A 57,671-nucleotide genomic window follows, 5' to 3' on the forward strand; every position below is an offset into this window, starting at 1 on the left:
GCGATCATCGCGTTCGTGCTGTTCCGCACGTCCAAGATGTGGGTGCACTACCAGGGAGACAACCGATGACTCAGCGAGGAGACGTCTGGGTTCGCGACGACGCGGACCAGGAGCGCGTGCCCGCGCCCCGGCCCTACTGGAACCGCAAGCGCATCACGACAGCGATCTGGTTCATCGCCATGGCGGCCCTCACCGCGATCGTGCTGTACCCGTTGGTGTGGCTCATTTTCGCGACCTTCAAGGACAACAGCGAGTTCGGACAGAACCCGGCGCTGCTGCCCGAGGACCCCACGTTCGACAACTACGCCAAGGTGATGGAGGGCATCGCCGGAGTGCCGCTCTGGCGCTTCTTCGCCAACTCCGCGGTGATCGCCATCGCCGCGACCGCCGGCACCCTGATCAGCTCGTCGATGGCCGCGTACGCCTTCGCGCGCATCCGGTTCAAGGGTGTGGGGATCTTCTTTACCGCCATGATCGGCACCCTCCTGTTGCCGTTCCACGTCGTGATCATTCCCCAGTACATCCTGTTCAACAACCTGGGCATGATCGACACCTACTGGCCGCTGATCCTGCCCAAGTTCCTCGCCACGGAGGCGTTCTTCGTCTTCCTCATGGTGCAGTTCATGCGCGGCATCCCGCGCGAGATGGACGAGGCGGCACGCGTGGACGGCGCCGGGCATGTCCGCACCTTTGCCTCGATCATGCTGCCGCTGATCCAGCCCGCTCTGGTGACGAGCGCGATCTTCTCGTTCATCTGGACCTGGAACGACTTCCTAGCCCCCCTGATGTACGTGACGAGCCCCGAGAAGTACCCGGTGCCCATCGCGCTGAAGCTCTACAACGACCAGACCAGCACCTCGGACTACGGCGCGACGGTCACGGCCTCGCTGCTCGGCATGGTGCCGATCCTGCTGTTCTTCCTGGTCTTCCAGCGCCTCCTCATCGCGGGCGTGGCGACCCAGGGCCTGAAGGGCTGACGAGGACCGCCATGTCGACCCGAAAGCAGCGCCGCGCCGCGGCCCGCGCGGACACCGAGGGCTTCGGCCCCACCCGCGCGGGCTGGGTGCCACACGCCTGGCCCGGTGCCCACGGCGGCTTCACGCTGTGGGGCGAGGTGCTACTCACGGGCATCATGATCACGCTCGCGGCCCTGCCGCTCGTGACCGCCCCCGCGGCCGCGGCCGCGGGCGTGCGTCACCTCACGCGTTATCTGCGCGGCGAGGCCTCGCCGTGGGCCGAGTTCTGGAACGACGTCAGGGCCGGCGCATTAGGCGGCGCGGCCGTCGCCCTCGTCACGGCCGTGATTGCCACGGTCCTCGTGGTCGACATCCAGCTTGCCGGCACGGGACTGCTTCCGGGAGCAACCCTCATTGCCGTCATCGGCTGGCTGGGGATCACGGCCCTCGCGGTCGTCTTCATGGCGGCCGTCGGCCAGTGGGACCCCCACGGCGGCTGGCGCAATGCCGCGTTACGCGGCCTCGCTCAGCTGCGCGGCGACCTGGGCGGCGCCGCCTACCTCGCGAGTACCGCGGGCTTCGTGGGCGTCGCCACGTGGGCGCTGCCCGCCCTGCTGGTGCCCGCGCTCGGCTGCGCCGCGCTCGCGATCGTCGCGATCCCCGCCCGCCCTCGCAAGGGCGACCCCGAAAGCCTCGCCTAGCCACGGCATCGGCCGTCACTACCGACCGGCCGATGCGACGGCCGGCTTTAACTGGCGTGTCGCCATGGCTTTGGGCCAGGCTGGCACCACCCCACCCGTGAAAGGACACGAGCATGCAGTACGGCGGCGACTACAACCCCGAGCAATGGCCCGAGGAGGTGTGGGTCGAGGACGCCCAGCGCATGCGCGAGGCTGGCGTCACGATGGTGAGCCTGGGGATCTTCTCGTGGAGCCGCATCCAGCCGGCCGAGGGCGAGTACGACCTTGAGTGGCTCGACCGGGTGATCGACCTGCTTCACGAGGGCGGCATCGCCGTCGATCTCGCCACCGCGACCGCCTCCCCGCCGCCGTGGATGCACGAGACGTACCCCGAGATCCTGCCCGTGACCGCCGAGGGCGTGACGCTGGGTCCGGGTAGTCGCCAGCACTACGCGCCCAGCTCGCCGGTGTATCGCCGCCTAGCCGCCGACCTGGTGCGCACGCTCGCCGAGCGATACGTCGACCACCCCGGCGTGGTGATGTGGCACGTCAACAACGAGTACGGCTGCCACCTCCACGAGGACCACTCGCCCGCCGCGCAGGACGCCTTCCGCGCCTGGCTCGAGAAGCGTTACGGCACCGTCGAGGCCCTCAACGAGGCCTGGGGCACGGCATTCTGGTCGCAGCGCTACACCGCGTTCGCCCAGGTACGCACCCCCGCGGCCGCGCCCTACAGCCACAACCCCGGCCAGCTGCTGGACTTCAAGCGCTTCACCTCGGACATGCTGCTCGAGTGCTATCTGATGGAGAAGGAGATCATCCTCGCCGCGGGTGCCACGCAGCCCATCACCACCAACTTCATGGGCCCGTTCAAGCCCGCGAATTATCCCGAGTGGGCCCAGCACATGGACGTCGTCACCGACGACGCCTACCCCGACCCCGACGAGCCCGAGTCGTTCCGCGACGCCGCGTTCCAGCGCGACCTCATTCGCTCCATGAAGCCTGAGGTGCCGTGGATGCTCATGGAACAGGTCACCGGCGCCCTCAACTGGCGTCCCACCAACGCCCCCAAGGCACCCCAGCAGATGGCGGCCCTGTCGATGCAGTGCATCGGCCGCGGCGCCGACGGCATCCTCTTCTTCCAGTGGCGCCAGTCCCGCGCGGGCGCAGAGAAATTCCACGCCGCAATGCTGCCCCACGCCGGCACCGACACCCGGATCTGGCGCGAGGTGAGGGAGCTGGGGTCACAGCTCGCGTCGCTGCCTTCTCTTCCCGTCGGGACGGCCGATGCGAGGGTCGCCCTGGTCATGGACTGGGAGAGCTGGTGGGCGGTCGAGAGCCCCGACCACCCGTCCAACGTGCTCGACTACGTCGCCGTGCTGCAGCGCTGGTACCGGGCCCTTCACCGCCGTCACGTGATGGTGGACATCGTGCCGCCCGAGCGCGTCACCGCCTCCCAATACGACCTGGTGCTCGCGCCGGCGCTGTATCTGCTGCGCCCGGCCGGCGCGGCAGCGCTGACGTCGTACGTCGCCGACGGCGGGCACCTGCTCGCCGGACCGTTCACGGACGTGGTCGACGAGCGCGACGCCTTCCTTGACGGAGGCTTCCTCACCCGCCTGGGCGAGGCGCTCGGCGTGACGATCGAGGACTTTGGGGCGCTCGCGGCTCCGGGGGCTGCGGGGCAGGCGACGGCGCCGCTCACCGGTCCCTTCGGCACGGTGACGGGCACACTGCTTGCCGAGGAGGTGGTGCTGCGCGGCGCCGAGCCCGTCGCCGCCTTCAGCGGCGGTCGCCGCGACGGCGATCCCGCACTGACGGAGCACTCGCACGGCGCAGGCGTGGGCTGGTACCTCGCCACGGTGCCCGACGAGGAGGGGGCCGATGCGGTGGCCGGCTGGGCGCTCGAACGCGCCGGCGTCGCCCCTGTACTTTCCGGGCTGCCCGTGAGTATCGAGGTCGCCCAGCGCGCCTCGGTGGTCACCGTCATTAACCACGGCGACGAGCCCGCGGTGGTGCGTGTCGTCGGGCGCGACCTGCTGACGGGCGAGAACGTCACCGAGGTGGCGCTCGACTCCTTCGGCTACGCGTTGGTGGACACCGACGCATGAGGGTCGTCGTCGCGCCGGACTCGTTCAAGGGCACGGCCGAGGCCGCCGACGTCGCCCGCGCGATCGCCGACGGCTGGCACGACGTGCGTCCCGGAGGCGACATCGTGACGCTGCCCATGGCGGACGGAGGCGAGGGTACGCTCGACGCGCTCGCGGCCGCGCCGGGCGCCGTGCGGCATGCGGTCACCGTGACCGGGCCGGATGGGCGTGACGTCGAGGCAGCCTGGCTCGAATTGCCGGGCGCGGGCGGGCCGGTGGGCGTGGTCGAGCTTGCCTCGACCTCCGGCATCACCCTCATCGAGGAGCTTGCGGCGCTCGACGCCCATACGCGCGGATTCGGCGAGGCGATCGCGGCGGCGCTCGACGCGGGCGTGCATTCGCTGCTGCTCGCGATCGGGTCCTCGTGCTCGACGGATGGGGGAGCCGGGGCGCTCGCGGCCATGGGAGCGCGTTTCTTGGACGCTTCCGGCGAGCCGATAGCTGACGGCGGGCGCGGCCTCGCGGACGTCACCCGGGTCGACCTCACCGAGCTGTGTCCTCTGCCGCCGGGCGGGGCCCGCGTGCTGTCGGATGTGACGAGCCCGCTCACCGGTCCCGCGGGGGCCGCCGCGGTGTTCGGTCCGCAGAAGGGCGCAAGCCCCGGCGATGTGGACGTTCTCGACGCGGCACTCGCCCGCCTCGCGCGGGTGGCCGCCGAGGCGGGATATGAGGCCGATCCGGCCGCCCCCGGTGCGGGCGCCGCGGGCGGCACGGGGTACGGCCTCACGCTGTGGGGGGCCACGCTGGGCTCGGGCGCCGCTGCCGTCGCGGACGCGGTGGGTCTCGCTGAGGCGCTCGCCGCCGCCGACCTCGTGGTGACGGGGGAGGGCGCCTACGACGGCCAGTCCGATGCGGGCAAGGTGGTCTCGGAGGTGCGCCGCCGCGCCACCGCAGCGGGCATCCCGGTGGCGCTCGTCGCGGGGCGAGTGGACGCGCCCACCGACGCCTTCGCGTTGGCCGCCTCGCTCACCGGCCTCGCCGGTAGCGGCGAGGCCGCGATGGCCGAGACCCTGCGCTGGGCGCGGGAGGCAGGGGCAGTGCTCGCCAGAGCGATGTCGGCCTAGAGTCCCCGCACCCAGACGCGCGCGTGCGGCGTCAGCCCGCGCGCGCCGCCTCGGTCTCCTCGAGCGTGAGGCCGGGCTCGGCCGACAGTGCCTTGTCGCCCTTGGGCAGCGTGAGCAGCATGAGCACCGCCGTGGCGCCCGCGATGATCGCCGAGATCAGCATGGCGTGCTGGCTGGCGTCCATGAACGCGACCTGGGCGGCGTCGAGGACCTGTGCGGCACCCGCGGCGACGTCGCCGCCCTGGGCGGACATGGCATCCGTCACCGCCACCGCACCCGCGAGCGAGTCCTGGACGGCGGTGCCGGCCTCGGCGGGCAGCTGCGACGCCGTGTCGGAGATGCCGGACGTGTACTGGTTGGCGATGAGGGAGCCCAGCAGCGCGATGCCGAGCGAGGCGCCCAACTCACGCGTGGTGTCATTCATCGCCGAACCCATGCCCGAGCGGTTGCGAGGCACCGACGACATCAACATGTTGGTTGCCGGCGTCATGACGAGGGCCATGCCTGCGGTGATGAGTGTCATGGCGATGAAGAAGTCCCAGTACGACGGGATCGTGGGCCATGTCGTCATGAGGAGGAAGCCCCCGGCGATGACCAGGAGGCCGGGCACCACGGTCCAGCGCGTGCCAACCTTGGCGACCAGGCGGGGCACCATGGGGCCGAGCACCATCATGGGCAGCATGGGCGGGATCATCGCGAGTGCGGTGGTGAGCTCGTCGTAACCCATGACGAGCTGGAAGATCTGCGTCATCGAGTAGAAGGCGCCGATCATCGCGAAGAACGTCAGCGTCACGGACACGACGGACAGCGTGAAGCGGCGGCGCTTGAATAGGGTGAGGTCGAGCATGGGGTAGCGGACGCGGCTTTCCCACCAGATGAACAGTGCAAGCGACACGGCGCCGACCGCCGCGATCGCCACGGTCAGGCTCTCCCAGCCGTGCGAGGGCGCCTCCATGATCGTGTAGACGATGCCCGCGAGCGCGAGCGTCACGAACAGGCCGCCGATCCAGTCCACGGGGGTGGCCTTCTCGTCGACCGACTCGGGCACGATCCGCGCGGTGATCGGGATCGCGACGAGGCCGAACGCGGCGCCCAGCAGGAACGCAGCGTGCCAGTCGAAGAAGTGCAACAGCAGGCCCGTGAGGACCGAGCCGATCATCATGCCCACGCCGGCGACGGCGGCCCAGATGGCGATGGCCTTGGGGCGTTCCTTGGAAGGGAAGACCACGTTGACGAGCGACAGAGTGGTGGGCATGACGAGCGCACCGCCGATGCCCATGATGGCGCGCGAGGCGATCAGCTCGCCCGCGGTGGACGCGAAGAACGGCGCGTAGGCGGACGCAAGCACGAAGATCACGAGGCCCACCATCATGACGCGCTTGCGGCCGTAGCGGTCGGCAATCGCGGCGGCGATGAAGAGCAGGGCCGCGAAGACGAGGGTGAAGGCCTCGACCACCCAGGTGAGCTCGAGCTGCGTCATCGAGAACTCGACGGCGAGCTCCGGCAGAGCCAGGTTGAGGCTCATGTTCGCGATCATCGCGGTCATGAGGCCCAGGCAGAGGGTGGCGAGGATCGCCCAGCGGCGGCGGTACGTGGACTCCGAGATGCCCTCGGCAAGGGCCTCGTCGAGGTTCGCGTGCGTCGCGTCGGTTGACGTAGACACAGAGTTCTCCTGAGAACGGGGTTCGGGATGATCCCGTCGGCGGGATGTCGGCTACGATAATTCATGTGACGCGAACAATCAAGTTCGCCTGACACGAATTATCCGCCGATGCGACGTCCGGGTCCCGTACCCGCCACACCCGAGGAGCACCATGACTCGCGACGACACGATTGCGGAGATCTTGCGTTTGCAGCACCGCATCATGCGCGACTCGATGCGCCATCACTCGCGCACGATGGTGGACGAGGGGCTCACGCCCGCGCAGTTTCATCTGCTGGTGTTCCTGCACGGCTCCGAGGGCGTCCCGACCGCGGAGGCCGCCGACGCGCTCGGCGTGAAGCCCAACATCGCGTCCGGTGTGGTCCAGCGTGTGGTCGACCGCGGGTGGGTGCGCCGCCATTCGTCACCCGAGGACGGGCGCGTGCGACTTCTCTCGTTGACCGAGGACGGGATCGCCCTCGTGAACGAGGCGGTCGAAGAGGCGGAGCGCGGCTTTGTCTCGCACCTTGACATGCTCAGCGACGAGCAGGTCGAGCAGTTGGCCGGCATCTTGGCAACCATCGTCGCCGCGGGGCGCTCGGGGGAGTAGCGCCGTAGACGTGGGGCGTGCGGAAGTGCCGCTGCTTAGTGCGTGAGGTCGGCGTCGATCGACGCGCACTGCTGGGCCACGGCACCGGGCAGCATGGCGGTGAAGAGTTCGGTCAATTCGCTGCGCAGATGCTCGGGGATGCGGTCCACGAGGGCCTCGCGCTTGATGAGGTCGTAGGACTCGCGGGCCTGGTCCACCACGCGAGCACCCTCGTCGGTCAGCACCGCCCAGTTGGCGCGGCGGTCGTGGTCGCATGCCTTGCGCGCGACGAGACCGTCCGCCTCGAGCTTCGAGATGGTGTGCGACAGGCGCGACAGCGACGAGTCGGCGGCGCGGGCGACCTCGGCGAGCTGCAGCGTGCCATCCGGCTGCGACTGCAGGGTCGCCAGGATGGTGAACTGGAAGTGGTTCAGTCCCGTCAGTGCGCGCAGGCGTTCGTCGAGAGCGGCCGGCACGGTCGACAGCATCGCCGAGAAGCGGCGCCACAGGAGCTCATCCTGGGTGCTCAGCGTGCTCGGGGACTCGACCGTCATGGGGTGATGATACTCCGCTTGACGCTTCAACGAAAGTCTCGCGGCGGCTATCGAGAGAGCGTCGAGGCGGCGACGGCCTGGGCCACCGCCGCGACCTCGCGGACGTGCCCGGTCAGCGTGTGACGCGTGGGCGTGGGCGGCGGGTACACGCCCTGGGCGTCCATGCCCACCTGCCTGCACAGCCACAGCGCGCGCGCCTGGTGAAACTGCTGCGTCGCGATCGTCACCGAGTCCTCGCCAAACACCTCGCGCGCCCGCATGCAGGAGGCCTCGGTGTCGAGTCCCTCGGGGTCCTCCACGATCGCCTCTGTCGGCACCCCGAGCGACTCGGCGAGGGCGCGCATGACGGCGGTCTCGCCGTACCCCGACGAGTCATCTCCGTCGCCGCTCATCAACAGCACGTCGACCAGTCCGGCCTCGTACAGGGCAACTCCCACCTCGACGCGGTCGCGCAGGAAGGGCGACGGGGTGCCATCGGGCCGCACACCTGCGCCGAGGACCAGCGCGGCATCGGCCGGCCGGAGGCCGTCGGCGCTCGCGGAGTGGATGTCGGCTTCCGCGTGGACGTCCCCGGCAGTCGTGACCGTCACGCTCACCCACGGCAAGATCATGAGGATCGGGAGCGTCACGGCGGCGGCGACCTTCCACCGGTGGCGCGGGTTGAGGCGCGGCACGTTACGGCTCGGCGGGCCCGGGGACGGCGGTGTCCCGCACGATCTCGAGGGCTGCCTTCCACGTCGCCGGGATCTCGCGGCCGTAACCAAAGTAGGTGTGCGGCCGGCCCAGTACCGGAGGGAAGGCGCCCTGGACGGTGAGTCCTACGGAACGGCACAGCCACATCGCGCGCGGTAAGTGGAACTCCTGCGAGCACACGATGACCGAGGTCAGCCCCAGGTTGTCGCGCGCGTTGATCGCCGAGGCGCGGGTGTCGTGACCGTGAGGGTCGCGGTCGAGAGCGTGGGCGGGCACGCCCAACTCCCGGGCGGTGCGTTCCATGGCCTCGGTCTCGTCGAGCCCCTCGCGATTCTCCCCAGCCCCGGTGAGCACGAGACGCGAGACCAGGCCGCGCTCGTACAGCGCCATGCCGGCCTCGACGCGTTGGCGAAGGAACAGGCTGGGCCGCCCGTCTTCCCAGACCCTCGCCCCGAGCACGAGGGCCGCATCGGCCGGGCGCAGCGACGCGGAGGAGGCGGTGTGAAGCGAGCCCAGCGCGGTGACGCGCGCCCACGCCTGCGGCGCGACGAGCGCGGCGCCCAGCCCCGCACCTGCGGCGAGGACCGCCTTGGCGAGGCTCATGCGTGACCCCGCCACGGCATCGGCCGCGTGAGATTCATCGCAGGGAGTGGCGCCAGGCCGTGTCACCGCGACCGAGAGGCAGGTCGCGGTGGGAGCCGCGCAGGGTTCGGGTGCGGTCCATCCACGCGGACGTGGGGGAGCCGGGCGCCTCGTCCTCCTCGTTGGCGGCCGCGACGGCGACCATGCCCGCGACGAGAGCCGCGAGCTCCTCGGCGTCGGGTGTGCCGCGCACGACGCGCAGGCCCGCGGCCGCCTCGGAGACGTCTTCGGCGCTCATAGCGGGATGTTTCCGTGCTTCTTGGGGGGCAGCGAGGCGCGCTTGGTGCGCAGCGCGCGCAGGGCCCGTGTGATCTGCTCGCGCGTCTCGTGGGGCTCGATGACGGCGTCCACGTAGCCGCGGTCGGCGGCGTCGTAGGGGTTGACGATCTGGTCCTCGTACTCGGCGGTCAGTCGCGCGCGCTCGGCCTCGACGTCCCCGCCGTCCTCGGCAACCTTCGCGAGCGTCCGGCGCTGCAGGATGTTGACCGCGCCGCCGGCGCCCATGACCGCGATCTGCGCGGTGGGCCACGCGAGGTTGACGTCGGCGCCCAGCTGCTTGGAGGCCATCACGATGTACGCGCCGCCGTAGGCCTTGCGGGTGATGACGGTCACGAGCGGCACGGTCGCCTCGGCATAGGCGTAGATGAGCTTGGCGCCGCGGCGGATGATGCCCTGGTGCTCTTGGTCCACGCCGGGAAGGAAGCCCGGCACGTCCACGAACGTGATGACGGGGATGTTAAAGGCGTCGCAGGTGCGCACGAACCGCGCGGCCTTCTCGGAGGCGTTGATGTCGAGCGTGCCGGCCATCGACTGCGGCTGATTCGCGACGATGCCCACACTGTGACCCTCGATGTGGCCGAACCCGGTCAGCACGTTGGGCGCGAACAGGGGCTGGATCTCGAAGAACTCGCCGTCGTCCAGCACCGTCTCGACGACCGTCTTCATGTCGTAGGGCTGGTTCGGCGAGTCGGGCACGAGCGCATCGAGCGCGGTGTCCTCGTCCGTGAGTTCGAGGTCGGCCTCGGCCTCCCAGGTGGGGGAGTCGGTGAGGTTGTTCTGCGGGAGGTACTGGATGAGGTGCTGGACGTATTCGATCGCGTCGTCCTCGTCCTGCGCGAGGTAGTGCGCCACGCCAGACTTTGCGTTGTGGGCGTGCCCGCCGCCCAGGTCCTCGAACGTGACCTCTTCGCCCGTGACGGACTTGATGACGTCGGGGCCGGTGATGAACATCTGGCTGGTGCCATCTGCCATGACGATGAAGTCCGTCAAAGCTGGGGAGTAGACGGCCCCGCCGGCGCTCGGGCCGAGGATCAGTGAGATCTGGGGGATGACGCCCGAGGCCGCCACGTTGCGCCGGAACATCTCCGCGAACTGCGTCAGCGCCGCGACGCCCTCCTGGATGCGCGCGCCGCCGCCGTCCGAGATGCCGATCAGCGGCACGCCCGTGCGCAGCGCGAAGTCCTGCACCTTCGTGATCTTCTGTCCGTGCACCTCGCCCAGCGAGCCGCCGAACACGGTGAAGTCCTGGCTGAACACGGCGACCTGGCGGCCGTCGATGGTGCCGTAGCCGGTGACGACACCGTCGCCGTAGGGCCGGTTCTTGTCGAGGCCGAAGTTGCGGCTGCGGTGGCGGGCGAGGGCGTCGAGCTCGACGAAGCTGCCCTCATCGAGCAGCTGATCGATGCGCTCGCGGGCGGTCTTCTTACCGCGGGGGTGCTGCTTGCCTGCGGCGATCTCCTCGTGGGCGGCGACGGCCTCGGTGATCTTGCCGCGGAGGTCTTCCAGCGCACCGGCGGTGGTCGCGGTCGGACGGGGTTCGGACACGGTTCTCCCTTGGGACTTGGCTGACGGATAGCCTAGCCGCGTGGATCCCCTCGCGCCCTCAGCCGTCGCCGCCTCGCGCCGTCCCTTGACGGCCGATGCCGTGGCCGGCCTGGTAGGCCCCACCCGCCAGCTGGCTCGGCTCGAGGTGGTGGGGGCCTCGCCGTCGACCAACACCGCGCTCCTCGCGGCCGTGGCAAACGACCCCGAAGGGTGGCCCGCGCTGTCGGCCTACGTGGCCGACCACCAGACCGCGGGGCGCGGTCGCGCCGGGCGCTCGTGGGCGACGCCCCAGGGTGCGGCGCTCACTGTTTCTTTTCTGCTGCGCCCGTCCGTGGAGCCCGCTGCGCTGGGGTGGGCTCCGCTGGTGGTGGGGCTCGCGACGGTGCGCGCCCTACGCGATGCAGGCGTGGGCGCCTACCTCAAGTGGCCCAACGACGTGGTGGTCGAGGCGGGAGCCAAGGACATCCCGGGCTGGGGGCGCTGGCGCAAGGTCGTGGGCATCCTGTGTGAGGTGGTGCCGGGGTCGCCGGGATCCGACGCCGGCGCGGCGGTTGTCGCGGGGATCGGAATCAATGTGTCGCAGGAGCCGGGCGAGTTGCCGGTGCCGCATGCGGCGTCGCTCGCGTCGCTGGGAGCGAGCGCGCTCGATCGCGCGGCCCTCATGCGGTCGCTGACCGCCCACCTCACCGATGCCGTCGCGATGTGGGAGCTCGACGACGAGTTCCCGCGTGTGCACGCGTCGGTGAGCGCTGTGTGCGCGTCCATCGGCTGGGAGGTAGCGGTGGAGCAGCCGGGGGGAGTCGCCGTCAGCGGTCGCGTGACGGGGCTGTCGCCGTCCGGCGCCCTCGTGATCGCGACGCGCGAGGGCGAGCGCGAGGTGCTGGCGGGCGACCTGCACGTGCGCCGCGCGTAGCGGACCGCCACCGCCGCTGACGCCATCGGCCCTGCTATCACGCCACAAATCGAAACGATTCGCCGACCAACGGTAGGTCACGGGAAGGTCACGGTGGGTCACGCCGCAGTCACGGTGGCGACAGATCATGCGCGCTCAGCGACAGGTTGTGTCATCACCCTGCCACGGGCATGTGTCCGGTTGATTAACTCACTTTCACATCCTTTGCCACCGCGTCAGGTCACATCGAGGTCACCTCGGCACTGACGCCCCGGGACGCGGCGAACGGGGGATGAGGACACGCACCGTGCGAGTCCGTTGACGTCTGATCTCCGTTTCCCGCTGAGGGCGACGGCAGCGACTCAAGGAGGAGAAGCAGCATGATCCACACGAAGGAGGGTGAGCTCTAATGCGAGGCTCACGTATCGCGCGCTCCACGGCGTTCTTTGGCATCTTTGCGCTCGCGGTTGCGGGCTGCTCGGGTGACAACGAGGACCCGGGCCCCAGCGAAAGCGCATCGGCCACCGCCGAGGCCACCGGTGACTACACGACCCGCGAGGTCTCGGACGGCACCACGGATTTCGTCGTCGTCGAGAACCCCGGCGACGGTCCCGTGCTGTCGTACAGCGCCGAAGGTGGCGTGACCCTCCTCGAAGAGGAGGTCGACGGCGCGACCTATGCCTTCAAGGACATGAACGCCAACGGCACTCTCGACACGTGGGAGGACTGGCGTCTGACCTCGGATGAGCGTGCTGCCGACCTCGCCTCGCAGATGTCGATCGAGCAGGTCGCCGGACTCATGCTCTTCAGCTCGCACGAGCGTTCCCCTGCGGACGGCCTCACGGACGCGCAGAAGGAGTACCTGGAGAACTCGAACCTCCGTGCGGTGCTGAACGCCGCAGGTTCCGACGCCGAGGTCACGGTGCCGTGGGTCAACGAGATGCAGGCCTTCGTCGAGACCCTCGCGACCGAGGACAACCCCTACGTTCCTGTGAACTTTGCGTCCGACCCGCGCTCGGGCGCGGCAACCGGCGGCAACTACAACGCCGATGGTGCCGACATCTCGCGCTGGCCCGAGAACCTGGGGCTCGCGGCGACGTTCGACCCCGAGTACACCCGCCAGTTCGGCGAGGCGGCCTCGGCGGAGTACCGTGCGCTGGGTATCGCCACGGCGCTGAGCCCCCAGATCGACCTCGCCACCGAGCCCCGTTGGCTCCGTGTGCTGGGAACGTTCGGTGAGGACTCCGCCGCCGCAGCCGAGCACGCTGCCGCCTATGTTGCCGGCTTCCAGGGCACGGACGGCGAGGCCGAGTGGGGCGCAGACTCCGTCAACGCCATGATCAAGCACTGGCCCGGTGACGGACCCGGTGAGGGCGGACGCGAGTCCCACACCGACGCCGGTAAGTACGGCGTGTACCCCGGCGACAACCTCGACGAGCACATCTCGGTCTTCCAGGGCGCGCTCGACGCCGCCTCGATCATGACCTCGTATTCGGTTTCGCTTGACGCCGACGGCGAGCCGCTGTTCGAGGACCGCATGGGCACCGCCTACGACACCGGTCTCATGTCGATCCTGCGCGACGACAACGAGTTCGGCGGCGTGGTCGTCACTGACTGGGGTGTCATGACTGGCGCGAACGACGAGGGCGCGTTCATCGCGACCGCGTGGGGCGCAGAAGACATGACGCCGGCCGAGCGCTATGTGCACGTGCTGGGCACGGGCCACGACATGTTCGGTGGCGTCAACGACGCGACCTTCATCCTCGAGGCCGCAGACCTGTGGCAGGAGCAGTTCGAGGCCGGCGAGCAGGAGATCGACGCCGTCACCCGTTTCCAGGAGTCGGGTGGTCGCATCCTCAACATGATCTTCCAGGCCGGCCTGTACGAAGACGCGTTCCTTGACCCCGAGGTCTCGGGCGCGGTGCTCGCCTCCGACGACAAGGTCGCGGCGGGTTACGACGCGCAGCTCGCCTCGGTCGTCATGCTGAAGAACGATGGCACCATCGCCGAGGGTCAGGACTGGTCGGACAAGACCGTCTACATCCCGCAGTCGAGCGACAACGGACTGCCGAGCCTCTTCGGTGACGCCACCTACTCGCAGGGCCCGAGCCTCGACCTCGACGTCGCGGCGGAGCACTTCGCGAATGTCGTGACCGACGAGGTGGAGCTCGACGAGGACGGCAAGGTCGTCAACTACACGACCCCCGACCTGACCGACGTGGACCTGGTCCTCGTGGGCATGGACAGCCCCACCACCGGTGCGGTCTTCGGAAACTCGGGCTACGACGCCGAGTCGGACAGCTACTACCCGCTGTCGCTGCAGTACCGCGAGTACACCGCCGACGGCGACAACGTGCGCCAGACCTCGATCTCGGGTGACCTCCTCGAGGATGGCACGCAGGAGAACCGCTCGTACTTCGGCAACTCGGTGACCGCGTCCAACGAGGCCGACCTCGACGCCTTCGAGCGTGCCGTGGACGCCGTCGAGGCCTCGGGCAAGGACATCCCCGTCGTCACCGCCCTGAAGGCGCAGAACGCGGTGATTCCGGCCGAGTTCGAGGCTGACGCCGACGCGATCGTCGTCGGCTTCGGCACCAGCGACATGGCCCTGTTCGACATCGTCACCGGCGCTTCCGAGCCCCAGGGCCGCCTGCCGATCCAGTTCCCCGCGGACATGGACACGGTCGAGGCTCAGCAGGAGGACGTCGCGAAGGACATGACGCCCTACACCGACGCCGCAGGCAACGCCTACGACTACGGCTACGGCCTCAACTGGTCCGGCGTGATCACCAACTAAATCCCTCCCGGTGGGGCTGGCACCAACGTCGCCAGCCCCACCGGGGCACACTTGAGCGGCGCTGCAACCCGCGCACCGTTCACCGCAAGTCCCGGGCGTCACCCGTCCGGCATCACTCCAAGGAGCAATCATGAACATGAACAAGATGCGGGCTGGCGGCCTCGCTGTCCTGATCGCCGCCACCGGTACCTTCGGGCTCGCCGCGTGCTCGAGCGACGCGGACGCCGAGGCGACGGCGGGCACCGACACCGAGGTCACCGAAGAGGCCACCGTTGACGTGGCGCAGGACCTCGAGACCGCGAAGGCCGCTGTCGACGAGGCGCTCGCCGACGAGGACTGGGCCCAGGTGATGCTGGCCAGCGACGTGGACTCGCCGACCGTCAAGTACGGCCTCATGGTGATGCCGTTCGTGAAGACCGACGCCGCCGAGCGTGTGACCGGCACCGTGAACATCGACGGTGGCAACTACGTGATCGAGGCCGATTCGGCCGCGACCGGCGAGACCTGGCAGATCGACCAGGACGGCGAGATCACGCAGGTCACCGAGTAAGACCCGTCCCACCGCGGCGGGCTCGCCCGGCTTCGGCCGGGCGAGTCCCGGACCGCGAGGACCACCGCGACGGGCGCGGTTCCTGAACGCCGCAGCCCTCGACCCCCCTCAAGTTTCCCCCGCCCCGACTAAAGGAGCACCGACGTGACTGCACAAGCGTCGCCGGACGCGGCCTCCACCAAGGCCCGCATGTCCAACAAGAAGTACCTGTCGATCTGGATTCCGATCATCGCGTTCGTGACGATCGTCGTGATCGTGGCCAACATGGCACTGGTCATCGCCGGCGGTTGGGTTGCCTCGCAACTCGGATCGGGCACGTACACCTTCACCAACTCCGAGGAGTCCGCCGACTGGGACACCACGTACTACTCCTCGGACTACGAGGACATGGACGCGGTTGACGCGGCGGCACGTGACCTCGTCGAGGACATCGGCGACGGCGGCATTGTGCTCGCGAAGAACGAGGGCGACGCGCTTCCGCTCGAGTCCTCCTCCGCGCTGACGATGCTGGGTCGCGCGGCCGCCGACCCGGTCTTCGGTGGCGCCGGCTCCGGCTCGGTCGACACCACGACGGCTGTCGATGCCCGCACCGGCCTGGAGAATGCAGGCTTTTCGATCAACGACGAGGTCTACCAGACCATCGACGCGTACGCGCAGGAAAACAAGCGTGGCCACATCGAGATGGACCTCCCGATGGACTCGACCTACACCATCGGTGAGCTTCCCGTGTCCGACTACGAGGCGGTCTCGGGCTCCTTCGCCGAGTACAACGACGCGGCCGTGATCTTCATCGGTCGCCCCGGTGGTGAGGGCGGTGACCTCGCGCAGGACGTGCTCGACATCGCCAACCCCGACAATGTCGACCCCCGCGCCGAGGAGGGCCAGCACCAGCTGGAGCTGAACCAGGACGAGAAGGACCTCATTGCTCTGGCCAAGGACAGCTTCGAGACCGTCGTCGTGGTCGTCAACGCCTCGACCACGCTCGAGCTTGGCGAGCTCCAGGATGACGAGGGCGTGGATGCGATCCTGCTCGCCGGTTCGCCCGGCGCGACGGCCTTCAACGGTCTGGGCAACATCCTGTCCGGCGCGGTGAACCCCTCGGGCCACACCGTCGATCTGTGGGCGGCCGACTTCACCGCCGACCCCACCTGGGCCAACTTCGGGTCGTTCATCTACGACAACATCGAGGCCTCGTACCCCGTCTCGGCCACCGAGTCCGCGACGTCGAACGCGACGGTCACCTCTGAGGCGCCCTTCGTGAACTATGCCGAGGGCATCTACATCGGCTATCGCTACTACGAGACCGCGGCCGTCGAGGGCTTCATCGACTACAACGAGGCCGTGGTCTACCCGTTCGGCTACGGACTGTCGTACACGGACTTCGCGTGGGAGATCGCTGGCTCGCAGCTGGGTGAGGTCGACGGGGAGATCTCCGTCGATGTCACCGTCACCAACACCGGTGACGTGGCCGGCCGTGACGTGGTGCAGGTCTACGTCAACGCCCCGTACACCGCGGGCGGCATCGAGAAGGCCGAGGTGGTGTTGACCGACTTCGCCAAGACCGGTGTCATCGAGCCCGGCGCCTCCGAGACCGTAACCGTGTCCTTCGCCGTGGAGGACATGGCGTCCTACGACTACGCCGAGGCGGGCGCCTACGTGCTCGAGGCCGGTGACTACGAGGTGCGCGTCCAGACCGACTCGCACACCATCGCCGAGGGCACCGAGCCGCTGACCTACACGGTCGACGAGACGGTCGTCTACGACGAGTCGAACCCCCGCTCGACCGACGAGGTTGCCGCGACCAACCAGTTCGACGACGTCTCCGCGCAGATGACGGCCGACGGGGCCAACGGCACCGTCCAGGTCATGTCGCGCGCCGACTTCGCCGGCACGTTCCCGACCGCCCCCGAGGGCGACGACTTCGTCGCCTCGGACGCGATCGTCGAGGGCTTCGAGGCCTGGGACTACGAGGCCGCGGCCGACGCCTTCGAGGGCGAGATGCCCACGACCGGCGCCAACTCCGACCTCTCGCTGATCGACCTGCGCGGCCTCGCGAAGGACGACCCGGCGTGGGACGAGCTGCTCGACTCGCTCACCGTGGGCGAGATGACGGACGTGCTGCTCAACGGCGCGTACCAGACCGCCCCGATCGGCTCGATCGGCAAGCCCCAGACCCTGGAGCCGGACGGCCCCGCGGGCTTCTCCTCCTTCATCAACTCGTCGATCAACGGCGTGGCCTACCCCTCCGAGGTCCTCATCGCGCAGACGTGGGACCGCGAGCTCGGTGCCGCGATGGGCGAGATGCTCGGCAACGAGGCGCTGCTGAAGAACATCAACGGCTGGTACGCCCCCGCGGTGAACCTGCACCGTTCGCCCTTCGGCGGCCGTAACTTCGAGTACTACTCGGAGGACCCCGTCCTGTCCGGCGAGATGCTGACCTCCGTCGCCAACGGCATCGCCACCAAGGGCGTCTACACCATGATCAAGCACTACGCGATGAACGAGCAGGAGACCAACCGCGTCAACAACGGCATCTCGACGTGGGCCACGGAGCAGACCATCCGCGAGCTCTACCTCAAGCCGTTCGAGATCGGTGTGAAGAACATCGACATGCCCGTCACCTACCTGGCCGACGACGAGGGCACCCTCGCCGAGACCACCATCGGTGCCGCCGGCATGATGAGCTCGTTCAACCGCATCGGCGCGACGTGGGCCGGCGGCTCCGAGGCGCTCATGGACACCGTGCTGCGTGAGGAATGGGGCTTCGAGGGCTTCGCCATCTCGGACTTCAACCTCTACCCCTACATGAACCCCAACGAGGGCATCGCGGCCGGCACGGACCTCACGCTGACGTTCCAGCCGTCGAAGTCCTTCGGCGACACGTCCTCGGCCAAGGCGGTCACGGACATCCGCGAGGCCACCCACAACATCCTGTTCACCGTCGCGAACTCGAACGCGATGAACGGGCTGGCACCGGGCGCCACGGTGGACTACACGCCGCCAACGTGGGTCGTCATCCAGATCGCGGCTACCGCCGTGATCGGCGCGGGCCTCGTCGGCGCCATCGTGATGGTCGTCCTGCGCGTGCGCCGTCACAGCGGCTCCGCCAAGGACGCCGACAAGGCCCCCGCCACGGCGTGACCCGACCCGTGGTGCCGGGCCGGCCATCCCCCTCCGGCCGGCCCGGTACCACGGCCCCTCATCCCTTTCCCTGCGCCACCCGCGCCACCCGGTCCCTGTTTGGAGCACCACCCATGTCTGACAAGCAGACCGCCACCGAGCTCACCGACCTCGAAAAGGCGGCGTTCATGAGCGGCGAGAACATCTGGCAGTCGCGTGCGTTCCCGCACGCGGGGATCCGCTCGCTGTTCTTCGCTGACGGACCCCACGGCGTGCGCAAGCAGACCGGATCGGGCGACCACCTGGGTATCGCGGCCTCGGAGCCCGCCACCTGTTTCCCCACCTCCGCGACCATCGCGAATAGCTGGGACCCCACCCTCGCTCAGGACGTGGGCGAGGCACTCGGCGCCGAGGCCGCCAGCCAGGACGTCGACGTCCTGCTCGGTCCGGGCCTCAACATCAAGCGCTCGCCCCTATGCGGACGCAACTTCGAATACTTCTCCGAGGACCCCTACCTCGCGGGCCACCTCGCCGCTGGTTACGTGCGCGGCATCCAGTCGCAGGGCACGGCCTCTAGCCCCAAGCACTTCGCGGTCAACAGCCAGGAGCTGCGCCGCATGGCCTCCGACTCGGTCGTCGACGAGCGCACCCTGCGCGAGATCTACCTCACGGCCTTCGAAATCGTGGTGCGCGAGGCCAGCCCCCGCGTGGTGATGTCCGCTTACAACAAGGTCAACGGCGAGTACGCCCACGAGAACGCGCACCTGCTGACCGAGATTCTTCGCGACGAGTGGGGCTTTGACGGCGCCGTCATCACCGACTGGGGTGGCAGCAACTCGGCCCCCGCCGCGATCGCCGCCGGTGGCGGCCTTGAGATGCCCTCGCCCGGCCTCGCGTCGGTGCCCGGTATTCTCGCCGCGCTCGAGGACGGCTCGCTGAGCCGCGAGGACCTCGACGCCCGCGTCGCGGAGCTGCGTGCGCTGGTGCGCTGGGCCGACGGTGGCCAGGCGCGCCCCGTCGACAACGACGCCCACCACGAGTTGGCCCGTCGCGCCGCCCGCGAGTCCGCGGTGCTGCTGCGCAACGAGGGCGACATCCTGCCGCTCGCGCCCGCCACTCGAGTCGCCGTCATCGGCGACTTCGCCGACACCCCGCGTTACCAGGGCGCCGGCTCTTCGGTCGTGAACACCACCCGCCTCAGCACGCCGCTCGATGCCCTGCGCTCGTCTGCGCTCGAGGTGGTCGCCTACGCGCAGGGCTTCGAACGCGACGGTACCCCCAACGAGGAACTCGCCACGCAGGCGACCGACGCCGCCATGGGTGCCGACGTTGTCCTGCTCTACCTGGGGCTCGACGAGGTCGCCGAATCCGAGGGTAAGGACCGCGAGCACCTGCGTCTGCACCAGGCCCAGGTGGACCTGCTGGCACGCTTGCGCGATGTCAACGCGAACATCGTGGTCATCCTGTCCGCCGGCTCCGTCATCGAGATGCCGTGGATCGGCGACACCGCCGCCGTGCTCCACGGCTACCTCGGCGGCCAGGCCGGCGCCGAGGGCCTCGTCGACCTCCTCACGGGCGCAGCCAGCCCCGCCGGTCGCCTGGCCGAGACCTACCCGCTCACGCTCGAGGACACCCCCACTGCGGCGTACTACCCCGCGACCGGACCGAGCTCCGAATACCGCGAGGGCCCGTACGTGGGCTACCGGTACTACGCGACCGTGGGCAAGGACGTGCGCTTCCCCTTCGGCCACGGACTCAGCTACACCACGTTTGCCTACGCGGACCTGACCGTCACCGACGCGGGCGCCTCCTTCACGATCACGAACACGGGTGAGCGCGAGGGCGCCGAGGTGGCGCAGATGTACGTGTCCCGCACCTCGGCGGGCGTGTACCGCCCCGCGATCGAGCTCAAGGGCTTTTGCAAGGTGCGCCTCGCGCCGGGGGAGACGGCGCGCGTCACGATTCCCTTCGATCAGTACACGTTCCGCCACTTCGACGTCGACGCGAAGGCGTGGGCCGTCGAGGAGGGTGACTACGACATCGTCATCGGCGCCTCGAGCGCCGACCCCCGGCTCACCGGCGCCCACCACGTCACCGGACGTGCGGCATCGGCCGCCGACACGACGCCTGCCCCGTACGCCACTGGCGCCATCGCGCACGTGAGCGACGCGGACTTTGCGCAGCTGCTCGGTCGCCCGCTCACGCCGACGGCCACCGGCCTGCTTGGCGTGAACGACCCTCTGCGTGGCATGCACCAGGCGAAGAACCCGCTCGCGCGGCTCGTGGCGCGGATCCTGCGTTCGCTCATCGACCGTTCGGAGCGTAAGGGCAAGCCGGATCTCAACCTGTACTTCCTGTACAACATGCCGTTCCGCGCCACCGCGAAGATGACCAACGGCATGGTCTCGCCCGCGATGGTCGACCAGATCGTCCGCATCGTCAACGGTCATTTCTTCCGCGGCGCTGGCGCGCTCATCGGTGCCTTCTTCCGCAACCAGTCCACGTCTCGCGCGCTGAAGCGCGAGCTCGAGTCCGTGGCCGCCGCGGCCGCTGCCAAGTAAGGAGAACCATCCATGAACGCGATCAAGACGTGGTGGCATGGCTTCGAGGAGCGCCACACGGGCGTCGCCCAGTTCCTCATGTTCTTTGTGTTCTCGAACGCGGTGACGGTGCTGCAGTTTGTGCTGATGCCGCTGCTGCGTGGCTGGTTCAATGGCACCGACCTGGTCAACCAGGACTTCCAGGTGCTCCCGGTGGGTTCCAACGTGGACGGTTCGCAGTACTACATGTTCGACTACCCCGCCGGCGAGATTTCCGACGGTGGCGGCGGTGGACTCGCGTACTTCCTTGCGGTGCAGATCACGCTCGCGGTGGCGCAGATCATCAACTTCTTCCTGCAGCGCAACATCACGTTCAAGTCGAACACCTCGGCCTGGGTGGCCGCCGCGTGGTACTTCCTCGCGTACGTCATCATCACCTTCGTCGCGGCCGCGGCTCAGGGCTTCTACAAGGTGCCCGTCTACGACTTCTTCATGGACACGCTCGGCTGGGGCTCGACCGGTGAATCCGTCGCTGACGTCGTGACGATGGTCATTAACGCGGCCATCTCGTTCTGGGTGTTCTTCCCGATCTTCAAGATCATCTTCAAGCGCGTGCCAGAAGACGAGGGCGCGGACCCCGTGGGCGCCGGCCAGGTGACCGATGCGTCGGTCGCCCAGTCGAGCAAGGCAGCCTCCGGTGCGGGCAACACGCCGGCCTCCTCGAGCGTTGAGTCCGCGGATGCGGCGGCGCCTGCGCAGGCGACCCCCACGAACGACGCGGGCCCCGAGGGCCGCTGACCCGAGGACACCACACATGAAGACGCTGAGCGTGGTCGTGCCCGCCTACCAGGCGGCCGACTGGATCGAGCGGTGCGTGGATTCGCTGCTGATCGGCGCCGAGGACATGGAGATCCTCATCGTCGACGACGGCTCGCGCGACGCGACGGGAGCGATTGCGGACCTGTATCAGGCCGCGCACCCGGGGATCGTGCGGGCGATTCACAAGCCCAACGGCGGCCACGGATCGACGATCAACGTCGGCATCGACGAGGCCCGCGGCGCGTATCTCAAGGTGGTGGACTCGGACGACTGGGTCGACCAGGATGCCCTGCGGGCACTTCTCGACACGCTCAGGGGCTTCGCCGAGAACGCGAATCCCGTCGACCTCGTCGTCAGCAACTTTGTGTACGAGAAGGTGGGGCGGCGCCACAAGCGCGCGGTGCGCTATCGCAACGTGCTGCCTCAAGGGCGTGTCATCGGCTGGGAGCAGGTGGGCCGCTTTCGTGCCAGCCAGTACCTGATGATGCACTCGCTCGTGTATCGCACCGAGGTGCTGCGCGAGTGTGGGCTCCGTCTTCCCGAGCACACGTTCTATGTCGACAACCTCTACGTTTACGAGCCCCTCCAGCACGTGCAGTCGCTGTACTACCTGGACGTCGACCTGTACCGGTACTTCATCGGGCGCCCCGATCAGTCGGTCAACGAGGCCGTCATGATCAAGCGCATCGACCAGCAACTCAAGGTCAACAAGCTGCTCGTCGACGTCGAGGTCAGTCCCTACGACGTGCCGCCGGCGCTGTACCGCTACCTGCTGCATCACCTGCGCATCGTGTGCGTGATCTCCTCGACCATGCTCATGCGCTCGGGCAGGGATGAGGACTTCGCGCGTAGGGTGCAGATGTGGAAGGAACTGCGCTACGACGACCCCGTGGTCTACCGGCACCTTCGCCGCAGCGCGATCGTGCAGTTGATGACGCTGCCGGGCCGCCCCGGGCGCACGGTGTCACAGGCCGCGTATCGCAGCGCCGTGTGGGCGCTGCAGCTCAACTAGCCGGGACGCACGTATGAGCGACCTCGTGGTCGTCGGAGCGGGGCTGTTCGGCCTCACCGTCGCGGAGAGGATGGCCGCCGCGGGCAGGCGGGTCACGATCGTGGATCGCCGTGAGCACATCGGCGGGAACGCCTACTCCGAGGTCGACGCCGCCACGGGCATCGAGGTGCATCGCTACGGCGCGCACCTGTTTCACACCTCGAACGCGCGCGTGTGGGAGTACGTCAACCGCTTCACGGCCTTCACGGACTACACACACCGCGTCTACACGACGCACCGCGGCGAGGTCTTCCCGATGCCCATCAACCTGGGCACTATCAACCAGTTCTTCCGCTCGGCCCACGGCCCCGATTCCGCGCGAGCGCTGATCTCGGAGCAGGCCGCCGAGATGGCGGGCCGCACGCCGGCCAACCTCGACGAGCAGGGGGTGTCCCTCATCGGCCGCCCCCTCTATGAGGCGTTCATCAGGGGTTATACGGCTAAGCAGTGGCAGACCGATCCTCGCGAGCTACCTGCCTCGATCATCTCCCGCCTGCCCGTGCGCTACTCGTACGACAACCGCTATTTCTCCGACACGTGGGAGGGACTGCCCGTCGACGGGTATACCGCCTGGTTCGAGCGGATGGTCGACCACCCCCTCATCGACGTGCGCTTGGGGGAGGACTTCTTGGCGGCCGATGCCGTGGTGGGCCGAGCCGCGACCCTCGGTTCCGTACCGGTCGTCTACACCGGCCCGCTCGACCTCTACTTCGACTATGCCGAGGGCGACCTCGGGTGGCGCACGATCGACTTCGAGTGGGAGACGCTCGCCACCGGCGACTTCCAGGGCACCTCGGTCATGAACTACGCCGACGAGGACGTCCCGTACACGCGCATCCACGAGTTCCGGCATTTCCATCCCGAGCGCACGTACCCGTCCGACCGGACGGTGATCGCGCGCGAGTTCTCCCGCGCCGCCGTGCGAGGAGACGAGCCGTACTACCCGGTCAACACGCCCGCCGACCGCGAGCGGCTCGAGGCCTATAGAGCCCTCGCGACGGCGGAATCAGGCGTCCACTTCGGCGGCCGCCTGGGCACGTACCAGTACCTCGACATGCACATGGCGATCGCGTCCGCCCTCAGCATGGTCGACAACGTGCTCACTGCCTGAACGCTGTCGTCTCCAGGAAGTCGGCGAGCATCTGGCGCCACACCGACCACGTATGTCCGCCGTGGGTCTCGTAGGTGGTGGCCGTGAGCCCCGCGTCAGCGTAGGTAGCCGCTAGCGCCGCGAAGGCGGCTGGGGTGGGGGTGAGGGAGTCTTCGTTGCCCGTTCCCAGGTGGACGGCCGATGCCGTCGCCGCGTGGGCGAGGTCCGTTGCCGTGAGTGAGTCTGCAGGTACGTCCCGCACCGCACGCGGCATGGACCACATGCCGTACTCGTCGAAGAGCCCGGGGGAGTTCAGGAGCAGGTGCTCGGAGAGCCGGCCTCCCATGGACAACCCGGCGAACGCACGGTCGGCGGCGTCCGTCGTGGCGTTCAGGTTCTCGACCGCGTAGGGAATCACCGTGTCCTCGAGGTAGGCCGTGTAGTGGTCGAAGAACTCGGGGTCCGACATCCCCTCCGAGGAGAGGTGGTTGAAGTCCGTGGTGACGGCCACGACGGGCGGGATGGTGCCCTCGGCGACTGCCGTATCGAGCAGCCGCTCGGCCCCGCCCTGGGTCCACCATGCGGTCTCGTCGTCGCCCGCCCCATGGGACAGGACCAGCAGGGGGTAGCGCTCCTCCCGGGTGCGGTCAAACCCCGCCGGCAGGTAGACGCCGAGGTCGGGGTCGTCGACACGGGTGAGCGTTCCGCGCCGGTCGTCGGCGAGCGCGGGCTCTGCCGCCACCGTGAGCGTGGACCAGCGCTGCGTCGCGGTCGGATCTGTCGCGAGGGTGGGAGTGTTCGCCGGGTCCTCCGCGACGGTGCACAACAGGATGAGTTGGCATGCCGAGGTGACGAATCCGTAGTTCCAGGTGCCGGCCGGCACCGCGGTGGTGATCTCCCACACGCCGTCGTCGGTGCGGGTCAGCGGCGCCAGGTCGGCCGCAAGGGGCAGGGTCGAGACGTCGCCCTCGGACCACTGGTCTCCGAGCCACGACTCGCTGGCGCCCTCGAGCGAGAGGAACGGCGGCTGAGAGAAATACAGGTCGCCAGCCAGCCACACCTGGTCCGCGTCGGCGTTGGCGTACCGGAACGTGACCTCGTAGCCGGTGGGGGAGTCGGCGGACTCGACCACCGCGGGTCCGAGCGGTGCCGCCGAGCCCGCGCCGGCATCGGCCGTGCACGCCGTCAGCGCGAGTGTGGCCGTCCCCAGACCGCAGACGCGTGCCGCCCAGCCCATGGATCCTCCTCGACCGCGCGCCGGTGCGCGCACGTGTCAAGTCAAGCGGGCATCGGCTACGGAAAAGCCGCCCGGCGCATGGATTGTCGCGCTGGCTGCACGACCTGCGTCTCAGCGCTTGGCGACGGGAGCAGGCAGCAGGACGCGTAGCACGAACCAGCCGTCCTCGACGCGGGCGGTGAGGGAGCCGCCGTAGCGCTCGGCGGTGGAGCGCATGTTCTTGAGCCCATAGCCGTGGTGGCGGGAGTCGCCCTTGGTGGTGACCGGCATGCCGTCGGCCAGGCGCAGGCGGCCGGGGAAGTAGTTCTCGACCCGGATCACGGTGAAGCTGTCCTGGCGGTGGATGGCGACGCGGATGAGGCGCTGTTCGGCATCGGGAAGCGCCGAGACCGCCTCGATGGCGTTGTCGAGCGCGTTGCCGATGATGGTCACCAGGTCCATGGCGTCGACAAAGCTCACGGCGGACCCGTCCGCGACGATCGTCATCGTGATCCGGTAGCGGTCGGCCTGCTTCTGCTTGGCGGTGAGCATGGTGGTGAGCACCGCGTTGCCCGTCTCGAGGGTCGAGGTCTCGAAGCCGCGGATGGACTCCTCGAGTTCGTCCATGTAGCGAGCCCGCTCGCCCGCGTCCTCCTCGGCCCTGATCGCGTGGATGTAGTGCTTGAGGTCGTGATACTTGCGATTGACCTCGTCGATGTCGTGCTTGGACTGCAGGTAGTTTTCGCGCTGGTTGGACAGCATCATCGACACGGTCGCGACCTCTTGCGAGCGGTACAGCTCCAGGCGCTGACCGCGCAGCGCAAAGAGGATCACGAACCCGCACAGGTCCACGAGGGTGCGGATGTAGAAGACCTCGGGGTCCAGGCGACCCGAAAAGGGTGTCGATGTCGTGACGAAGGACAGGTTCGACATCAGGAACGTGACGGTCGCGACGGCGACGACCGAGATTAGCGTGCGTGCGTCGACGGGGAGCGGGTGGTCTTGCGGAAAGTGGCGCCGCTCGGCGACGTGGGCCCCCACGAAGACGCCGAGGTAGATGCCGCCGAGCAGGACGTATTCGAGCGAATGGCGGTCCTCGAGTCCAAAGAAGAACACGTGGAGCTGCCACTCGAAGGACGCGACCAGCTCCGCGAGGACGAAGGCACGGGCGGTGAGGTCGCCCGCCTCGCGGGGGCGCACGTCCGCGACGGCGAAGATGAACAGGTACATGCCGCCCGCGGCCATCGCCATGCCGAGGACCCACAGTTCGAGCGGTAGCGAGGCGGCTAGATACTGGATGCCAATCAGTGCGGGCAGTGCGGCCGCACACGCGGCGACCATAGCCCACCGGTTGAACCGCGGCCTCATCAGCAGGATGTAGACGAGGCATGCCGACCATTCCGCGAGACCCGTAAATAGCCTGGGGATGTCGGGGAGGGAGTCGATCATCTCCTGGTCCGGCTGTCCACGTGGTCGGTGAGGGCGTCGAGGAATCCCTTGCGCCGCGGACGGCTGACGGCGAGTTCCTCGCCGCCCGTCATGACGCAACTGGTGGGCTCGACCGAGGTGACGTGGCGCAGATTCACCAGGTAGCAGTTGTTAGAGCGGTAGAACCCCTTGCCCTCGAGCTCTTCCTCGACGGCCTTGAGGGTGCCAGAGAAGACGTACTCGGAGTCCAGGGTGTGCACGGTGATGCGGTGCTTGACGGACTCGACGTAGACAATGTCGGGGGTCGTGATGCGTGCCACCCTGCCGCCCACGGACAGCATGACCGCGTCGTCGTCGCTCTTGTTCAGGCGCGTGAGCGACCGGGTGAGTTCTTGCGCGAAGGCGAAGTACGGCACCGGCTTGACGAGGTAGGACAACGCGTCGACCTGGTAGCCCTTGATCGCGTACTGCGCCATGTTGGTGACGAAGATGATGATGACCTCGGGGTCCACCTCGCGGATGCGGTGTGCGGCCTCGAGCCCGTCCATGCGTGCCATCTCGACGTCGAGGAAGAGGATGTCGAACCGGGGGCGATAGCCGGCGACCAGGTCGGCCCCATCGGAGTACTCCGTGGTGGCGAACTCCGTGCCGTGTTCCTCGGAGTAGCGCGCAAGGTGATGGAGAAGATCGACGCGGTTGGACTCGACGTCCTCCGCGATACCGATTCTGATCACGCTGCTCCTTGGGCTGCCACCTCGCACGATGGTATCAATCACACCCGCGCGCCCCTCCACCGGCCCCCGCGTCCACCCCGCCGCACCTCCGCCCCGTGCGCCGCAGTGGACACTCACTGCGCCCCCGCGCACCTCGGCGCTTCCTGGTGGACGCCCAGCGCGGTCTCAGACGGGCTCGACGTTCTCCGGCGCGTTGTTCGTCGGCGAGCCCACCGCCTTGCGGACCGGATGCCACGCGAGGTCGGGTGCCGGGGCAGCGATCACGTCGAAGAGGGTGCCCTGGTCGGCGTCGCGGTCCAGCCACGCGTCGAGCGCCTCGCGCGTCATCATGACGGGCTGGCGGTCGTGGATGTCCTGCATCGGGCCGCGCGCTGCGGTGGTCACGATGGTGGTGGTGACGAGCCACGGGGCGTCGTCGCCCAGGGACTTGTCCTTCCAAAACTCGTACAGGCCCGCGAAAGCGAGGGGGGCATCGGCCGTCGGGTGAATGTAGAACGGCTGCTTGCCGTCAGCCGAGGTCTGCCACTCGAAGTAGCCGCTGGCCGGCACCACGCAACGGCGCTTGGCAAATGCGGAGCGGAAGGACGGCTTCTCGGCGATCGTCTCGGAGCGTGCGTTGATCATGCGCGCGCCCACGGACCGGTCCTTGGCCCAGCTCGGTACCAGCCCCCAGTGCGCCGCCTCGAGCCGCCGGCCCGGGTCGTCGGCCTTTCCCGGCACCACGATCGCCACCTGCTGCGTGGGCGCGATGTTCCATGAGGGGTCGAAGAGGCGAGGGTCGTCGGCCGCCGTCGCGATCGCGAAGTGGTCCATGAGCTGCTGCTCGGTGAGGAAGTTTGCGTAGCGCCCGCACATGCGGCCATCGTCGCACGGCCGGTCGGCTCGCGCGTGAGAGGGTCATCTCCATGCCCACACCTATCGTCGTCAGCGCTGTGGTCCTTCGCGATGCCGAGGGCCGTGTCCTCACGGTCCGCAAGCGCGGCACCGAGCTGTTCATGTTCCCCGGCGGCAAGCACGAGCCGGGGGAGAGCGCAGCCCAGGCCGCCGTCCGCGAGACGCACGAGGAGCTGGGAGTCGAGCTTGAGCCGGCGCTTCTTACGCCGCTCGGCACCTTCGTGGCCGCCGCCGCGAACGAGGATGGATACGAGGTCCACGCCGACGTTTTCGCGCACCCGCCTGTCGTCATCGGCGAACCGCTCGCGGAGATCGAGGAACTGCGCTGGGTCGCCCCGGACGCGCCCACCGTCCCTCTCGCGCCTCTCCTGCGCGACCACGTTTTCCCCGTGCTCGCCGCGCAGTAGAGATCCGCCGGTTTTCCCCAGGGAAACCGCTTCCGGTGGCAGGCTCGCGCCCGCGCGGCTACGTTCGGAGACCATGACGGCCGAGCCGGTCACTCGTATCGAGTCCGACGTGCGGCGCCGCATCCGGGAGTCCGGCATGGACCCCGCCCGCGACGTCGCCGGCGTTCGCGCGCTGGTGATGGAGGAACTCGCGGCCTGGGATCGCCGCGCGCTCGCGGGCAGCGAGGTGCCGGTGGCCGATGCCGCGGGCACCGCCAAAGCCGTCCTCGACAACGTCGCGGGGCTGGGCCCGCTGCAGCGCTATCTCGATGACCCGGAAGTCGAGGAGATCTGGCTCAATTCTCCGTCGCAGGTGTTTGTGAGCAGGCGCGGCGCGGCCGAACTCACCACGACGGTGCTCACACAGCCGCAAGTTGAGGACCTTGTCGAGCGGATGCTTGCGAGCAGCGGTCGCCGCCTCGACCTCAGCAGCCCTTTCGTCGACGCGACCCTGCCGGGCGGCGAGCGCCTCCACGTCGTCATTCCGGATGTCACCCATAGGCATTGGGCCGTCAACATCCGCAAGTTCATCGTGCGAGCAAGCCACGTGGACGACATGGTCGAGTTGGGCTCGCTCACGCGTCAGGCCGCGACGTTCCTCTCCGCGGCGGTCGAGGCGGGCCTGAACACTGTGGTGTCGGGAGCGACGCAGGCGGGCAAGACCACCATGGTCAACGCGCTCGCGGGGGCGATCCCGCCGCGCGAGCGCGTCGTGTCGTGCGAAGAGGTCTTCGAACTGCGCCTGCCCGGCCGTGACTGGGTGGCGCTCCAGTGCCGCCAGCCCTCGCTTGAGGGCACGGGTGAGATTCCGCTGCGACGCCTCGTGAAGGAGGCGCTGAGGATGCGCCCCAGTCGCATCATCGTGGGCGAGGTACGCGAGGCCGAGGCGCTCGACATGCTCGTGGCACTGAACGCGGGTCTTCCAGGCATGTCGACCATCCACGCTAACTCGGCGCGCGACGCCATCGTCAAAATGTGCACCCTGCCGCTACTCGCAGGCGAAAACGTGTCGGACCGGTTCGTGGTGCCCACCGTGGCATCGGCCCTCGACCTCGTGGTGCACCTCGACATGGACGCCCGCGGTGCACGGCGGGTGCGCGAGATCGTGGGCGTGACGGGCAGGGTCGAAAACGGTGTGGTCGAGACCGCCGATCTGTTCGCTCATGACGGTGAGCGCCTGGTGCGCGCGGGCGGCTTCCCGCCGGGCGAGGAGCGCTTCGTTCGCGCCGGTTTCCGCGTCGAGGACCTCCTGGGGATCTGATCATGGGCGCGCTGTGGGGACTCGTCGCGGGGCTGGGAGTCTTCATGGTGTGGTGGTCCTTCTGGGCGCCGCCACTTGAGCCACGGCGGGCACCGGCCTGGCACGCGTCGCTCGGCGACCGGCTCGTGCAGGCCGGCGCGGGTGCCGTGACGCCCGGAGCGCTGATCGCTACCGCGGCGGGACTCGGGCTGGTCGTCGCGCTGCTCATCACAAGCCTGTCCGGCTCGGCCGTGGTGGGCATCGGACTAGGAGTCCTCGCCGCCCGCGGTCCCTTCGCCCTCGTGGGGATGCGGGCGCGTCAGCGTGCGGACGAGTCGCGCCGACTGTGGCCCGACGTCGTCGATTCCCTCGCCTCGGGCGTACGAGCGGGTCTGACGCTGCCCGAGGCGGTCGCCCAGGTCGGCACGCGAGGACCCGATGCGCTGCGCGAGCCGTTCGTCCTGTTCGGGGAGGACTATCGTGCATCCGGCCGCTTCCACGACAGCCTTGACCTGCTGAAGGCGCGTCTAGCCGACCCGGTTGCGGATCGCATCGTCGAGACCCTCAGGCTCACGCGTGAGGTGGGCGGCACGGATCTGGGGCAGACCCTGCGCACGCTGGCAGAGTTCTTGAGGGCTGATGCTCGGGTGAGGGGAGAGATCGCGGCTCGCCAGAGTTGGACCGTCAATGCGGCACGACTTGCTGCGGCGGCACCGTGGGTGGTCCTCGCGATGCTCTCCTTCCGCGGCCAGAGCCTCGCGGCGTACAACTCGGCCGCGGGAGTCACGGTGGTGATCGCCGGAGCCGCCGCCACCGTGGTCGCGTACCGCCTCATGGTCCGGGCCGGACGACTCACGTCGGAAGAGCGGGTGCTGCGATGATGTGGCAGGCGATCGCGGTGGGGCTGGGATTCGGAGCGGGCGTCGCGCTCATCGCGGCATGGGTGCGCGCTCGCAGGCCCAGCCTTGCTCTCCGTATCGCCCCCTACGTGCGCGCGTCGACGGCGGACGAGATCCGGCGGCGCTCGGTGACGGTCTCCCCGCTGCCGACGTTGGAGCGGATTCTCGCCCCTATGGTCCGCGACGGGGTGCGTCTCCTGGAACGGTACGGCTCGCCGTCGGACCAGCTGCGACGCCGCTTGCGCAGATCAGGCGCGACGACCACGGTGGAGCAATTCCGGGCACAGCAGGTGATCTGGGGCATCGCCGGCCTGCTGGCGGGGCTTGCCCTGGCGTTGCTTCTCGCTGCGGCGCGGGGAGCGTCCGTCGTCTCGCTCACGATCCTCGTCGTGGTGGCTGCCGCGGGCGCGATGCTCGCCCGCGACGCGTGGCTCACGCGCGCGATCAAGAAGCGTGAGCGCCGCCTGTTGGCCGAACTTCCCACGGTGGCCGAGATGCTTGCGCTTGCCGTCGGTGCCGGGGAGAGTGCCGTCGCGGCATTGGATCGCGTCGCGCGCCTCACGCATGGGGCTATGTCGGAAGAGCTCGCGAAGGCCCTGGGTGAGGTTCGCGCGGGGGCGCGTCTGCCGGCGGCGTTGACGGGCATGGCCGAGGCGACTGAACTTCCCGCCATGACCCGCTTCGCCGAGGGCATCGCGACGGCCGTGGAACGCGGCACGCCCCTGGGCCAGGTGCTCCGCGCTCAGGCGGCCGACGTGCGTTCGCGCGGGCACGAGGCGCTCATGGAAGAGGGAGGCAAACGGGAGATCGCGATGCTGGTCCCCGTCGTGTTCATCATCTTGCCCATCACGGTTCTTTTTGCGGTGTTTCCGGGCCTGATGACTCTCAGGTGGGGGCTGTAAGCGGAAGTCACACACGAAAGAGAAAAGGGGAGGAAGATGAAGAAGAAGTGGATGGAAGCGATCGCCGCCCGCGTGGCGGACATGCGCGATGATCGCGGCGATGTGCCCGGCTGGGTGTTGATCACACTCATGACGGCTGGGCTCGTGGCCGTGATCTGGGCGATCGCAGAGCCGACGTTCGCGGGCCTGTTCGATGATGCGATCGACGGCGTCACCGGGGGCTGACCTTCGCGACGACCGTGGCAGCGCTCCCGCAGAGTTCGTCATGATCGGCACCCTCGTGGTGCTGCTCGCGCTCGCGTTGCTCCAGGTGGTCCTGGCGCTGCACGTGCGCAACACCTTGATCTCGAGCGCGCACGAGGGCGCACGCCATGCCGCCACCGCGGACCGGGAGCCCGCCGACGGCGCAGACCGCGCGTTGGAGGTCGCGCACCAGTCATTGCCGGGTGTGGAGGTGCGCGCCGACGGCGCAACGGTGAGTATCGACGGCGCCGAGGGGGTTCGCGTGACGCTGAGTGCCCCGGTGCCCGTGATCGGCACCTGGGGGATGGGGGACATGACCGTCGAGGCGCGGGCGCTCGAGGAGGGGCGCTAATGGCGAGCCCTCGCGACGGCCTGCTTTCCCGAGTGCGCCGCCGCACTACGTCGGACGAGGGCTCCGCCCTCGTCGAGTTCCTCGGCGTCACCGTGCTCGTGATGATTCCGCTCGTCTACCTTGTGGTCGCGTTGTCGCACGTGCAGGCGGGCTTGTACGCGACCGAGGCGGCCGCGCGTACCGCCGCCAGGGCCGCCGCCACGAGCGGAGTGGACGCGCTGATCGCCGGGGACAGTCGCGAGGGCGCTTGGCGCGAGGCGAGTGCCCATGCGGAAGCCGCGACCCACGTGGTGGCCGAGGACTTCGGCGTGGGCGCCCTCGACGTCAGCCTCGCGTGCGAGGGGGAGTGCCTGAGCCCGGGCTCGGTGGTGGTCGCGGACGTCACGGGCGATGTCTCGCTTCCCGGGGTGCCGGCGGCCGTGCTTGAGGTGACGCCGTTGTCGGTCACGCTCACGGCCCGTGGCGCCTCACCGATCGATGGGGTGGGGCCGTGACGCCCGCACGCTCGTCGAGGCTGTCCGAGCACTGGCGCGACGACGAGGGCTCGATGGCGGTGTGGTCACTCGGGTGGATCGTGGTCATCGCGCTCGCGGTCTTTGTCGTGGCCAGCGCGACCCAGGTGCACCTCGAGCGGCTGAGGCTTATCACCCTTGCTGATGAGGTTGCCTTGGCGGCGGCCGATGCCGTGGATGGCCCCTCGTATTACGGGAGTGGGGCCGCGGTGATCGCCCTCGACGATGAGGCCGTGCGGGCGCACGCCGCGAGCCGCCTTGCGGCCGATCCCTCCCGTCCCTGGATCACTGAGGTCAGCCTGATCGACGCGTCCGGGTCCGACGGCCAGTCCGCCCGCATCGTCCTGGGTCGCACCGTGCATCTGCCGTGGCGCATCGACGCGCTCGCGCCCTGGAGCGACGGCATCGCCATCACTGCGACCGCGACCGCCAGGGCGAGTTAGGTCCACCGCGAGGACTTTCGCTTCCTTGGGTCCGCGCGTAGTCTCAGCCGCACACGGGGGACCGCGGGGCAAGGACGTGCCGCACACGGGGAGCGGTGGAGCTCTCTGTGAGTCCCCCATGTGATGCGTCTTCAAGTCTGAGGGGACTGAGCATGAGTATCAAGAGTGCCTTTGCGCGCCGTTCTGTTGTAATTCCGACCGCTGTCGGTGTCGCCGCATTTGTGGCTGGGGTGATCGTCGCCCCCAGTGGCGATGTGACGGCATCGCCCGAGTACACGGCGCTGGAGGATCGGGTCGCGCAACTCGACGGCGATCTCACTTCAGCGCAGGCCGCCCTGGCGGATGAGCGGGAAGCTGCGGCGGATCTGGCTGCGGACATTGAGGCCGTGGATGAACTCAGGGCCGAGATTTCCGCGCTTGAGGGCGCCGCCGCCGATGCGGAGGCCCAAGACGCTGCGATCGATGCTCTCGAGGCGCAGCTCGATGACGCGGCGGTATGGGAGGGGCGCGCGGGCGATCTTGAGTTGCAGGTGGCGGCGCTCGAGGAGGATCTCGAGCAAGCGCTACAGCGAGCCGACGAGGCTGAGGCCGCCGCTGTGGTGACGCAGGCGACCACCAAGGAGTCGGCGACGGCCAGCTCCGGTACGGACCAGCGATACCCGTATTGCAAGGATCTTCCCTCGGGCTATGGCCCCTATGTGAAGGGCGTCGATCCCGAGTACGACTGGTACCGCGACAACGATGGTGACGGGGTGGTCTGCGAGTAGGTCCTGGCGTAGCTCTCGCGCCTCTCCCGTGACCCCGGCGAGCGCCGCGCGCGGTCGCATCCGCCGCCGGCCGTCCGGAACGGGACCTTCGGCCCGCGAAAACGGGCATCCGGGCTCGTACTTTCGAAGTGTGGCTCAACGGATGCACCGCGGAGACACCGCCCGCGCCGTTGGGCAGAGGGAGAAAACCGACATGACCGCCACCGACCCCCGGACCGCCGAAGACACCATCGCCTACTCCACCGAGTGGCGCGGATTCGAGCGGGGACCTTGGTCAGAGGGCATCGACGTGCGAGGGTTCCTGCAGGCGAACTACACGCCCTACGAAGGCGACGCCAGCTTCCTCGCCGGTCCCACCGAGCGCACCACCCGCGCCTGGGAATCGATCACCGCGATGTTCCCGCAAGAGCGTGAGAAGGGCGTCTACGACGTCGACGCTCACACCCCGTCCACCATTACCTCCCACGCCCCGGGTTACATCCGCGAGGGCGAGGACGTGATCGTCGGCCTGCAGACCGACGCTCCGCTGAAGCGCGCGATCATGCCCAACGGCGGCTGGCGCATGGTGGCCAAGAGCCTGGAAACCTACGGCTACCCCGTGGACCCCGAGCTCGAGACGATTTTCTCGACCTACCGCAAGACCCACAACGACGGCGTGTTCGACGTCTACCCCCCGAACGTGCGCGCCGCCCGCTCCTCCCACATCGTCACCGGCCTGCCCGACGCCTACGGCCGCGGCCGCATCATCGGCGACTACCGCCGCGTGGCGCTGTACGGCGTGGACGCCCTCATCGCCGGCAAGAAGCGCGAGCGCGCCCTGCTGGACATGGAGCGCTCCGTCGAGGACGTCATCCGTGACCGCGAGGAGAACTCGGAGCAGATCAAAGCGCTGAACGAGCTCAAGGCGATGGCGAAGAGCTACGGCTACGACATCTCCGGCCCTGCCAAGGACTTCCGCGAGGCTGTGCAGTGGCTGTACTTCGGCTACCTTGCCGCGGTGAAGGAGCAGAACGGCGCCGCGATGTCGCTGGGCCGCACCTCGACGTTCTTGGACGTCTACGCCCAGCGCGACCTCGCCGAGGGCACGCTGACCGAGACGGACGTGCAGGAGATCGTCGACGACTTCGTCATCAAGCTGCGCATCGTCCGCTTCCTGCGCACCCCCGAGTACGACAACCTGTTCTCGGGCGACCCGACGTGGGTGACCGAGTCCATCGGCGGCATGGGTGACGACGGCCGCACCCTCGTCACCAAGACCTCGTTCCGCTTCCTCCAGACCCTGTACAACCTGGGCCCGGCCCCCGAGCCGAACCTCACCGTGTTCTGGAACGTCGCGCTGCCGCAGGGCTTCAAGGACTTCTGCGCGCAGGTGTCGATCGACACCTCGTCCATCCAATACGAGTCGGACGACCTGATCCGCTCGCAGTGCGGTGACGACGCGGCCATCGCCTGCTGCGTGTCGGCCATGGAGGTCGGCAAGCAGATGCAGTTCTTCGGCGCTCGCGTCAACCTCGCCAAGGCGCTGCTGTACGCGATCAACGGCGGCCGCGACGAGGTCTCCGGCAAGCAGGTGTCGCCCGCAGCGGCACCCATGGCCGGCGAGGTCCTCGACTACGACCAGGTCGTCACGGCCTTCGACAAGACCATGGACTGGCTGGCCGAGACGTACGTCGACGCGCTCAACTGCATCCACTACATGCACGACAAGTACGCGTACGAGCGCATCGAGATGGCGCTGCACGACAAGGAGATCCTGCGCACCATGGCCTGCGGCATCGCCGGCCTGTCGGTCGCGGCTGACTCGCTGTCCGCCATCAAGTACGCCCAGGTGCGCCCCGTGCGCGACGAGACCGGCCTGATCACGGACTACGAGATCACCGGCGAGTTCCCGACCTACGGCAACGACGACGACCGTGTCGACGCCATCGCCGTGGAGCTCGTGCACCGCTTCATGGACAAGGTCCGCCAGCAGCAGACCTACCGTGGCGCGAAGCACACGCAGTCGGTGCTGACTATCACCTCGAACGTCGTCTACGGCAAGGCCACGGGCAACACCCCCGACGGCCGCCGTGCCGGCGAGCCCTTCGCCCCGGGTGCCAACCCGATGAACGGCCGCGACACCCACGGCATCGTCGCCTCCGCCCTGTCGGTCGCGAAGCTGCCCTACGACGACGCCCAGGACGGCATCTCGCTCACCACGACCGTGGTGCCCGCGGGGCTCGGCCGCGACAAGCCCGAGCAGGTCAAGAACCTGGTCGGTGTGCTGGACGCCTACGCCATCGAGCACGGCTTCCACATGAACGTCAACGTGCTCAACCGCGACACCCTCGAGGACGCCATGGAGCACCCCGAGAACTACCCGCAGCTGACCATCCGCGTCTCGGGATACGCCGTGAACTTCGTGCGGCTCACCCGCGAGCAGCAGCTCGACGTCCTGTCCCGCACGTTCCACGGTTCGCTGTAGGAGGCGACTGCATCATGACCGCCACCGTCCCCGCCCGGGTGGCTGCCGCATCGGCCACGAGCACCGGCACCACGAAGGCCGCCGAGCCCGAGGCCGTCCCCGAGCCCATCACCATCGCCGGCCCGTCGCTCCCCATCGTGGGAGCGGCGGGGCCGAGCGCCGGCTCCATGCGCGATGCCGACGAGGAGATGCGCCACGGCGTGCGCCACACCAAGGGTGAGGAGGGCACCATCCACTCGTGGGAGCTCGTCACCGCGGTGGACGGACCCGGCACCCGGCTGACGTACTTCCTGGCCGGCTGCGCTCTGCGCTGCCTGTACTGCCACAACCCCGACACGTGGATGATGCGTAATGGGACCAGGGCCACGGCGGACGAGATCCTCACCCGCGTGCGCCGCTACTCCCACGTCCTCAAGGCCTCCGACGGCGGCCTCACCATCTCCGGCGGCGAGCCGCTGCTGCAGCCCGACTTCGTCGCCCGCATCTTTCGCGGCGCCAAGGAGATGGGCATCCACACGGCTCTCGACACGTCCGGCTTCCTGGGCGCCCGCGCCTCGAACGAGCTGCTCGCCGACACCGACCTGGTGCTGCTCGACGTAAAGTCGGGCGACCCGGCCACCTACAAGAAGGTCACGGGCCGCGCGCTCCAGCCCACGCTCGACTTCGGTCGGCGCCTGTCGGCTCAGGGCGTGAAGATCTGGGTGCGCTACGTGCTGGTGCCGGGCCTCACCGACGACGCCCACAACGTCGACCTGGTCGCCGACTATCTCGCCGAGCTCGACACCGTTGAGCGCGTCGAGGTGCTGCCTTTCCACCAGATGGGCCGCGAGAAGTGGCACGCGCTGAATGAGCCGTACGCGCTCGAGGACACCAAGGCCCCGGAGCCCGCGCTCGTCGCGCGGGTGCGCCGCCAGTTCGCCGAGCGAGGGCTCACGGTCTACTAGCAGACCCGCCCCGCGGGCGGTCGTCCAGCCGGCCGATGCCACACTCGCCCGTGTCGGGCCGCCTTCCGCCGCGCTCGCGCTGGCTCTAGGCTCTGTCCATGCTCGACCTCGACACGCTGCGCTTCGTCCAGGCGTGCGTGGGCGTGCTCACCTTCATCCTGGTGTTCTTCGGCACCTATCTGCCCTCACGCGCCCCGTACGCGGGGTGGTGGAGCCTGGTCGTGGTCGCCTCCTCCCTGAGCACCGCGATGTATGGGCTCACGGGCGCCTCGTGGGGATGGCTGACCGATGCCGTGGGCCACGCGCTCGCGGTGCTCGCCGCGGCCTTCGCGTGGGTCGCGGCGCGGTCGCTGCGCCACCTCACCACACGGCCCGTCGCGATCGCCGCCGCGCCCGTGGCGGTCCTGGTCTTCTCCACGCTGCTGCCCCGTCACGAGGGTGTCCTGGCGGGCACGCTCGCGCTGCTGATCGGCATGGCGGTGATGTTCGGGCTGGCCGGCGCGCAGTTATGGAACCTCGCGAGCGAGCACCGGCGCGCGCCCGCCGGCGGCGCGGGAGTGGGAACCCACCACGCCGTGGTCTCGGTCGCGCTCGCGGCCAGCGCGATGTCGCTGCTCTATGCGATCCGTGCGGCCGTGTTCCTCGTGCTGGGTCCGCTCGACCCCTGGTACGTCACCTGGACCGGGCCGGCGATCACGACGGTCGTCATCACTCTCACCATGGTGGTCGTGACGTATTCGGTGACCGAGCTGTCGCGCTTCGAGATCTCGGAGCGGTGGCGCCGGCGCGCGATGCGTGACGACCTCACCGACCTCCTGCACCGCACTCCGTTCATGGAGCAGGGCCAGGCGGTCCTCGATGCGCCGCACGGTGGTGCGTCGTACGTCGTCGCCGCCGACTTCGACCATTTCAAGCAACTCAACGACGCCCACGGTCACGCCGAGGGCGACCGCGTGTTGCGCGCCTTTGGTCACGCGTGTCGAGCCCTGCTGGCGGAGCGCGACCTCGCGTGCCGCCTGGGCGGCGAGGAGTTCGCGCTGCTGCTGGCGGAGACGGACGCCGATGCGGCCCTGGCGCTGACGAGTGAAATCTCGGCGGCGGTGCGGCGGGGATCTGCGCCCGATCAACGGGCCGCGACCATCAGTTTTGGCATCGTCGCGGCGCGCCGAGGTGAGCGCCTGGAAGACGCCATGGAACGTGCCGATCGGGCCCTCTACGAAGCCAAAGCCGCCGGGCGCGACCGCGCCGTGGTGCATGTCGACGACCTCCCCCAGGCGGGCGCGTAGGTCGGCCGGCTGGCCAAGCCGGCCACCGCATCGGCCGCATCCAAGCCCACTCACCCGGGACAAAGGCCCTGGTAGGACGAATGTCCTACGGGACAAAGGCCTCATGTGACGCGTCTCACGCGCCCCTATCGTCGAAGTATCAGGGCACCACATCGGAGCCCCAGGCAAGGGAGAGAACACCATGACCGCCACCCAGGAGTCTGCAGTTCAGGAGTCTGCTGCTCAGGAGACCCCGTCCGTCGCCTCCGAGATCGACCGCCTGGTCGCCAACGGCCAGCGCGCGCTGCAGGCCTACTCGGCCTTCACCCAGGCAGACGTCGACCTCCTCGTCAAGAAGGCCTCCGTGGCGGCGCTCAGCCAGCACGGCGACCTCGCCATGCAGGCCGTGCAGGAGACCGGCCGCGGTGTCTTCGAGGACAAGGCCGTGAAGAACATCTTCGCGTGCGAGCACGTCACCCACTCGATGGGCCCCATGAAGACCGTGGGCGTGATCCACGAGGACGAGCTGCTGGGCATCACCGAGATCGCCGAGCCGGTCGGCGTGATCGCGGGCATCACCCCCGTGACGAACCCCACCTCGACCGCGATCTTCAAGTCGCTCATCGCCCTGAAGACCCGCAACCCCATCGTGTTCGCGTTCCACCCGAGCGCCCAGCAGTCGTCCGTGGCCGCCGCGAAGGCGGTGCGCGATGCCGCGATCGCCGCTGGCGCCCCCGAGCACTGCATTCAGTGGGTCGAGCACCCCTCGCTCGAGGCTACTGGCGCGCTCATGAACCACGACGGCATCGCGCTGATCCTCGCCACCGGCGGTAACGCGATGGTGAAGGCCGCATACTCGTGCGGCAAGCCCGCCCTGGGCGTGGGCGCGGGCAACGTGCCCGCCTACATCCACGCGTCAGCGAACCTCAAGCGCTCGGTCAACGACATCGTGATCTCGAAGGCGTTCGACAACGGCATGGTGTGCGCGTCGGAGCAGGCCGTCATCCTCGACGGCTCGCTGTACGACGAGGCGCTGAGCGAATTCGACCGCCTGCACGCCTACCGCGTCACCGCAGAGGAGAAGGCGCTGCTCGAGGAGTTCATCTTCGGCGTCAAGGCCGATGGCGAGAACTGCGCGGGCGCCAAGCTCAACCCGAACGTCGTGGGCAAGCACCCCACCTGGATCGCCGAGCAGGCCGGCTTCTCCGTGCCCGCCGACACCTCGATCATCCTCGCCGAGGTCTCGACTGTCGGTGAGTCCGAGCCGCTGACCCGCGAGAAGCTGTGCCCCGTCCTCGCGGTGCTGCGCGCCGAGACCACCGAGCAGGGCCTCGACTACGCCGAGCGCATGGTCGAGTTCCACGGCCTGGGTCACTCCGCCGCCATCCACGCGACCGACCAGTCCGTCATTCAGGAGTTCGGTCAGCGCGTCAAGGCCGTCCGCATCATCTGCAACTCCCCGTCCTCGCAGGGCGGCATCGGCGACATCTACAACGCCTTCCTGCCGTCCCTCACGCTGGGTTGCGGCTCCTACGGCCACAACTCGGTGTCCAACAACGTCTCGGCGATCAACCTGATCAACGTCAAGCGCATTGGCCGGAGGAACAACAACATGCAGTGGTTCAAGGTTCCTGCGAAGACCTACTTCGAGCCCAACTCGATCCGTTACCTCAAGTCCATGCCCGACGTGGAGCGCGTGACGATCATCACGGACGCCACCATGACCCGCATCGGCATCGTGGACCGCATCCTGGACGTGCTGAACCGCCGCAACAACAAGGTGTCGGTCCAGATCATCGACAACGTCGAGCCCGAGCCGTCCATCAAGACCGTCACGGCCGGCGCCGAGGTGCTGCGCGCCTTCAAGCCCGACACCCTCATTGCGGTCGGCGGCGGCTCGCCGATGGACGCGGCGAAGGTGATGTGGCTCATGTACGAGCACCCGGACGTGGTCTTCAGCGACCTCAAGGAGAAGTTCTTCGACGTCCGCAAGCGTGCCTTCACGTTCCCGCAGCTGGGCGAGCTTGCGCAGCTGGTGTGTATCCCGACCACGTCGGGCACCGGCGCCGAGGTCACTCCCTTTGCGGTGATCACCGACACCGACACCGGTCGCAAGTACCCGCTCGCGGACTACGCACTGACCCCGTCGGTCGCGATCGTTGACCCGGTCCTCACCCGGGCGCTGCCCGCCCGCGTGGCCGCCGACTCCGGCATGGACGCCCTCACGCACGCCACCGAGGCCTTCGTCTCGGTGTACGCGAACGACTTCACCGACGGCCTCGCGCTCCAGGCGATCCGCCTGGTGTTCGAGAACATCGCGACGTCCGTCGAGGGTGGGGCCGAGGCGGAGAAGGCACGCGAGAAGATGCACAACGCCGCCACGATTGCCGGTATGGCCTTCGGCAACGCGTTCCTGGGTCTGGTGCACGCGATGTCGCACGTCACCGGCTCGACCTTCCACGTCGCCCACGGCCGCACCAACGCCGTGTACCTGCCGCACGTGATCCGCTACAACGGCAAGGTGCCCACCAAGCCGACCTCGTGGCCCAAGCAGGAGTCCTACGTGGCTCCCGAGCGGTTCCAGGAGATCGCTAAGGTGCTGGGCCTCCCGCACTCGACCCCCGACGAGGCCGTCGAGGCCTACGCCACCGCGGTCGAGGAGCTGCGTGCGGCCGTGGGTATCGAGGGCTCGTTCCGCGAGATCGGCATCGACGAGGCCGAGTTCATGGCCTCGCTCGACACCCTCGCCATGAACGCCTACGAGGACCAGTGCGCACCCGCCAACCCGCGCCTGCCGATGTTGGCCGACATGAAGGTCATGATGCAGGCCGCGTACTACGGCATTCGCTACGAGGACGTCGCCGCGCGCGAGGCCGCCGGCGCCGCCGCAGTGGAGGCTGCCGCCGCGAAGGCGCCGCGTAAGGCCGCCAAGAAGGTCGCCAAGTAGCGCACACCAGCCACACACGGCACGGCCCCGGCTTCCTGGAGGAGCCGGGGCCGTGCCGTGTCCGTATCTGGTGAGGATGGCCGATGCCGTGGTGGGCTATGCGCCAGGGGCCGGGCCCGTACTGTCGCGCACCACGAGCTCGACGGGAACGGTGAGGGGGCCGTGGTCGGGGGTGCGGTCGTCCGCGCGGCCGTGCGCCGTCGCCTCGAGCAGCGCCAGTGCTGCCATGCGCCCCTTGGCGCGGAAGTCCTGGCGCACCGTCGTGAGCGCGGGACGGATCGCCGTGGCGAGCGGAATATCGTCGAAACCGACGACGGAGAGGTCGCCGGGGACGGAGAGGTGCCGCGCGTGGGCGGCCGTCACGACCGCCGCCGCCATGAGGTCCGAGAAGCACACGACGGCGGTGGGGTGGTCCTCGGCGACCATCGCCTCGACACCGGGACCCCACTCGCGTTCCACGTTGTCGCGCACCAGGTACACGCGGGGGGTGATCCCGGCCGGCTCGAACGCCTCCATCGCTCCTGCCAGACGCTCGCGCGCCACCATGTTGCTGAGCTCGGGCTCGTCCGCACCGCGCCAGCCGGGCTCGGAACGCTCCCATTCCATCGTGAGCACTGCGATGTCGCGGTGGCCCAGGTCGATGAGATGTTGCGCCGCGCTGCGTCCGCCCGCCCTCTCGTCAAGGGTGACGGAGGGGTAGCCGGGAGGGGCGTCGTTGTCGACGAATACCAAGGGCAGGCCGCGCCTGCGCAGCCACGTGACCGCCTCCGCGTCGGGCTGGCACGCGCACACCAGAGCGCCGTCGATGGCGAGGTCGCGTGCAGTGACGTGTCCGCCGGTCTTCGCCGCGGGGATGAGGGACACGGCAACGCCTGTGGGGGCGAGGGTGGCGGCCACGGCTCCGAAGAAGGCCGAGGCGACCGGGTCGAGGAATGCCTCCTCGAGCGAGTCGGTGAGGACGACACCGATCGCTCCTACGGAGCCTCGAGCGAGGGCTCGGGCGGCCGGGTCAGGGCCGGTGTAGCCGAGTTCGGCGGCGGCCGCGAGGATGGTGTCGCGCAGTGCGGTCGAGAGTTGGTCGGGGCGCGAGAAGGCGTTGGAGACGGTCATGCGGCTCACCCCGACGGCGTCGGCGATGGTCTGCAGCGTCACACGAGCCATCTCGGAGTCCTCCTGGAGCCGCGACGGCAGGGGTGCGGGGAGGTCCCGCGCCGTCGTGGCTTCCCAGGATAGGGCGCCTTGCGCGTGTTTCTCGGTCACGTGCGCCGTCCTCACGGACGTGCTGCGGTCATGCCGGGTGGGGTCGCGTGGCGGCCTGGGCCGCGGACGGTGCCTCGGTTGCTGTGCGAGGCGCGTCCTGTGACGTGCGCCGCCGCGCGCGGGGTGTCAGCAGGATGTCGGGGACGTCGCCTACCTCCCACGAGTCGTCGTGGCGGTGGCTATCAGGTGTGTTCATGCCGCCTTCGATCTGCCGGCGACTCAGTTCGATGCCCAGAATCGACATTCCGAATGCCTCCATAGTGGTTCTCCCCTCCCACGAGGTTGGCGCCGGGCGCGCCGCACCTATACCGGTAAAGTACGCCGATCTTCTATACCGGTCAAGAGGCGGTTCGAGGCTCAGGCGTCACGGGCGCGGCGGGGTCCTTGCTGGCGCGCCGAACCGCCGAGGGTCGGTGCGGTGGCCCGCTCGTTTCCGCCGCGAAACATGCCAGTAACTATCGCCCGATAGAGTTGCTTCCAGTCCGATGACTCGAGAGGCGGCTTCCATGGTGGTAGGCAAGGTTCTGGTGGCGAACCGTGCGGAGATCGCGGTGCGCATCGCGCGCTCGGTCACGCAGCTGGGCGGCACGACGCTGGCGATCTACGCCGACGACGACGCCGGCAGCGGTCACGTCCGCGTGGCCGACCAGGCTGTGGCGCTCGAGCGCCGCGGCGACGTCGACCCGTACATGGACATCGACCAGATTGTCGCGGTTGCCCTAGCGCATGACGTGTGGGCCATCCACCCCGGCTACGGGTTCCTGTCGGAGAACCCCGATTTCGCGCGCGCGGTCGAGGCCGCCGGATTGGTCTTCCTGGGTCCTGCGCCCGCGCACATCGATGCCTTCGGCGACAAGCAGGCGGCGCGCGCGCATGCGGTGGCTGCGGGCGTGCCGCTCGCGGCGGCTACGCCGGACCTGCGCGACGCGGCCCACGCGGGCGACGAGATCGCGCGCATCGGCTTACCCGTCATCCTCAAGGCGGCCGGCGGTGGCGGCGGCAAAGGCATGGCGGTCCTTCGCGACCTTGCTGAGGTCGAGGACGCCTACGCGACGGTGCGCCGTGTCGCGGACGTCGCCGGCGGCGGGGTCTTCGCCGAGTCCTTCATCGAGCATGCTCGTCACGTCGAGGTCCAGGTCTTCGGCGATGGCGAGGGCCGCGTGGTGACGCTCGGCGACCGCGACTGCACGCTGCAGCGGCGCAACCAGAAGGTCGTCGAGGAGGCCCCGGCCTTCGACCTCGATCCGGCGGTGCGCTCGGAACTGCACGCTACCGCGAGGGCGCTCGCGGCCTCCGTGAACTACCGCAGCGCGGGCACGGTTGAATTCGTTGTCGACGCCCGTACGGGTCGCGCGTCCTTCCTCGAGATCAACACACGCCTCCAGGTGGAGCACCCCGTCACCGAGGCCATCACCGGGGTCGACCTGGTGGCGTGGATGATCCGACTGGGCGCGGGCGACACGAGCTTCCTCGACCTCTACGACGCGACGGGTGAGGTGCCCGTCGAGGGGTACGCCGTCGAGTCCCGCGTCTATGCCGAGGACCCAGGCGCCGACTTCCGCCCGAGCCCCGGTACCATCACCCGCGCCGCCTTCGCGGCCGATGCCCGCGTCGACACCTGGGTGTCTGCAGGCACCGAGGTGTCGCCTCGCTACGACCCGATGATCGCGAAGGTCATCAACTACGGCCGCACCCGCGAGGAGGCGTGGGAGCGTCACGGCAGCGCGCTCGTCGCGACCAGGATCGACGGCATCCAGACCAACCTTGCGCTGCTGAGGGCCATCGCGACCGACCGCACCGTCGCGCGCCGCGAACACACCACCGCAACGCTGGGATCAGGCGCGATTGCGGCGGTGGACGACCTGCGCGTGGAGGCGCCCGGTTTCCTCACGACAGTCCAGGAGGAGCGGGGGCGCACCGGCCTGTGGCACATCGGCGTGCCGCCGTCGGGCCCCATGGACGACCGCAGTTTCGCGCTCGGTAACCGTGCGCTCGGCAACGGCGCGCGCGCCGCTGGACTCGAGTGCACCGTCAGCGGGCCGCGTCTGCGCTTTGGTCGAGAGCGGTGGGTGTGTGTGACCGGCGCCCCCGCCGAGGTTGCCGTCGATGGCGCACCCGTCGCCATGTGGGAGCCGTTCCTTGTGCCCGCGGGCGCCGTCGTCGAGGTCGGCCGCGTCAAGCAGGGCCTGCGCGCCTACGTGCTCGTCGAGGGCGGCATCGACGTGCCCGAGCACCTCGGCTCGAGGGCCACCTTCACGCTCGGCCGCTTCGGCGGCCACGCGGGCCGCGCGCTGGTGGCCGGCGACGTCCTGCCGCTCGGGGTGTCGGCGGCCCACCCGGCCGATGCCGTGGCGGAGGTGCCGTACGAGGCTCGCCCGAGCATCGGCCACACCTGGGAGATCGGGGTGCTTGACGGGCCCCATAGCGCCCCGGACTTCTTCACCGAGGCCGACGTGGACGCCGTGCTCAGCGAACCCTATGAGGTGCACTTCAACTCCGACCGCACGGGCGTGCGGCTCGTGGGCCCGCGGCCGCGCTGGGCTCGCCAGGACGGCGGAGAGGCCGGTCTTCACCCGTCGAACATCCACGACACTCCGTACTCGGTGGGCGGCATGGACTTCACGGGGGACACCCCGGTGCTGCTCGGCCCCGACGGGCCCAGCCTCGGCGGCTTTGTCACGCCCGTCACGATCGCCAAGGGCGAGCGCTGGAAGCTTGGTCAGTTGGCCCCCGGCGACACGGTGCGGATGGTGCGCCTCGAGCCCGCCCATCAGGAGCCCGCCGGCGCGCCTCGCGGCGTGTTGGCGGAGCGTGAGGGGCTGGTGCTGCGCCGCCAGGGCGACGACTCGGTGCTGATCGAGTTGGGCGCGCTCGAACTGGACCTCATGCTTCGCGCCCGCATTCACGTGCTGCATCAGGCGCTACGCGACGCCCCGGTCGAGGGCATGCGCGATCTCACGCCGGGTATTCGGTCCCTCCAGGTGACCTTCGAGGACCCGTCGTTCCTTACTCGCGACGCGCTCGACGCGCTCGTGGAGCTCGCGGCCGGGGTTGCCGAGGCCGACGACCTCGTGGTGCCCAGCCGCCACGTCCGCCTGCCGATGTCGTGGGACGACCCCGCGACGCGCGAAGCCATCGCCCGGTACGAGGCCGGCGTGCGCGACGACGCCCCGTGGAATCCGTGGAACATCGAGTTCATCAGGCGCGTCAACGGGCTTGAGGGTGTTGACGACGTGTACCGGACGCTGTTCGAGGCCGAATACTTAGTGCTCGGGCTCGGCGACGTGTACCTGGGCGCGCCTGTCGCCACGCCCCTCGACCCGCGTCATCGCCTCGTGACGACGAAGTACAACCCCGCCCGCACGTGGACGGCGGAGAACTCGGTCGGCATCGGCGGCGCCTATTTGTGCATTTACGGCATGGAAGGCCCCGGCGGCTACCAGTTCGTGGGCCGCACCACCCAGGTGTGGGACCGATGGGCGTCATTCGCCGGCGACGACCGCGCCGTGGACGGCACCCGCCCGTGGCTGCTCGACTTCTTCGACCGCATCACGTGGTATCCCGTCGAGGCAGATGAGTTGTTGCGCCTTCGCGCGGATTTCAGCGCGGGGCTGTGGCGCCCGGAGATCACCGAGGGGACAATGTCGATGCGCGAGCACGCGGCGTTCCTCGACGACAATGCCCAGGAGATCGCGGCGTTCCGCGCAACCCAGCGGGCCGCGTTCGCCGCGGAGCGCGACGCGTGGGAAGCCGCGGGGGAGTTCGACCGTGTGATCGAGCCTGCGGTTGCCGCGGCGCCCGCGGCCCTCGCCGAGGGTTGTGTGGCCGTCGAGGCGCCGTTCGCCGCGAATGTGTGGAAGGTGCTGGTTGCGGAGGGCGAATGGGTCGACCAGGGCGATACGGTCGCCGTCGTGGAGGCCATGAAGATGGAAACGAAGGTCGTGGCACCTCATGCGGGCACGGTCGACGCGGTGCTGGCGGGTGCGGGCGCCACCGTGGGTGCGGGCGACGCGATTGTCTCGCTCAGGACGGTGGCCTGACATGGCGGCGTCGGTCGCGCCGCTGACGGCGCCGCTGGCGGTCACCGGGCCGCCCGTGGCCGTGCGTCCCTTCGTGGTGGGCTACGAACCCATGCGCGAGTCGATGTCCGTTGACGGTGGCGATCCCGGCAAGCATCTGCTGGAACCCGTGACCGCCGTCGCCGTCGAGTACGCCGACGGGTGGGTCTTGCTCGACACCGGCTTCAACGTCGCCGTGGTGCGCGACCCCGAGCGTCGTCGCGAGGTGTTCAACTACGACAGCTACACCGCGGTGGTGCCACTCGGAGATCCGCTGCTCGACTCGGTGGCCGCCGCGGGATTGAGCTGGGAGACGCTCGCGGGGTGTGCCATCAGTCACGTCCACCTTGACCACACCGGCGGAATCCGTCACGTACCCGACGGCGTGCCCGTGATCCTGCAGCGCCGCGAGCTCGAATGGCTGGCGTCGGGGGCCGGCATTCGCGACGTCGTATTGCCGTCCGACGTCTGGGACGCGGGTGACGACCTGCGGGAGATCGCCGGGGAAACCGCCATCGCGCCCGGGCTCACCGCGCTGGACACCCACGGCCACACGCCCGGCCATCAGTCGTTCCGCATCGAATTGGCCTCTGGACGGGTGGTGGTGCTCGCGTGCGACGCCGCCGACCTGGTCGACAACCTCGACACACGGCGGCGCTGCTCGGTGGTGCCGGTGGAGGGTGCGGCGGAAGCCGCGCAGGAGGCTGTCGAGCGCCTCGCCGACATGCGAGGCGGCGACGTCGAGGTGTGGCCGGGGCATGACCCCGAATTCTGGCCGTGGGTCGCGGCTGCGCGGGGTGAGGCGCTGCGCGTCGAGTAGAGTCGCGCGCCTAGCGCGTCGCGGCGAGAATCCTGAGCGTCGCCTTCTCGATCCCTTCGGCGACCACCGCGGCGTCGAGCCGCGGGTCGTCGGCTCGACGCAGGATTACGCCCTCTACGAGGGAAAACAGTAGTGCGGCCGTCGCGGCCGCGTCGTCGACGTCCGCCTGGCCCGCAGCGATTGCGCGGCGTAGCAGCGCGCCGTAGGCGCCCACCAGCTCCTGTCGGAGCGCCTGGAAGGAGCCGAAGAGGGGCTCGTTCGTCTCGGGTAGCAGGTACAGGGCGCCGATGTTCGACGGCCCCGATGCGAGCAGGTGCACGTCGAAGCGAATGAGCTCAAGGAAGCTGTCGAGGGGGTCGGCGTCGGTGGCCGCGAGTAGCTCGCGGGCCTTATCGATCGACGGCCTGGCCGTGTCGATAAGGAGCTCGTTGAGCATCGCCGACTTGTTGGGGAAGTGGTAGTAGATCGATGGCTGCTTGATGCCCACGGCGGCGGAGATCTGGCGCGTCGTCGTGGCGGCGTAGCCCTGCTCGACGAAGAGCTTCGCGGCGGCGTCGAGGATGCGGTCGCGACCTACGGGTTCCTTGCCATGGGGGCGCGACCGGCGCGTGGCGGCGGCGGCATCGTCTTCGGTGGCGGGCGTGGTGTCGGCGTGTGTCATGGCGAATCGTCCCCCACAGTAGCGCCCCACCGGCCCGTTGATAGGTAGGTCGCCCGGCTGTAATGGCGCGGAAACAAATGACTTCTACACTCGGCGTGTACCTATCGACCGAAAGGTGACGACATGACGCAGGATCTTGGCGCTGGCCGCCGCGCGAGCACCGCGACCCTCGCCCAGGCCAGGGACGACGCCCGCGGGCGCGCCGACACGGCCGTCGAGGCGATGCCCTACCTTCCGCCCTCGTCCTCCCCGTATGCGCCCGAGGGCGTCGATCCCGGGACGCTGGTGTGGGCCGAGACCGTCGGCGGCCCCGGCTACACGCATGCCACCGTCGCTCGGGGCACCCGCATCCGGCTCGAGGACGTCACCGGCGACGCATGCGCGCATGTGGTCCTTCACAGCGCGCTCAACCGTGGCGAGCGCCTCAACGTCGCCGACACCCAGAAGATCCCGTGGCAGGCGTACCTCGGTCAGGGCCACCCGCTGTTGTCGGGCGACGGTCGCGTCCTCGCGACCGTCGTCGCCGACACCGCCGAGGGTCACCACGACGCGTTCTGCGGCGTCACCACCCTCGCCGGCAACGCCGCGCGCTACGGCGCGGGCGAGGCGCACGCCGCGACCGCCGCCGGGCGCGAGCTGCTGCTACTGGCCGCCGCCAAGGAGGGCCTCGAGCCCCGTGACCTGCCCCCCAGCGTGTCCTTCTTCAAGGGCGTCCGCGTGGCGCCCACGGGCGCCCTGGAGTGGACCGGCGCGGCCGGACCCGGTGCGAGCATCGACCTCGTCGCAGAGATGCCCCTCACCATCCTGATCGCCAACGCCGCCCACCCGCTCGACCCCGCCGAGGGCTACCGCAGCGGACCGCTGCGCGTACACGCCTGGGCGGCCGCCGCATCGGCCCCCAGCGATCCGTGGTGGAGCGCCACACCCGAGCGCACCCGCGCCTACCTCAACACCCAGCAGCACCTTCTCGCGAGGGGGATCCGATGACCGTCACGTGGGCCACGCACGAGGCCGACTACTTCGACCGCTCCGAGCCCCTGGTGCCCGGCGCCGTGGTGCTCGACGAGGAGATCGCACCGCGCGCCGGCTGGTCGGCCGTGGTGCGCGCGGGCCACGTCCTCACCCTGGTGGACGTGGGCGGCAACCAGTCGGGCGACTGCCTGATCTTCGACGCCGCCGACCACGACGAGCGCTACAGCGTCCAGTCCACGCTCGCGGCCCAGCGCAACGCCTACCTGGTCGAGGGATCGGTCCTCATGTCGAATGAGGGTCACCCCCTCATGACGATCGTGGGCAACGAGGTCGAGCGTCAGGACACCATCGGCGGCGCGTGTTCCAAGGAGTCGAACACGCTGCGCTACGGCCACCACACGCTCTTTCATCACGCGTGCCGCGAGAACTTCCTGCTCGAGGGAGCTCAGCATGGGCTCGGTCCGCGCGACCTCGTGTCGAACATCAACTGGTTCATGAACGTGCCGGTGGAGGCGGACGGGACGCTCGGCATCGTTGACGGCATGTCGGCTCCAGGCAAGCGCGTCGCCCTGCGCGCCGAGCGCGACGTCCTCGTCGTCATCTCCAACTGCCCGCAGGTCAACAATCCTTGTAACGATTTCAACCCCACGCCCCTGCGTGTGGTCGTCACGGACCCGGGGGTGGCGGCGTGAGCGGTTCGGCGCCCGTCCGTGCGGCCGATGCCGTGGCCGCTTACGTCGCGGCGCTCGCCTCGAGCGAACGGCCGGAAGCGTGGATTCACGTGCGCGCCGCGGACGAGCTCGCCGTCGAGGCGGCCGAGGTTGACGCCGCGGTCGCGGCCGGGCGCGACCTGCCGCTCGCGGGCCGCCTGGTGGCGGTCAAGGACAACATCGACGTCGCGGGCTGCCCCACCACCGCGGCGGCCCCGACCTACGCCTACCACCCCGCCGAGGACGCTCCCGCGGTCGCGAGGCTGCGCGCGGCCGGTGCGATCGTCGTGGGCAAGACCAACATGGATCAGTTCGCCACAGGTCTAGTCGGCACCCGCTCGCCCTACGGCGCCGTCCGGCACGCCACGCGCGAGGACCGCATTAGCGGCGGGTCCAGTTCCGGCTCCGCGGTCGCCGTCGCGTTGGGCCTCGTCGACCTCGCCCTCGGCACGGACACTGCCGGCTCCGGCCGGGTGCCCGCGGCGCTGCATGGGCTGTGGGGCCTCAAGCCCACGCGCGGGCTCGTACCCACGACCGGAGTAGTGCCGGCCTGTGCGTCGCTTGACTGCATCACCGTGTTTGGTCGCGATGTCGACCTCGCCGCACGCGCGGTCGAGATCATGACCGGACCCGACGCGGGGGACCCTCTCTCGCTGCGCGCGCCCGAGCGCGTCGTCCTCGCGTCGAGCGCTCGCCGCCGCCTCATCGTCCCCACCCCCGCCGACCTCGGCGAACTCGCCCCCGGTTGGGCAGAGCAGTTCGCCCTCGTGGTCGAGTCTTCAAGGCTCGCGGGCTTCGACGTGGTCGAGCGGTCGATCGCGCCTTTGCTCGACGCCGCTCGCATGCTCTACGAGTCCTCCTTCGTGGCCGAACGTTACGCCGCGGTGGGGGAGCACCTCGAGGCGCACCGCGACGCGATCGGCGGGGGCATCGACCCCACCGTCGCCGGCATTGTGCTGGCCGGCGGCGGACACTCCGCCGCCGCACTGTTCGCGGACCAGCGCACACTCGAGGCGCACCGCGCCGCCTCCCGCGCCCTGCTCGCCGATGCCGCGGCGGTCCTCACGCCAACGACCACGTGGCACCCCTCGCTCGCGCAGGTGGCAGCCGATCCCGTGGGTGCGAACTCGCGCATGGGACGCTTCACCAATTTCGCCAACCTGCTCGACTATGCAGCTATCGCGTTCCCCGCAGGCCGCGCGGGAGGCGACGAGTTCGGTGCGATGCTCACCGGCCATGCGTTCGGCGACGACCGTCTGCGCGCCATCGCCGCGGACATTCAGGGGTCCCTCGTGGGAGCGCAGAAGGGGGATGGCGTCGCGATGGCCGAGCCTGACGAGATCGACGTGTTCGTGGTGGGAGCCCACCGCGAGGGACAGCCGCTGCACCACGAGCTTGCCGACAGGGGAGCGGTGTTGGTCGAACGCGCGCGTACCGCGCGCGCGTACCGGATGTACGCTCTGAATACGGTTCCCCCCAAGCCCGGGCTCGTGAGGACCCCTTCGGGCGGAGCGATCGCGGGCGAGGTGTGGCGGCTTCCCGCCGCGGGATTCGGGGCCTTCGTGGACGGCCTTCCCGCCCCGATGGCCATCGGCAGCGTCGCCCTTCACGACGGCCGCGTGGTCAACGGATTCCTCTGCGAGCCGCACGCGATCGAGGGTGCGACGGACATCACCGCCGCCGGTGACTGGCTCGTGTGGCTGGAATCCCAGACACCCGAAACACCCGCGTAACACTCTTCGCGACTCCATGTAACTATTGACCGATAGGTTCGGTTCACCGTCATGGAGATGGCCCCGTCGCCCGGACGGCCCCCCACACCTCATCGAAGGAGCCAGCAGTGAACCGCCGCACCACCTTCGCCCTCGCGTCAGCAGCCGCTCTCGCGCTCGGCCTCACGGCATGCTCGAGCGCTGACGAGTCCCTTCCCGGCCAGTCGGCCGGGGCATCGGGCTCCTCGGACGCCTCGGCCCTCGACACCACGCTCGACATGGGACTGTCCTCGGACATCTCGGCGCCCGACCCGAGCACCGCCTACTCCGGGTCCGAGATGAATCTCGTGCTCGCCGCCTACGAGGGTCTCGTCAAGTACGCGACCGGCACCGAGGCCGCCGAGATCGTGCCGTCGCTCGCCACCGACTGGACCGTCTCCGAGGACGGCCTCACCTACTCGTTCACCCTGCGCGACGGCGTCACGTTCGCTGACGGCACGCCCTTCACGTCGGCCGCAGTCCAGCCCTCGGTCGACCGCCTCATTGCGGAAGGCGCCTCCGGCCCCGGCTACCTGGTGGGCGGCATCGCCTCCATCGACACCCCCTCGGACACCGAGGTCGTCTTCACCCTCGAGGCCCCGAACGACGCGTTCCTCGACTACCTCGCCTCGCCGTTTGGCCTCAAGATGATCTCGCCCGACGCCCTCGAGGCGCACGGCGACGACGCCGAGTGGTTCGCCGCCAACTCGGCCGGCACCGGCCCCTTCCAGTACGGCAGCTTCGACGAGGGCGTCCAGTACGAGCTCGTCGCGAACGACTCCTACTGGGGCGAGACCGGCGGCTACGAGAGCATCGAGTTCCACATCCTCGACTCGACCAACACCATCCAGCTGCAGCTCGAGAGCGGCGAGCTGGACGGGTACATTGGCTCGGCGAACAAGCCCCTGTTTGACGCGCTCAGCGCCAACGACGACCTCCAGGCCGCGACGTACCCGTCGATGATGGCGCCGGTCGTGTACCTCAACCCCAACCGCGATGCGCTGGCCTCGGCAGAGACCCGCCAGGAGCTGCTCGCGGGTGTCGACTGGGACGGCATCGTGCAGTCCGTCTACGGCGACCTTGGCGTCACCTCCACGGGAGTGTTCCCCGCGACCATGGTCGACCCCTCGGTCAACCAGACCGGCATCGAGTACGACGCCGACGCTCTCGCGGCCCTCGCCGAGGGGGACCTCGCCGGGCAGACGATCACGATCAACTACCCGTCGTACGTCCCCGGCGGCCAGGAGATCGCCGACACTTTCGCCGCACAGCTCAATACAGTCGGCATCGCGGCCGAGTCGATCGGCCTCGAGTCGAGCGCCTACTGGTCGACGGTCTTCGACCCGGAGAAGGCCCCCGACATCTCGCTCATGAGCGTGTTCCCCGATGCGGCGCACCCCGACGCGTGGGCCCGACTCCTGTACTCGTCCAATGGCGGCCTCAACCTGTTCTTCCCCGAGGTCGACGGCCTCGACGAGGTACTCGACGAGGCGATCCAGACCGGCGATGAGTCGCTTTACGGCGAGGTGACGGAGCTCGTGACCGAGTCGGCCGCCTGGTACACCATGGCGGACCTGAAGGTCTCGGCCGCGTTCCAGGCGTCCATCGAGGGAGCGGGGTCGGCCAGCTACCCGCTGCTCGGCATCACCTTCGACTTCACGCAGCTGTCGCCCACCGAGTAACAAGCCCCACCCCGTCGCGGCGCCGGTCCTGAGGGCCGGCGCCGCGACACCCCTGAGCAAGCGAAGGAGAGGCCCATGGCCGATTCGCCCGTCCTCACGGTGAGCGATCTCACCGTCACGTATCGGGGCCGTGGCCGCGTCGTCACTGCGGTGTCTGACGTGTCTCTCGCCATCGACGCGGGCCGATGCCTGGGCCTGGTGGGCGAGTCTGGGTCCGGTAAGTCGACCATCGGGGCCGCGGTCCAGGGCATCATCCCCGCCGACGGCAAGGCCGAGGCGACGGGCCGCATCTCGATCGCGGGGCGCGACCTCACCCCCATCACCGATCCCGCGTGGGCCAAGGTCAGGGGTGCGGACGTCACGTCGGTGTTCCAGGACCCGATGCGGTCGCTCGACCCGACGATGACGATCGGGCGCATGCTCAACCGCTACACCGGCTCCGCCGAGGCCTCCGTCGCGGCGCTCGAACGCGTGCAGATCCGCCGCGCAGGCGAGGTCCTCAAGAAGTACCCCCACCAGCTTTCGGGCGGCATGCGCCAGCGCGTGATGATCGCGCTCGCCCTCGCCCCGGGACCGCGCCTGCTCATCGCGGACGAGCCCACCACCGCGCTCGATGTGTCCGTCCAGGCCGAGGTGCTCTCGGTCCTGCGCGAGTCGATCGAGGACGCCGGCTGTGCGGTCCTCTTCGTCACCCACGACCTCGGTGTCGCGCGCCACATGTGCGACGACATCGCCGTGATGAAGGACGGTGTCGTCGTCGAGGCGGGGCCCGCCGAGGACGTCATCGCCCGCCCCACGGATGCCTACACGCGCCGCCTGATGGCCTCGCGTATCACCCTCGACACCGACCGTGCTCGCCCCGTGGGGGCGCCTGAGGTTGCCGTGGTCGCCTCGATGGAGGACGTGCTGACGCAACTCGAGCGTCCCGAACTCGACGTGGCGGCCGCCTGGCAGTCGGGCGACCTGACCTGGGACGCTTTTGCCGGGCCCACCGCCGCGGTCGGTGCGGCGACGGGCCTCGACCACGTCACGCTTGTCGGGCATGTGACCCGGCCCTCCCTCGCCGTGAACGAGGTCAACAAGACGTACTCGACGCGGGTGCGTGGCCGCCGTGTCGACAACCACGTGTTGAAGGACGTGTCGTTCGAGATCGGCTACCGCGAGGCCGTCGCACTCGTGGGCGAGTCCGGATCGGGCAAGTCCACGCTGCTGCGCATCGCGGGCGGCATCGAGACCGCGGACACCGGCGTCGTGAACGCGCAGGGCGTCGCGGGAGAAGGCACGCAGGTGATCTTTCAGGACGCCGGCGCCTCCCTGACCCCGTGGCGCACCGTCGAGGAGCTGCTGCGTGAGCGCATCGAGCACACCGCCACCGGCAAGGGCAAGACACGCGCCGAGATGCGTGCGATGGCACTGTCGACTCTCGAACTCGTCGGCCTCGATGAGTCCGTGCTCGCGGCCCGGCCCACCCAACTCTCTGGCGGGCAGCAGCAGCGCGTCGCGATCGCCCGTGCCGTCGTGGTGCCGCCCTCCGTACTTCTCTGTGACGAGCCCACGAGCGCCCTCGACGTGTCGGTCGCCTGCTCCGTCCTCAACCTCATCAACCTGCTGCGCCACTCGCTTGGCATCTCGATCATGTTCGTCACCCACGATCTCGCCGCGGCGCGCCTCATCGCCGACCGCGTGCTCGTGATGACTGGCGGCGAGATCGTCGAGACCGTCCCCGCCGAGCGGCTCGCTCAGGACATCACCACGGATTACGGACGGAGGCTCGTCGATGCCGTTCTCGCGTAAGAGCACCCTCGAGAAGATCGAGAAGGCCCAGCAGTCGGGGGCGCGCGACACCGCGTGGTCCGCGCTCGGCGTGGGGGAGAAGCTATCCCTCATCGGCGTCGGCGTCATCGTGTTGATCGCGCTCGTGGGTCCCGCCGTCATGCCTTACAGCCCCATCATCCCGTCGGGTGGCCAGCTGGAGCCGCCGTTGTCGTCGGGCCACGTGCTCGGCACCGACGTGCTCGGTATGGACATGGCGACCCGTTTGGTCGCGGGCATGCAGCGCAGCCTTTTTGCCGCGCTCGTCGTCACGCTCGTGTCGGCAGCCATCGGCACGCTCATCGGCGTCGCCGCGGGATTCAAAGGCGGCTGGCTCGACACGGCGCTCATGCGCTTCACCGATCTGTTCCTGGCGTTCCCCGCCATGATCATCGCGATGGCGATCGCCGCCGCGATCGGCCAGTCGCTCGGATCGGCAATGATCGGCATCATCGTCGTGTGGTGGCCGCTGTACGCCCGCCTGGTGCGAGGCGAGGTGCGCCGCGTCGTGGCCCTGCCTCATGTGCAGGCCGCCCGTGTCTCGGGTGTCAAGGGATGGCGCCTGCTGTGGCGCCACGTGATCCCCGCGATCACCCCCACGGTCGTGGTGACGGCCAGCCTCGACATCGGCGCCGTCGTCATGACGCTTGCCGCGCTGTCCTTCATCGGTCTCGGCACGCCGGCGCCGGCCCCCGAGCTCGGCCGCATGGCCTCGGACGGCATGAAGTACTTCCTCAACGCGTGGTGGGTAGCGGTGCTCCCCAGCGTCGTCATCGGCCTGCTGGCCTTCGCCTTCAACTACGCCGGCGACGCGATCCGCGTCGTGCTGCGGCGGACGGGAGTCTGACCATGCTGACCTTTGTGGCGAAGCGGCTCGGGTCGCTGGTCGTGGTGCTGTTCTTCCTCACCCTGCTCGTGTTCACGCTGGGCAAGGTCGCCGACTCCGACCCGGTGCGCACCTACGTGGGCGTCAACGCGAGCGCGGAGGCCGTCGAGGCCGCCCGCGAGGAACTGGGGCTCGACGATTCGATCCCCGTACAGTTCGGCAACTTCGTCGCCGGCGCGGTACAGGGCGACTTCGGCATCTCGCTCGCGTCGAAGCGCCCCATCGCCGACGAACTCTCGACGCGCCTGCCGGCGACGCTTGAGCTCGCGGGCTGGGCGCTCGCGCTGACCGTTGTCATCGGCGTGTCCCTGTCGGCGCTGTATTCGCGGCCCGGAAAGTTCGGCGCCTTCATGCGCTTCGTTTTCTTCTCCGCCGCCTCCGCGCCGTCGTTCCTCATCGCGATGCTGTCGGTGCTGGTGTTTTACAAGTGGCTCGACGGGGCCCTGCCAGCCGCGGGAAGGTCCTCGTACGGTCCGTACGACGACGGCACGGGGTTCTATGTGCTCGACGGCATCCTGCACGGCAGCCCCACGTACACAGGGGACGCGATCGCCCACCTGATCTTGCCCGCCCTTGCGGCATCGGTCGGCTCGGGTGTGGCGCTCGCTCGTGTGCTCGCCGACGGCATTTCCTCGTCGCTCACGTCTCCGTGGGCGCGTACCGCCCGCTCGCTCGGCGAGCGCGAGGGCACGGTCCTGCGCCGTCACGCGCTGCGCAACGCGTCCTCGCCGGCCCTGTCCCTGCTCGCCGTGCAGGCCGGATTCATGGTTTCCAGCCTGGTGGTCGTCGAGCAGGTGTTCTCGTGGAACGGCCTGGGCTCGTACCTGTCCGGCGCGATCGGCGTGGGCGACTTCCCTGCGATTGCCGCGGTCTGCCTGATTCTCGGCGCCGTGTACGTCATCCTCAACACCCTCGTCGACGTCGCGCTCGCGGCCGTCGACCCGCGGGTGCGCCTCACCTGACCCCTCGAAAGGACCCCTCATGCCCCTCCAGGTGACCGACATCACCCCCGCGGACACGGTCGACATCGTCGGCAACGCCGTGCTCGTGGTGGTCGACATTCAGGGCGGCGGCCAGCCGTCGTCGTTCGGCGCGGACAAGCCCGGCTACATGCCGGGCCGCCCTGAGCGCAATGCCAAGGCCGTCGACATGGTGAACCGCTTCCGCGCCAAGGGCGTGCCGGTGGTGTTCATCCAGGAGGTCCACAAGCCCTCCCTCATCGACATGGGCCGCGAGCTCGACGGCACCGAGAACGTGCACTGCGTCGAGGGTGACCCGCGCACCGAGCTGCACCCCGGGCTCGAGCCGCGCCCCGAGGAGTACCTGATCAAGAAGCGCCGCTACAGCGCGTTCTTCGGCTCGGAGCTCGACATTGTGCTGAAGGGCTACAAGGCGCAGACGCTGATCCTCATCGGCGGCATGACGGACGTGTGCATCCACTACACGGCCGTCGACGCGCACCAACTGGACTATCGCTTCCGGACGGTGTCGGACATGGTCATCGGGTCTTCGCAGAAGGCGCACGATGCGGCGCTCAGGGCCATGAAGTACCTCCAGCGCGACGCGCTCGTGACGCTCGACGCCGTCGACGCCTGGCTCGATGCTCAGCCGAACCCCGACGCCCAGCCCACCCCCGCCGCCACCGAGGAGAACGCATGAACATCCACGGCAACACCGTCCTCGTGGTCATCGACTTTCAGGGTGGCCCGA

The 57,671-nt window shown here is 69.2% G+C and carries 50 protein-coding genes (2 of these 50 only partly in view); 38 read left to right on the top strand and 12 right to left on the bottom strand.

The window, feature by feature from the left end:
* The 5 genes from B7K24_RS06680 to B7K24_RS06700 all read left to right on the top strand — a co-directional run.
* On the top strand, positions 1–69 hold the end of the coding sequence (locus B7K24_RS06680) for a carbohydrate ABC transporter permease (protein ID WP_234986611.1). It extends 801 nt beyond the left edge of the window; 69 of the gene's 870 nt are visible here — the last part of the coding sequence; its start codon lies off the left edge, out of view; its stop codon occupies positions 67–69.
* The gene (locus tag B7K24_RS06685; RefSeq protein ID WP_084100741.1) at positions 66–977 is read left to right on the top strand and encodes a carbohydrate ABC transporter permease; all 912 of its coding nucleotides are present in this window, start codon (positions 66–68) and stop codon (positions 975–977) included. The genes B7K24_RS06680 and B7K24_RS06685 overlap by 4 nt, the downstream gene beginning before the upstream one ends.
* A gap of 11 nt (positions 978–988) precedes the next feature.
* Positions 989–1,657: a hypothetical protein gene (locus tag B7K24_RS06690; protein ID WP_084129412.1), complete on the top strand. Its 669-nt coding sequence runs from the start codon at positions 989–991 to the stop codon at positions 1,655–1,657.
* 113 nt (positions 1,658–1,770) lie between these two features.
* A complete protein-coding gene (locus B7K24_RS06695; protein WP_084129413.1) occupies positions 1,771–3,747 on the top strand; it encodes a beta-galactosidase in 1,977 nt (658 codons plus the stop codon).
* The gene (locus B7K24_RS06700; RefSeq protein WP_084129414.1) at positions 3,744–4,850 is read left to right on the top strand and encodes a glycerate kinase; all 1,107 of its coding nucleotides are present in this window, start codon (positions 3,744–3,746) and stop codon (positions 4,848–4,850) included. The genes B7K24_RS06695 and B7K24_RS06700 overlap by 4 nt, the downstream gene beginning before the upstream one ends.
* 31 nt (positions 4,851–4,881) lie before the next feature.
* Here B7K24_RS06700 and B7K24_RS06705 read toward each other — a convergent pair whose 3' ends face one another.
* Positions 4,882–6,513, bottom strand: a complete 1,632-nt coding sequence (locus B7K24_RS06705; RefSeq protein WP_084129415.1) for an MFS transporter — start codon at positions 6,511–6,513, stop codon at positions 4,882–4,884.
* Positions 6,514–6,664: 151 nt separating this feature from the next.
* On the opposite strand from B7K24_RS06705, the gene B7K24_RS06710 reads away from it, so the two are divergent.
* On the top strand, positions 6,665–7,102 hold the full coding sequence (locus B7K24_RS06710; RefSeq protein WP_084129416.1) for a MarR family winged helix-turn-helix transcriptional regulator: 438 nt from the start codon (positions 6,665–6,667) through the stop codon (positions 7,100–7,102).
* A gap of 35 nt (positions 7,103–7,137) precedes the next feature.
* Here the strand turns inward: B7K24_RS06710 and B7K24_RS06715 are convergent, their stop codons facing one another.
* Genes B7K24_RS06715 through B7K24_RS06735 form a run of 5 tightly spaced genes read right to left on the bottom strand, consistent with a single transcriptional unit; the run spans position 7,138 to position 10,794 of the window.
* Positions 7,138–7,635: a MarR family winged helix-turn-helix transcriptional regulator gene (locus tag B7K24_RS06715; RefSeq protein ID WP_084129417.1), complete on the bottom strand. Its 498-nt coding sequence runs from the start codon at positions 7,633–7,635 to the stop codon at positions 7,138–7,140.
* A gap of 47 nt (positions 7,636–7,682) precedes the next feature.
* A complete protein-coding gene (locus B7K24_RS06720) occupies positions 7,683–8,309 on the bottom strand; it encodes a vancomycin high temperature exclusion protein (RefSeq protein WP_084129418.1) in 627 nt (208 codons plus the stop codon).
* Between the two features lies 1 nt (position 8,310).
* Positions 8,311–8,931, bottom strand: coding sequence for a vancomycin high temperature exclusion protein (locus tag B7K24_RS06725; protein WP_084129419.1), 621 nt, complete (start codon positions 8,929–8,931; stop codon positions 8,311–8,313).
* A 34-nt stretch (positions 8,932–8,965) separates the two neighbouring features.
* Positions 8,966–9,208, bottom strand: a complete 243-nt coding sequence (locus B7K24_RS06730; RefSeq protein WP_084129420.1) for an acyl-CoA carboxylase subunit epsilon — start codon at positions 9,206–9,208, stop codon at positions 8,966–8,968.
* On the bottom strand, positions 9,205–10,794 hold the full coding sequence (locus B7K24_RS06735; protein WP_084129421.1) for an acyl-CoA carboxylase subunit beta: 1,590 nt from the start codon (positions 10,792–10,794) through the stop codon (positions 9,205–9,207). Before B7K24_RS06735 ends, B7K24_RS06730 begins: the two co-directional genes overlap by 4 nt.
* Positions 10,795–10,834: 40 nt before the next feature.
* Here B7K24_RS06735 and B7K24_RS06740 point away from each other — a divergent pair, with 40 nt between their 5' ends.
* The 8 genes from B7K24_RS06740 to glf all read left to right on the top strand — a co-directional run bounded on the left by B7K24_RS06740 (position 10,835) and on the right by glf (position 23,674).
* Positions 10,835–11,707: a biotin--[acetyl-CoA-carboxylase] ligase gene (locus tag B7K24_RS06740; protein WP_234986602.1), complete on the top strand. Its 873-nt coding sequence runs from the start codon at positions 10,835–10,837 to the stop codon at positions 11,705–11,707.
* Between the two features lie 388 nt (positions 11,708–12,095).
* The gene (locus tag B7K24_RS06745) at positions 12,096–14,483 is read left to right on the top strand and encodes a glycoside hydrolase family 3 N-terminal domain-containing protein (RefSeq protein ID WP_084129422.1); all 2,388 of its coding nucleotides are present in this window, start codon (positions 12,096–12,098) and stop codon (positions 14,481–14,483) included.
* Between the two features lie 130 nt (positions 14,484–14,613).
* Positions 14,614–15,033 carry a hypothetical protein gene (locus B7K24_RS06750; protein WP_084129423.1) on the top strand — a complete coding sequence of 140 codons (420 nt, stop codon included), beginning with the start codon at positions 14,614–14,616 and terminating at the stop codon, positions 15,031–15,033.
* 144 nt (positions 15,034–15,177) lie between these two features.
* Positions 15,178–18,174 (top strand): glycoside hydrolase family 3 C-terminal domain-containing protein, encoded by a 2,997-nt coding sequence (locus B7K24_RS06755; RefSeq protein WP_234986603.1) that lies wholly within the window; start codon positions 15,178–15,180, stop codon positions 18,172–18,174.
* A 113-nt stretch (positions 18,175–18,287) separates the two neighbouring features.
* The gene (locus B7K24_RS06760) at positions 18,288–20,714 is read left to right on the top strand and encodes a glycoside hydrolase family 3 C-terminal domain-containing protein (protein ID WP_084129424.1); all 2,427 of its coding nucleotides are present in this window, start codon (positions 18,288–18,290) and stop codon (positions 20,712–20,714) included.
* A gap of 12 nt (positions 20,715–20,726) precedes the next feature.
* A complete protein-coding gene (locus B7K24_RS06765) occupies positions 20,727–21,491 on the top strand; it encodes a hypothetical protein (RefSeq protein ID WP_200808301.1) in 765 nt (254 codons plus the stop codon).
* A gap of 16 nt (positions 21,492–21,507) precedes the next feature.
* Positions 21,508–22,524: a glycosyltransferase family A protein gene (locus B7K24_RS06770; protein ID WP_084129425.1), complete on the top strand. Its 1,017-nt coding sequence runs from the start codon at positions 21,508–21,510 to the stop codon at positions 22,522–22,524.
* A gap of 13 nt (positions 22,525–22,537) precedes the next feature.
* Positions 22,538–23,674 (top strand): UDP-galactopyranose mutase, encoded by a 1,137-nt coding sequence (glf, locus tag B7K24_RS06775; protein ID WP_084129426.1) that lies wholly within the window; start codon positions 22,538–22,540, stop codon positions 23,672–23,674.
* Here glf and B7K24_RS06780 read toward each other — a convergent pair.
* The 4 genes from B7K24_RS06780 to B7K24_RS06795 all read right to left on the bottom strand — a co-directional run bounded on the left by B7K24_RS06780 (position 23,664) and on the right by B7K24_RS06795 (position 27,886).
* Positions 23,664–24,890 carry an alpha/beta hydrolase-fold protein gene (locus B7K24_RS06780; RefSeq protein ID WP_084129427.1) on the bottom strand — a complete coding sequence of 409 codons (1,227 nt, stop codon included), beginning with the start codon at positions 24,888–24,890 and terminating at the stop codon, positions 23,664–23,666. The genes glf and B7K24_RS06780 overlap by 11 nt on opposite strands.
* 111 nt (positions 24,891–25,001) lie before the next feature.
* Complete coding sequence (locus B7K24_RS06785) at positions 25,002–26,318, bottom strand: sensor histidine kinase (RefSeq protein ID WP_084129428.1); 1,317 nt, start codon at positions 26,316–26,318, stop codon at positions 25,002–25,004.
* Positions 26,315–27,031, bottom strand: coding sequence for a LytTR family DNA-binding domain-containing protein (locus tag B7K24_RS06790; protein ID WP_084129429.1), 717 nt, complete (start codon positions 27,029–27,031; stop codon positions 26,315–26,317). Before B7K24_RS06790 ends, B7K24_RS06785 begins: the two co-directional genes overlap by 4 nt.
* 165 nt (positions 27,032–27,196) lie before the next feature.
* A complete protein-coding gene (locus B7K24_RS06795; protein ID WP_084129430.1) occupies positions 27,197–27,886 on the bottom strand; it encodes an SOS response-associated peptidase in 690 nt (229 codons plus the stop codon).
* Positions 27,887–27,936: 50 nt separating this feature from the next.
* On the opposite strand from B7K24_RS06795, the gene B7K24_RS06800 reads away from it, so the two are divergent.
* The 13 genes from B7K24_RS06800 (at position 27,937) to adhE (ending at position 41,349) form a co-directional block, all read left to right on the top strand.
* Complete coding sequence (locus B7K24_RS06800) at positions 27,937–28,332, top strand: NUDIX domain-containing protein (RefSeq protein ID WP_084129431.1); 396 nt, start codon at positions 27,937–27,939, stop codon at positions 28,330–28,332.
* A gap of 73 nt (positions 28,333–28,405) precedes the next feature.
* Entirely contained in the window at positions 28,406–29,632 is a 1,227-nt protein-coding gene (locus B7K24_RS06805; protein ID WP_084129432.1) for a CpaF family protein, read from the top strand.
* 2 nt (positions 29,633–29,634) lie between these two features.
* Positions 29,635–30,492: a type II secretion system F family protein gene (locus tag B7K24_RS06810; protein WP_084129433.1), complete on the top strand. Its 858-nt coding sequence runs from the start codon at positions 29,635–29,637 to the stop codon at positions 30,490–30,492.
* Positions 30,489–31,412: a type II secretion system F family protein gene (locus tag B7K24_RS06815; RefSeq protein ID WP_144268186.1), complete on the top strand. Its 924-nt coding sequence runs from the start codon at positions 30,489–30,491 to the stop codon at positions 31,410–31,412. The genes B7K24_RS06810 and B7K24_RS06815 overlap by 4 nt, the downstream gene beginning before the upstream one ends.
* A gap of 36 nt (positions 31,413–31,448) precedes the next feature.
* Entirely contained in the window at positions 31,449–31,637 is a 189-nt protein-coding gene (locus B7K24_RS06820) for a hypothetical protein (RefSeq protein ID WP_084129434.1), read from the top strand.
* Positions 31,609–32,007: a TadE/TadG family type IV pilus assembly protein gene (locus B7K24_RS06825; RefSeq protein WP_084129435.1), complete on the top strand. Its 399-nt coding sequence runs from the start codon at positions 31,609–31,611 to the stop codon at positions 32,005–32,007. The genes B7K24_RS06820 and B7K24_RS06825 overlap by 29 nt, the downstream gene beginning before the upstream one ends.
* Positions 32,007–32,501 carry a hypothetical protein gene (locus B7K24_RS06830; RefSeq protein ID WP_084129436.1) on the top strand — a complete coding sequence of 165 codons (495 nt, stop codon included), beginning with the start codon at positions 32,007–32,009 and terminating at the stop codon, positions 32,499–32,501. Before B7K24_RS06825 ends, B7K24_RS06830 begins: the two co-directional genes overlap by 1 nt.
* Entirely contained in the window at positions 32,498–32,962 is a 465-nt protein-coding gene (locus B7K24_RS06835; protein ID WP_084129437.1) for a pilus assembly protein TadG-related protein, read from the top strand. The genes B7K24_RS06830 and B7K24_RS06835 overlap by 4 nt, the downstream gene beginning before the upstream one ends.
* A gap of 152 nt (positions 32,963–33,114) precedes the next feature.
* Positions 33,115–33,729 (top strand): excalibur calcium-binding domain-containing protein, encoded by a 615-nt coding sequence (locus B7K24_RS06840; protein ID WP_144268187.1) that lies wholly within the window; start codon positions 33,115–33,117, stop codon positions 33,727–33,729.
* A gap of 193 nt (positions 33,730–33,922) precedes the next feature.
* Positions 33,923–36,193 carry a formate C-acetyltransferase gene (pflB, locus tag B7K24_RS06845; protein ID WP_084129438.1) on the top strand — a complete coding sequence of 757 codons (2,271 nt, stop codon included), beginning with the start codon at positions 33,923–33,925 and terminating at the stop codon, positions 36,191–36,193.
* A 14-nt stretch (positions 36,194–36,207) separates the two neighbouring features.
* Positions 36,208–37,137, top strand: a complete 930-nt coding sequence (gene pflA / locus B7K24_RS06850; protein WP_084129439.1) for a pyruvate formate-lyase-activating protein — start codon at positions 36,208–36,210, stop codon at positions 37,135–37,137.
* Between the two features lie 98 nt (positions 37,138–37,235).
* Positions 37,236–38,423 (top strand): GGDEF domain-containing protein, encoded by a 1,188-nt coding sequence (locus B7K24_RS06855; protein ID WP_084129440.1) that lies wholly within the window; start codon positions 37,236–37,238, stop codon positions 38,421–38,423.
* A gap of 181 nt (positions 38,424–38,604) precedes the next feature.
* Positions 38,605–41,349: a bifunctional acetaldehyde-CoA/alcohol dehydrogenase gene (gene adhE / locus B7K24_RS06860; RefSeq protein WP_084129441.1), complete on the top strand. Its 2,745-nt coding sequence runs from the start codon at positions 38,605–38,607 to the stop codon at positions 41,347–41,349.
* 96 nt (positions 41,350–41,445) lie between these two features.
* On the opposite strand, the gene B7K24_RS06865 is transcribed toward adhE, so the two are convergent.
* Positions 41,446–42,609: a LacI family DNA-binding transcriptional regulator gene (locus tag B7K24_RS06865; protein WP_234986605.1), complete on the bottom strand. Its 1,164-nt coding sequence runs from the start codon at positions 42,607–42,609 to the stop codon at positions 41,446–41,448.
* Between the two features lie 506 nt (positions 42,610–43,115).
* On the opposite strand from B7K24_RS06865, the gene B7K24_RS06875 reads away from it, so the two are divergent.
* Both B7K24_RS06875 and B7K24_RS06880 read left to right on the top strand, forming a co-directional pair.
* Entirely contained in the window at positions 43,116–46,649 is a 3,534-nt protein-coding gene (locus B7K24_RS06875) for a 5-oxoprolinase/urea amidolyase family protein (protein WP_200808302.1), read from the top strand.
* A gap of 1 nt (position 46,650) precedes the next feature.
* Positions 46,651–47,487 carry an MBL fold metallo-hydrolase gene (locus B7K24_RS06880; RefSeq protein WP_144268188.1) on the top strand — a complete coding sequence of 279 codons (837 nt, stop codon included), beginning with the start codon at positions 46,651–46,653 and terminating at the stop codon, positions 47,485–47,487.
* A gap of 10 nt (positions 47,488–47,497) precedes the next feature.
* On the opposite strand, the gene B7K24_RS06885 is transcribed toward B7K24_RS06880, so the two are convergent.
* Complete coding sequence (locus B7K24_RS06885) at positions 47,498–48,148, bottom strand: TetR/AcrR family transcriptional regulator (protein ID WP_084129446.1); 651 nt, start codon at positions 48,146–48,148, stop codon at positions 47,498–47,500.
* A gap of 123 nt (positions 48,149–48,271) precedes the next feature.
* Between B7K24_RS06885 and B7K24_RS06890 the strand changes: the two genes are divergently transcribed.
* The 9 genes from B7K24_RS06890 to B7K24_RS06930 all read left to right on the top strand — a co-directional run.
* Complete coding sequence (locus B7K24_RS06890; protein ID WP_084129447.1) at positions 48,272–49,135, top strand: urea amidolyase associated protein UAAP1; 864 nt, start codon at positions 48,272–48,274, stop codon at positions 49,133–49,135.
* Positions 49,132–49,812 carry an urea amidolyase associated protein UAAP2 gene (locus B7K24_RS06895; protein WP_084129448.1) on the top strand — a complete coding sequence of 227 codons (681 nt, stop codon included), beginning with the start codon at positions 49,132–49,134 and terminating at the stop codon, positions 49,810–49,812. The genes B7K24_RS06890 and B7K24_RS06895 overlap by 4 nt, the downstream gene beginning before the upstream one ends.
* Positions 49,809–51,563 (top strand): allophanate hydrolase, encoded by a 1,755-nt coding sequence (atzF, locus tag B7K24_RS06900; protein WP_084129449.1) that lies wholly within the window; start codon positions 49,809–49,811, stop codon positions 51,561–51,563. Before B7K24_RS06895 ends, atzF begins: the two co-directional genes overlap by 4 nt.
* Positions 51,564–51,670: 107 nt before the next feature.
* Positions 51,671–53,263, top strand: coding sequence for an ABC transporter substrate-binding protein (locus B7K24_RS06905; protein WP_084129451.1), 1,593 nt, complete (start codon positions 51,671–51,673; stop codon positions 53,261–53,263).
* Between the two features lie 75 nt (positions 53,264–53,338).
* Positions 53,339–55,057, top strand: coding sequence for an ABC transporter ATP-binding protein (locus tag B7K24_RS06910; RefSeq protein ID WP_084129453.1), 1,719 nt, complete (start codon positions 53,339–53,341; stop codon positions 55,055–55,057).
* Positions 55,041–55,922, top strand: coding sequence for an ABC transporter permease (locus tag B7K24_RS06915; protein WP_084129455.1), 882 nt, complete (start codon positions 55,041–55,043; stop codon positions 55,920–55,922). Before B7K24_RS06910 ends, B7K24_RS06915 begins: the two co-directional genes overlap by 17 nt.
* 2 nt (positions 55,923–55,924) lie before the next feature.
* Positions 55,925–56,923 (top strand): ABC transporter permease, encoded by a 999-nt coding sequence (locus B7K24_RS06920; protein WP_084129456.1) that lies wholly within the window; start codon positions 55,925–55,927, stop codon positions 56,921–56,923.
* 19 nt (positions 56,924–56,942) lie between these two features.
* Entirely contained in the window at positions 56,943–57,620 is a 678-nt protein-coding gene (locus B7K24_RS06925; RefSeq protein WP_084129458.1) for a cysteine hydrolase family protein, read from the top strand.
* Positions 57,617–57,671, top strand: partial view of a cysteine hydrolase family protein gene (locus B7K24_RS06930; protein WP_084129460.1) — the 5' end (the start) only. Its footprint extends 551 nt past the window's final position; only the first 55 of its 606 coding nucleotides appear in the window; its start codon is at positions 57,617–57,619; its stop codon lies off the right edge, out of view. Before B7K24_RS06925 ends, B7K24_RS06930 begins: the two co-directional genes overlap by 4 nt.

The sequence above is a fragment of the Demequina sp. NBRC 110055 genome (assembly GCF_002090135.1).
Taxonomy (GTDB): Bacteria; Actinomycetota; Actinomycetes; order Actinomycetales; family Demequinaceae; genus Demequina.

Coding starts and splice junctions, on each gene's coding strand:
- B7K24_RS06710 (WP_084129416.1), top strand. CDS start 6,665: ATGACTCGCGACGACACGATTGCGGAGATCTTGCGTTTGCAGCACCGC.
- pflA (WP_084129439.1), top strand. CDS start 36,208: ATGACCGCCACCGTCCCCGCCCGGGTGGCTGCCGCATCGGCCACGAGC.
- B7K24_RS06695 (WP_084129413.1), top strand. CDS start 1,771: ATGCAGTACGGCGGCGACTACAACCCCGAGCAATGGCCCGAGGAGGTG.
- B7K24_RS06910 (WP_084129453.1), top strand. CDS start 53,339: ATGGCCGATTCGCCCGTCCTCACGGTGAGCGATCTCACCGTCACGTAT.
- B7K24_RS06820 (WP_084129434.1), top strand. CDS start 31,449: ATGAAGAAGAAGTGGATGGAAGCGATCGCCGCCCGCGTGGCGGACATG.
- B7K24_RS06805 (WP_084129432.1), top strand. CDS start 28,406: ATGACGGCCGAGCCGGTCACTCGTATCGAGTCCGACGTGCGGCGCCGC.
- B7K24_RS06885 (WP_084129446.1), bottom strand. CDS start 48,148: ATGACACACGCCGACACCACGCCCGCCACCGAAGACGATGCCGCCGCC.
- pflB (WP_084129438.1), top strand. CDS start 33,923: ATGACCGCCACCGACCCCCGGACCGCCGAAGACACCATCGCCTACTCC.
- B7K24_RS06875 (WP_200808302.1), top strand. CDS start 43,116: ATGGTGGTAGGCAAGGTTCTGGTGGCGAACCGTGCGGAGATCGCGGTG.
- B7K24_RS06800 (WP_084129431.1), top strand. CDS start 27,937: ATGCCCACACCTATCGTCGTCAGCGCTGTGGTCCTTCGCGATGCCGAG.
- adhE (WP_084129441.1), top strand. CDS start 38,605: ATGACCGCCACCCAGGAGTCTGCAGTTCAGGAGTCTGCTGCTCAGGAG.
- B7K24_RS06840 (WP_144268187.1), top strand. CDS start 33,115: ATGAGTATCAAGAGTGCCTTTGCGCGCCGTTCTGTTGTAATTCCGACC.
- B7K24_RS06785 (WP_084129428.1), bottom strand. CDS start 26,318: ATGATCGACTCCCTCCCCGACATCCCCAGGCTATTTACGGGTCTCGCG.
- B7K24_RS06690 (WP_084129412.1), top strand. CDS start 989: ATGTCGACCCGAAAGCAGCGCCGCGCCGCGGCCCGCGCGGACACCGAG.
- B7K24_RS06725 (WP_084129419.1), bottom strand. CDS start 8,931: ATGAGCCTCGCCAAGGCGGTCCTCGCCGCAGGTGCGGGGCTGGGCGCC.
- B7K24_RS06795 (WP_084129430.1), bottom strand. CDS start 27,886: ATGTGCGGGCGCTACGCAAACTTCCTCACCGAGCAGCAGCTCATGGAC.
- B7K24_RS06855 (WP_084129440.1), top strand. CDS start 37,236: ATGCTCGACCTCGACACGCTGCGCTTCGTCCAGGCGTGCGTGGGCGTG.
- B7K24_RS06915 (WP_084129455.1), top strand. CDS start 55,041: ATGCCGTTCTCGCGTAAGAGCACCCTCGAGAAGATCGAGAAGGCCCAG.
- B7K24_RS06765 (WP_200808301.1), top strand. CDS start 20,727: ATGAACGCGATCAAGACGTGGTGGCATGGCTTCGAGGAGCGCCACACG.
- B7K24_RS06760 (WP_084129424.1), top strand. CDS start 18,288: ATGTCTGACAAGCAGACCGCCACCGAGCTCACCGACCTCGAAAAGGCG.
- B7K24_RS06920 (WP_084129456.1), top strand. CDS start 55,925: ATGCTGACCTTTGTGGCGAAGCGGCTCGGGTCGCTGGTCGTGGTGCTG.
- B7K24_RS06730 (WP_084129420.1), bottom strand. CDS start 9,208: ATGAGCGCCGAAGACGTCTCCGAGGCGGCCGCGGGCCTGCGCGTCGTG.
- B7K24_RS06780 (WP_084129427.1), bottom strand. CDS start 24,890: ATGGGCTGGGCGGCACGCGTCTGCGGTCTGGGGACGGCCACACTCGCG.
- B7K24_RS06715 (WP_084129417.1), bottom strand. CDS start 7,635: ATGACGGTCGAGTCCCCGAGCACGCTGAGCACCCAGGATGAGCTCCTG.
- B7K24_RS06830 (WP_084129436.1), top strand. CDS start 32,007: ATGGCGAGCCCTCGCGACGGCCTGCTTTCCCGAGTGCGCCGCCGCACT.
- B7K24_RS06890 (WP_084129447.1), top strand. CDS start 48,272: ATGACGCAGGATCTTGGCGCTGGCCGCCGCGCGAGCACCGCGACCCTC.
- B7K24_RS06770 (WP_084129425.1), top strand. CDS start 21,508: ATGAAGACGCTGAGCGTGGTCGTGCCCGCCTACCAGGCGGCCGACTGG.
- B7K24_RS06925 (WP_084129458.1), top strand. CDS start 56,943: ATGCCCCTCCAGGTGACCGACATCACCCCCGCGGACACGGTCGACATC.
- B7K24_RS06880 (WP_144268188.1), top strand. CDS start 46,651: ATGGCGGCGTCGGTCGCGCCGCTGACGGCGCCGCTGGCGGTCACCGGG.
- B7K24_RS06750 (WP_084129423.1), top strand. CDS start 14,614: ATGAACATGAACAAGATGCGGGCTGGCGGCCTCGCTGTCCTGATCGCC.
- B7K24_RS06685 (WP_084100741.1), top strand. CDS start 66: ATGACTCAGCGAGGAGACGTCTGGGTTCGCGACGACGCGGACCAGGAG.
- glf (WP_084129426.1), top strand. CDS start 22,538: ATGAGCGACCTCGTGGTCGTCGGAGCGGGGCTGTTCGGCCTCACCGTC.
- B7K24_RS06815 (WP_144268186.1), top strand. CDS start 30,489: ATGATGTGGCAGGCGATCGCGGTGGGGCTGGGATTCGGAGCGGGCGTC.
- B7K24_RS06895 (WP_084129448.1), top strand. CDS start 49,132: ATGACCGTCACGTGGGCCACGCACGAGGCCGACTACTTCGACCGCTCC.
- B7K24_RS06700 (WP_084129414.1), top strand. CDS start 3,744: ATGAGGGTCGTCGTCGCGCCGGACTCGTTCAAGGGCACGGCCGAGGCC.
- B7K24_RS06745 (WP_084129422.1), top strand. CDS start 12,096: ATGCGAGGCTCACGTATCGCGCGCTCCACGGCGTTCTTTGGCATCTTT.
- B7K24_RS06825 (WP_084129435.1), top strand. CDS start 31,609: ATGCGATCGACGGCGTCACCGGGGGCTGACCTTCGCGACGACCGTGGC.
- B7K24_RS06810 (WP_084129433.1), top strand. CDS start 29,635: ATGGGCGCGCTGTGGGGACTCGTCGCGGGGCTGGGAGTCTTCATGGTG.